Origin of the sequence: Paraburkholderia largidicola (genome assembly GCF_013426895.1) — a bacterium.
Classification (GTDB): Bacteria; Pseudomonadota; Gammaproteobacteria; order Burkholderiales; family Burkholderiaceae; genus Paraburkholderia; species Paraburkholderia largidicola.
The window spans coordinates 115343-171602 of sequence record NZ_AP023177.1; the positions used below are offsets into that span (position 1 = coordinate 115343).

Annotated in this window: 54 protein-coding genes and 4 pseudogenes (1 of these 58 only partly in view); 40 read left to right on the forward strand and 18 right to left on the reverse strand. The window is 60.2% G+C overall.

What is annotated here, in order from left to right:
- Positions 1 to 211: 211 nt before the first annotated feature.
- Complete coding sequence (locus PPGU16_RS39750) at positions 212 to 721, reverse strand: cation diffusion facilitator family transporter (protein WP_224029979.1); 510 nt, start codon at positions 719 to 721, stop codon at positions 212 to 214.
- Between the two features lie 30 nt (positions 722 to 751).
- Positions 752 to 1981, reverse strand: coding sequence for an Nramp family divalent metal transporter (locus PPGU16_RS39755; protein WP_224030020.1), 1230 nt, complete (start codon positions 1979 to 1981; stop codon positions 752 to 754).
- 892 nt (positions 1982 to 2873) lie between these two features.
- On the opposite strand from PPGU16_RS39755, the gene PPGU16_RS43440 reads away from it, so the two are divergent.
- From PPGU16_RS43440 to PPGU16_RS39805, 10 genes are all read left to right on the forward strand, one after another.
- The gene (locus PPGU16_RS43440; protein ID WP_338944082.1) at positions 2874 to 3050 is read left to right on the forward strand and encodes a hypothetical protein; all 177 of its coding nucleotides are present in this window, start codon (positions 2874 to 2876) and stop codon (positions 3048 to 3050) included.
- A 284-nt stretch (positions 3051 to 3334) separates the two neighbouring features.
- Positions 3335 to 4195, forward strand: a complete 861-nt coding sequence (locus PPGU16_RS39765; RefSeq protein WP_180727576.1) for an alpha/beta fold hydrolase — start codon at positions 3335 to 3337, stop codon at positions 4193 to 4195.
- A 90-nt stretch (positions 4196 to 4285) separates the two neighbouring features.
- Positions 4286 to 5353 carry a cytochrome c oxidase subunit II gene (gene coxB / locus PPGU16_RS39770; protein ID WP_180727577.1) on the forward strand — a complete coding sequence of 356 codons (1068 nt, stop codon included), beginning with the start codon at positions 4286 to 4288 and terminating at the stop codon, positions 5351 to 5353.
- Positions 5350 to 7947 (forward strand): cytochrome c oxidase subunit I, encoded by a 2598-nt coding sequence (gene ctaD / locus PPGU16_RS39775; RefSeq protein WP_180727578.1) that lies wholly within the window; start codon positions 5350 to 5352, stop codon positions 7945 to 7947. Before coxB ends, ctaD begins: the two co-directional genes overlap by 4 nt.
- A complete protein-coding gene (locus PPGU16_RS39780) occupies positions 7944 to 8276 on the forward strand; it encodes a hypothetical protein (protein WP_224029985.1) in 333 nt (110 codons plus the stop codon). The genes ctaD and PPGU16_RS39780 overlap by 4 nt, the downstream gene beginning before the upstream one ends.
- On the forward strand, positions 8252 to 9241 hold the full coding sequence (locus PPGU16_RS39785; RefSeq protein ID WP_180727579.1) for a cytochrome c oxidase assembly protein: 990 nt from the start codon (positions 8252 to 8254) through the stop codon (positions 9239 to 9241). Before PPGU16_RS39780 ends, PPGU16_RS39785 begins: the two co-directional genes overlap by 25 nt.
- A complete protein-coding gene (locus PPGU16_RS39790) occupies positions 9238 to 10578 on the forward strand; it encodes a c-type cytochrome (RefSeq protein WP_180727580.1) in 1341 nt (446 codons plus the stop codon). Before PPGU16_RS39785 ends, PPGU16_RS39790 begins: the two co-directional genes overlap by 4 nt.
- A 13-nt stretch (positions 10579 to 10591) precedes the next feature.
- Positions 10592 to 11095, forward strand: coding sequence for a CinA family protein (locus PPGU16_RS39795; protein ID WP_180727581.1), 504 nt, complete (start codon positions 10592 to 10594; stop codon positions 11093 to 11095).
- A 71-nt stretch (positions 11096 to 11166) separates the two neighbouring features.
- Positions 11167 to 13470 (forward strand): FdhF/YdeP family oxidoreductase, encoded by a 2304-nt coding sequence (locus PPGU16_RS39800; protein ID WP_180727582.1) that lies wholly within the window; start codon positions 11167 to 11169, stop codon positions 13468 to 13470.
- Between the two features lie 151 nt (positions 13471 to 13621).
- On the forward strand, positions 13622 to 16303 hold the full coding sequence (locus PPGU16_RS39805; RefSeq protein ID WP_180727583.1) for an ATP-binding cassette domain-containing protein: 2682 nt from the start codon (positions 13622 to 13624) through the stop codon (positions 16301 to 16303).
- Positions 16304 to 16308: 5 nt separating this feature from the next.
- On the opposite strand, the gene PPGU16_RS39810 is transcribed toward PPGU16_RS39805, so the two are convergent.
- Positions 16309 to 17304: a YihY/virulence factor BrkB family protein gene (locus PPGU16_RS39810; RefSeq protein WP_180727584.1), complete on the reverse strand. Its 996-nt coding sequence runs from the start codon at positions 17302 to 17304 to the stop codon at positions 16309 to 16311.
- Between the two features lie 249 nt (positions 17305 to 17553).
- On the opposite strand from PPGU16_RS39810, the gene PPGU16_RS39815 reads away from it, so the two are divergent.
- The 4 genes from PPGU16_RS39815 to PPGU16_RS39830 all read left to right on the forward strand — a co-directional run bounded on the left by PPGU16_RS39815 (position 17554) and on the right by PPGU16_RS39830 (position 21497).
- Entirely contained in the window at positions 17554 to 17808 is a 255-nt protein-coding gene (locus PPGU16_RS39815) for a hypothetical protein (RefSeq protein WP_243460807.1), read from the forward strand.
- A gap of 178 nt (positions 17809 to 17986) precedes the next feature.
- Positions 17987 to 19258 (forward strand): NRAMP family divalent metal transporter, encoded by a 1272-nt coding sequence (locus tag PPGU16_RS39820; protein WP_243460808.1) that lies wholly within the window; start codon positions 17987 to 17989, stop codon positions 19256 to 19258.
- A 130-nt stretch (positions 19259 to 19388) separates the two neighbouring features.
- Entirely contained in the window at positions 19389 to 21185 is a 1797-nt protein-coding gene (locus PPGU16_RS39825) for a thiamine pyrophosphate-requiring protein (protein WP_180727586.1), read from the forward strand.
- An 81-nt stretch (positions 21186 to 21266) separates the two neighbouring features.
- Positions 21267 to 21497: a hypothetical protein gene (locus PPGU16_RS39830; RefSeq protein WP_180727587.1), complete on the forward strand. Its 231-nt coding sequence runs from the start codon at positions 21267 to 21269 to the stop codon at positions 21495 to 21497.
- 578 nt (positions 21498 to 22075) lie between these two features.
- Here PPGU16_RS39830 and PPGU16_RS39835 read toward each other — a convergent pair.
- The 3 genes and pseudogenes from PPGU16_RS39835 to PPGU16_RS42920 form a co-directional block, all read right to left on the reverse strand.
- Complete coding sequence (locus PPGU16_RS39835) at positions 22076 to 22444, reverse strand: response regulator (protein WP_243460809.1); 369 nt, start codon at positions 22442 to 22444, stop codon at positions 22076 to 22078.
- Between the two features lie 300 nt (positions 22445 to 22744).
- The gene (locus PPGU16_RS39840) at positions 22745 to 23224 is read right to left on the reverse strand and encodes a hypothetical protein (protein ID WP_180727589.1); all 480 of its coding nucleotides are present in this window, start codon (positions 23222 to 23224) and stop codon (positions 22745 to 22747) included.
- Between the two features lie 251 nt (positions 23225 to 23475).
- A pseudogene (locus PPGU16_RS42920) lies at positions 23476 to 23667 on the reverse strand (trehalose synthase); the annotation flags it as partial.
- Between the two features lies 1 nt (position 23668).
- Here PPGU16_RS42920 and PPGU16_RS39845 point away from each other — a divergent pair.
- From PPGU16_RS39845 to PPGU16_RS39870, 6 genes and pseudogenes are all read left to right on the forward strand, one after another.
- Positions 23669 to 26878, forward strand: a pseudogene (locus tag PPGU16_RS39845) (ATP-binding protein); the annotation flags it as partial.
- A 144-nt stretch (positions 26879 to 27022) separates the two neighbouring features.
- Positions 27023 to 27436 carry a hypothetical protein gene (locus PPGU16_RS39850; RefSeq protein WP_180727590.1) on the forward strand — a complete coding sequence of 138 codons (414 nt, stop codon included), beginning with the start codon at positions 27023 to 27025 and terminating at the stop codon, positions 27434 to 27436.
- A 1556-nt stretch (positions 27437 to 28992) separates the two neighbouring features.
- Positions 28993 to 29862, forward strand: coding sequence for a GNAT family N-acetyltransferase (locus PPGU16_RS39855; protein WP_180727591.1), 870 nt, complete (start codon positions 28993 to 28995; stop codon positions 29860 to 29862).
- A 699-nt stretch (positions 29863 to 30561) separates the two neighbouring features.
- A complete protein-coding gene (locus PPGU16_RS39860) occupies positions 30562 to 30759 on the forward strand; it encodes a hypothetical protein (RefSeq protein ID WP_180727241.1) in 198 nt (65 codons plus the stop codon).
- Positions 30760 to 31124: 365 nt separating this feature from the next.
- Entirely contained in the window at positions 31125 to 31379 is a 255-nt protein-coding gene (locus PPGU16_RS39865; RefSeq protein ID WP_180727592.1) for a hypothetical protein, read from the forward strand.
- A gap of 292 nt (positions 31380 to 31671) precedes the next feature.
- Positions 31672 to 31953, forward strand: coding sequence for an ElaB/YgaM/YqjD family protein (locus PPGU16_RS39870; RefSeq protein WP_180727593.1), 282 nt, complete (start codon positions 31672 to 31674; stop codon positions 31951 to 31953).
- Positions 31954 to 32270: 317 nt separating this feature from the next.
- Here PPGU16_RS39870 and PPGU16_RS39875 read toward each other — a convergent pair whose 3' ends face one another.
- On the reverse strand, positions 32271 to 32411 hold the full coding sequence (locus tag PPGU16_RS39875; RefSeq protein WP_180727594.1) for a hypothetical protein: 141 nt from the start codon (positions 32409 to 32411) through the stop codon (positions 32271 to 32273).
- Positions 32412 to 32551: 140 nt separating this feature from the next.
- Between PPGU16_RS39875 and PPGU16_RS39880 the strand changes: the two are divergent.
- Together PPGU16_RS39880 and PPGU16_RS43445 are read left to right on the forward strand one after the other, a co-directional pair.
- Positions 32552 to 33419 (forward strand): annotated as a pseudogene (locus PPGU16_RS39880) (SDR family oxidoreductase).
- A 103-nt stretch (positions 33420 to 33522) separates the two neighbouring features.
- Entirely contained in the window at positions 33523 to 33681 is a 159-nt protein-coding gene (locus PPGU16_RS43445) for a hypothetical protein (RefSeq protein ID WP_180727595.1), read from the forward strand.
- Positions 33682 to 34122: 441 nt separating this feature from the next.
- Here the strand turns inward: PPGU16_RS43445 and PPGU16_RS39890 are convergent, their stop codons facing one another.
- Both PPGU16_RS39890 and PPGU16_RS39895 read right to left on the reverse strand, forming a co-directional pair.
- Positions 34123 to 34620, reverse strand: a complete 498-nt coding sequence (locus PPGU16_RS39890; protein ID WP_180727596.1) for a DUF421 domain-containing protein — start codon at positions 34618 to 34620, stop codon at positions 34123 to 34125.
- A gap of 102 nt (positions 34621 to 34722) precedes the next feature.
- Positions 34723 to 35322 (reverse strand): ParB-like protein, encoded by a 600-nt coding sequence (locus PPGU16_RS39895; RefSeq protein WP_180727597.1) that lies wholly within the window; start codon positions 35320 to 35322, stop codon positions 34723 to 34725.
- A 595-nt stretch (positions 35323 to 35917) separates the two neighbouring features.
- Between PPGU16_RS39895 and PPGU16_RS39900 the strand changes: the two genes are divergently transcribed.
- From PPGU16_RS39900 to tnpC, 5 genes and pseudogenes are all read left to right on the forward strand, one after another.
- Positions 35918 to 37321 (forward strand): alkaline phosphatase family protein, encoded by a 1404-nt coding sequence (locus PPGU16_RS39900; RefSeq protein ID WP_180727598.1) that lies wholly within the window; start codon positions 35918 to 35920, stop codon positions 37319 to 37321.
- A gap of 253 nt (positions 37322 to 37574) precedes the next feature.
- Positions 37575 to 38501 (forward strand): annotated as a pseudogene (locus tag PPGU16_RS39905) (hypothetical protein); the annotation flags it as partial.
- 98 nt (positions 38502 to 38599) lie between these two features.
- Positions 38600 to 39067 (forward strand): IS66-like element accessory protein TnpA, encoded by a 468-nt coding sequence (gene tnpA / locus PPGU16_RS39910; RefSeq protein WP_243460538.1) that lies wholly within the window; start codon positions 38600 to 38602, stop codon positions 39065 to 39067.
- Positions 39064 to 39408: an IS66 family insertion sequence element accessory protein TnpB gene (tnpB, locus tag PPGU16_RS39915; protein WP_180720033.1), complete on the forward strand. Its 345-nt coding sequence runs from the start codon at positions 39064 to 39066 to the stop codon at positions 39406 to 39408. The genes tnpA and tnpB overlap by 4 nt, the downstream gene beginning before the upstream one ends.
- A 30-nt stretch (positions 39409 to 39438) precedes the next feature.
- Positions 39439 to 40989: an IS66 family transposase gene (tnpC, locus tag PPGU16_RS39920; RefSeq protein WP_180720034.1), complete on the forward strand. Its 1551-nt coding sequence runs from the start codon at positions 39439 to 39441 to the stop codon at positions 40987 to 40989.
- A 119-nt stretch (positions 40990 to 41108) separates the two neighbouring features.
- Here tnpC and PPGU16_RS43450 read toward each other — a convergent pair whose 3' ends face one another.
- Positions 41109 to 41735 (reverse strand): SOS response-associated peptidase family protein, encoded by a 627-nt coding sequence (locus PPGU16_RS43450; RefSeq protein WP_434064464.1) that lies wholly within the window; start codon positions 41733 to 41735, stop codon positions 41109 to 41111.
- A gap of 142 nt (positions 41736 to 41877) precedes the next feature.
- Here PPGU16_RS43450 and PPGU16_RS39930 point away from each other — a divergent pair, with 142 nt between their 5' ends.
- The 3 genes from PPGU16_RS39930 to PPGU16_RS39940 are packed head-to-tail and all read left to right on the forward strand — an operon-like array spanning position 41878 to position 43051.
- Positions 41878 to 42036 carry a hypothetical protein gene (locus PPGU16_RS39930; protein WP_180727599.1) on the forward strand — a complete coding sequence of 53 codons (159 nt, stop codon included), beginning with the start codon at positions 41878 to 41880 and terminating at the stop codon, positions 42034 to 42036.
- Complete coding sequence (locus PPGU16_RS39935) at positions 42020 to 42259, forward strand: hypothetical protein (RefSeq protein WP_180727600.1); 240 nt, start codon at positions 42020 to 42022, stop codon at positions 42257 to 42259. The genes PPGU16_RS39930 and PPGU16_RS39935 overlap by 17 nt, the downstream gene beginning before the upstream one ends.
- 45 nt (positions 42260 to 42304) lie before the next feature.
- A complete protein-coding gene (locus tag PPGU16_RS39940; RefSeq protein WP_180727601.1) occupies positions 42305 to 43051 on the forward strand; it encodes a hypothetical protein in 747 nt (248 codons plus the stop codon).
- Positions 43052 to 43065: 14 nt separating this feature from the next.
- On the opposite strand, the gene PPGU16_RS39945 is transcribed toward PPGU16_RS39940, so the two are convergent.
- Positions 43066 to 43326 carry a hypothetical protein gene (locus PPGU16_RS39945; protein WP_180727602.1) on the reverse strand — a complete coding sequence of 87 codons (261 nt, stop codon included), beginning with the start codon at positions 43324 to 43326 and terminating at the stop codon, positions 43066 to 43068.
- 106 nt (positions 43327 to 43432) lie between these two features.
- Here PPGU16_RS39945 and PPGU16_RS39950 point away from each other — a divergent pair, with 106 nt between their 5' ends.
- Together PPGU16_RS39950 and PPGU16_RS39955 are read left to right on the forward strand one after the other, a co-directional pair.
- Positions 43433 to 43738, forward strand: coding sequence for a hypothetical protein (locus tag PPGU16_RS39950; RefSeq protein ID WP_180727603.1), 306 nt, complete (start codon positions 43433 to 43435; stop codon positions 43736 to 43738).
- Between the two features lie 12 nt (positions 43739 to 43750).
- Positions 43751 to 44146, forward strand: a complete 396-nt coding sequence (locus PPGU16_RS39955) for a hypothetical protein (protein ID WP_180727604.1) — start codon at positions 43751 to 43753, stop codon at positions 44144 to 44146.
- Between the two features lie 117 nt (positions 44147 to 44263).
- Here PPGU16_RS39955 and PPGU16_RS42930 read toward each other — a convergent pair whose 3' ends face one another.
- On the reverse strand, positions 44264 to 44710 hold the full coding sequence (locus PPGU16_RS42930; protein WP_243460810.1) for a hypothetical protein: 447 nt from the start codon (positions 44708 to 44710) through the stop codon (positions 44264 to 44266).
- A 38-nt stretch (positions 44711 to 44748) separates the two neighbouring features.
- Here PPGU16_RS42930 and PPGU16_RS39965 point away from each other — a divergent pair, with 38 nt between their 5' ends.
- The 5 genes from PPGU16_RS39965 (at position 44749) to PPGU16_RS39980 (ending at position 47600) form a co-directional block, all read left to right on the forward strand.
- On the forward strand, positions 44749 to 45075 hold the full coding sequence (locus tag PPGU16_RS39965; RefSeq protein ID WP_180727605.1) for a hypothetical protein: 327 nt from the start codon (positions 44749 to 44751) through the stop codon (positions 45073 to 45075).
- 538 nt (positions 45076 to 45613) lie between these two features.
- The gene (locus tag PPGU16_RS43305) at positions 45614 to 45796 is read left to right on the forward strand and encodes a DUF4224 domain-containing protein (RefSeq protein ID WP_180727606.1); all 183 of its coding nucleotides are present in this window, start codon (positions 45614 to 45616) and stop codon (positions 45794 to 45796) included.
- A 115-nt stretch (positions 45797 to 45911) separates the two neighbouring features.
- A complete protein-coding gene (locus tag PPGU16_RS42935) occupies positions 45912 to 46685 on the forward strand; it encodes a phage integrase central domain-containing protein (RefSeq protein ID WP_243460811.1) in 774 nt (257 codons plus the stop codon).
- Positions 46652 to 46840 (forward strand): site-specific integrase, encoded by a 189-nt coding sequence (locus PPGU16_RS42940; RefSeq protein ID WP_243460812.1) that lies wholly within the window; start codon positions 46652 to 46654, stop codon positions 46838 to 46840. The genes PPGU16_RS42935 and PPGU16_RS42940 overlap by 34 nt, the downstream gene beginning before the upstream one ends.
- A gap of 301 nt (positions 46841 to 47141) precedes the next feature.
- Positions 47142 to 47600 carry a YciE/YciF ferroxidase family protein gene (locus tag PPGU16_RS39980; protein ID WP_180727607.1) on the forward strand — a complete coding sequence of 153 codons (459 nt, stop codon included), beginning with the start codon at positions 47142 to 47144 and terminating at the stop codon, positions 47598 to 47600.
- 1008 nt (positions 47601 to 48608) lie between these two features.
- Here PPGU16_RS39980 and PPGU16_RS39985 read toward each other — a convergent pair.
- The 3 genes from PPGU16_RS39985 to PPGU16_RS39995 form a co-directional block, all read right to left on the reverse strand.
- The gene (locus PPGU16_RS39985) at positions 48609 to 50033 is read right to left on the reverse strand and encodes a sensor histidine kinase (protein WP_180727608.1); all 1425 of its coding nucleotides are present in this window, start codon (positions 50031 to 50033) and stop codon (positions 48609 to 48611) included.
- A 225-nt stretch (positions 50034 to 50258) separates the two neighbouring features.
- A complete protein-coding gene (locus PPGU16_RS39990) occupies positions 50259 to 50666 on the reverse strand; it encodes an Hsp20/alpha crystallin family protein (RefSeq protein ID WP_180727609.1) in 408 nt (135 codons plus the stop codon).
- 12 nt (positions 50667 to 50678) lie between these two features.
- Positions 50679 to 51119, reverse strand: coding sequence for an Hsp20/alpha crystallin family protein (locus tag PPGU16_RS39995; protein ID WP_180727610.1), 441 nt, complete (start codon positions 51117 to 51119; stop codon positions 50679 to 50681).
- Positions 51120 to 51370: 251 nt separating this feature from the next.
- On the opposite strand from PPGU16_RS39995, the gene PPGU16_RS40000 reads away from it, so the two are divergent.
- The gene (locus PPGU16_RS40000) at positions 51371 to 51754 is read left to right on the forward strand and encodes a hypothetical protein (protein WP_180727720.1); all 384 of its coding nucleotides are present in this window, start codon (positions 51371 to 51373) and stop codon (positions 51752 to 51754) included.
- Between the two features lie 358 nt (positions 51755 to 52112).
- Here the strand turns inward: PPGU16_RS40000 and PPGU16_RS42945 are convergent, their stop codons facing one another.
- From PPGU16_RS42945 to PPGU16_RS42950, 3 genes are all read right to left on the reverse strand, one after another.
- Positions 52113 to 52295 carry a DUF2442 domain-containing protein gene (locus PPGU16_RS42945; RefSeq protein ID WP_243460813.1) on the reverse strand — a complete coding sequence of 61 codons (183 nt, stop codon included), beginning with the start codon at positions 52293 to 52295 and terminating at the stop codon, positions 52113 to 52115.
- A gap of 1006 nt (positions 52296 to 53301) precedes the next feature.
- Positions 53302 to 54162 carry an EamA family transporter gene (locus PPGU16_RS40010; RefSeq protein WP_180727611.1) on the reverse strand — a complete coding sequence of 287 codons (861 nt, stop codon included), beginning with the start codon at positions 54160 to 54162 and terminating at the stop codon, positions 53302 to 53304.
- Positions 54163 to 54316: 154 nt separating this feature from the next.
- The gene (locus PPGU16_RS42950; RefSeq protein ID WP_243460814.1) at positions 54317 to 54871 is read right to left on the reverse strand and encodes a hypothetical protein; all 555 of its coding nucleotides are present in this window, start codon (positions 54869 to 54871) and stop codon (positions 54317 to 54319) included.
- Positions 54872 to 55795: 924 nt separating this feature from the next.
- Between PPGU16_RS42950 and PPGU16_RS40020 the strand changes: the two genes are divergently transcribed.
- Together PPGU16_RS40020 and PPGU16_RS40025 are read left to right on the forward strand one after the other, a co-directional pair.
- A complete protein-coding gene (locus PPGU16_RS40020) occupies positions 55796 to 56059 on the forward strand; it encodes a hypothetical protein (protein ID WP_180727242.1) in 264 nt (87 codons plus the stop codon).
- Between the two features lie 53 nt (positions 56060 to 56112).
- On the forward strand, positions 56113 to 56260 hold the 5' portion of the coding sequence (locus PPGU16_RS40025; RefSeq protein WP_180727612.1) for a hypothetical protein. 137 nt of this gene lie beyond the right edge of the window; the window shows 148 of its 285 coding nt (coding positions 1-148); its start codon is at positions 56113 to 56115; its stop codon lies off the right edge, out of view.

The window sequence follows — 56260 nt, forward strand, 5'->3', positions numbered from 1 at the left end:
GGGTCAAGCCAGTCGTGACGAAACTATCAACGCACACAGTTGCTGGCGAAATACGAGGCGGTTATCCGACGTCCCTCTTCAGTTCGGCGTTTATCGACTTTAAAGCGGATTGCGCCCGTGTTCGCGAAGCTCCGGTTCAAAGTAGATCCATCGGGCGGCTGGAAACTGCGACTTCAGTTCGTTCTCGATGCGGTCAATCGTGCGAACGAGGTCACTGGCGCTGCCTTCGACCTCGAGCTCTGCCTGCACGGCGATCACGAGATCGTCCGCCCACTTCAGCACCACGAGGCTCACCGCTTGCAGGATTTCGGGCCGCGTCTTTAGCCATTTGTCCATCGCTTCGCGGACAGACCCCGACTGCGAGATATGGACTGTCGAGTGGCGACGAACGAAGCGCGCGAACGATTCCGACGGCGACAGAAGCAAGGCCGCCAGCAACAAAAAGCTGCATCGCGACAAGCATGCCGTAGATGTATTGTTCGCGGCCAAAGCCAAACGGATGTTGTTCATCCGGCTTTGTGCGCGCGCGGCGGTGGCCGTAAAGTATGATGAGCTGGTTGAGGCAGCCGGCACTTGAATGAATCGCTTCAGCCAGAGATGCTCCCGAATTTGTCAGCACCGCGACCACGTATTTGCAGGCAGCCACCGCGATGTTGGGCGCGAGCGCATAGTAGATCGCGCGAGGGGTCGAGGAGGCGCTACGTCTTCGGCTGACCTTCATTGTGCCGCCATCATGGCTCTGCCCTTTGCCTCAGGTCGGCCAGAACATGCCGATCGCCGCCAGGCCCATTACGCCCGTTGCCAGCCATCCAATCCACAGCAACGCACCCTTCAGGGCAAACTTTCCCATTACGTCCCGGCTGCCTGCCATCAGCATCACGAGCGCCATGATCGGCACAGCCGCAATCCCGTTGACGACGGCGCTCCAATACAACGCCTTGATGGGATCGAGATGCGCGAATGTGAGCGCAACGCCACCGAGAATTGCGACTGCAACGACTGCGTAGAACTGTTTCGCCAGGTTGACCTGCAAGGCAAGACTATTACGCCATTTCATCGCGCCTGCCGCCGCATAGGCTGCCGACCCTGCGAGGACAGGCAAGGCGAGTAGCCCTGTTCCGACAATTCCAAGACTGAAGAGGGCAAACGCCATTTCTCCGGCGATCGGTTTAAGCGCGCTGGCCGCGTCGGCTGTCGTTTTCACCTCGACATGGTGGGCATGCAGTGTCGCAGCAGCGGATAGCATGATGAAGAACGCGACGGCATTCGACAGAGCCATACCCACCCACGTATCGATGTCGATCCGCTTGAGCTGGATGCTCGCCTGCAGCGGCGCGCGTAATAGCGGTTGCTGGGCAGGATGTGAACGGATCTCCTCGACTTCCTGAGAGGCCTGCCAGAAGAACAGATACGGGCTGATTGTCGTACCCAGCACCGCGACAACTGTCGTCAGATAGTCGCCTGAGAAGCTGACCGGTGGCTTGACGATACTCAGTCCTACCGCCTTCCAGTCGACCGGGATCACAAACGCCATGGCCACGTACGCGAACAGTGCAAGTGTCAGCCACTTCAGGAAGCGCGCGTAGCGCTCGTAGGTCACGAAGACCTGCAACAGGAGAGAGGCGGTGCCCAGTAGCACGACGTAAAGCTGGACAGGTCCACCGAGTACGAGCTTCGCAGCAGCACCCATGGCTGCAAGATCGGCGGCGATATTGATCGTATTTGCGACGAGCAGCACCATTACGGCGGCATAGAGGATGGGCGCGGGATAGTGACGGCGGAGGTTTGTCGCGAGTCCCCGACCAGTCACACGCCCCAGCCGTGCGCTGACGGACTGGATCGCGACCATGAGCGGGTAGGTGAGTAGCATTGTCCAGAGCAGACCGAATCCAAATTGCGCGCCCGCCTGGGTGTAAGTTGCGATTCCGCTCGGGTCATCGTCCGCCGCGCCGGTAATCAATCCGGGACCGAGGCGCTTCATCCATGAGCGCTCCGCCTCATCTTCGACAACAAGCTCCGGTTCGGCCTGCCCGTTTTCGTATGTTTTCATGGTTACCGCCATTCGTCGCACCGGAAGGGCTCGAACGTCGGCCCGTTATCGTTGACAGCAGGTTGCGTGCCGCAATTCGCGGATATATGTCCTCAGTTCGCCTGGCCTTTCGCGACGTGTTGCTTTTCATTCACAACTGACCAAAATCGAACGCGAGTCGACCGAAGTTCGTCTTCCGGATTTGGGCCTCCCGCATCGAACACGCCCACCACGCCAATACCACCCGTCGGGCGCATTGCCTGAACGCAATTACTCATGGTCGAAAAAAGCACTTCGTGTCCCTGCAGCTGCATTGATAGCGGACAAGTGGTGCCCTGTTGGGCAAAAGGGACGGGCCGGGCTCTGGCATAGCCATTGCTCGCGGCTTGTATCGATTCTTTAGGCGTGCGGAGGTTGTCGCGCCCGCGTGGAGAGGTCGCTTTTCCGTCGGAGGATCATTGACACGACAAAAAGTGATGGTGAGTCGGCCCAGCTCTCCAGCAAGAGGCCATCCGTCCGTAAAGGGCAGATCACAGACAACATGCCGCGAAGCGAATTTCGCGTCCGCTTCATGAGCCGTTGTTACGATCCAGCATTCTGAGCGGAGGACGCTGCGCTTGAACGGCTTGAGCAGATCGCATGGGACGCTCATACCGACGGTCGCAAGGCACCGATCACGGCGAGGGCGTTGGGTTCGCGAACCCGTGCTACGACTGCCAGTTGAATGGCGCGCGGCGGCCGGAAAGATTGGGCTTGCGCAGGCGACGCAGCGTGATCCGGCAACGCCGTCGAAGGTGTTAGACAACAATGTTCGTCGCGCAACGACTGTACATGTCCGGGAGAAATGTCGAAAAGCTTCCGGCTTGCCAAACTTGCCGGCGACGTTCCGAAACATCTCGCAGGCCGCGCATACGGCGTCGCCGTGCAGGTGATGTGGCGGGAACCGAAGGCTCGCGTCGTGCGCTATGTGACTGGCTGGATTGGATGGGATTCGTTGAATCTGGCGCAAAGGCGCGACTGATCGCTTTATTGGCTACTACGAGCCGTATGCGACGAGCCATCAGATACTCGACGACGACCACGACATGCAGGAAGAGGTAGCGAACGCGGCGCGCTCTGTTGCGACGGCTGTCAAGGAAATCCGCGAGGGTCGCCTGCATCGTCCTGATGAAAATATCGCCACGCCGCGCCCCAAGTGAGATCGCGGGTTGCCTGGCAACTGATGTCTCGCGATCCGTCGATGCATTCGCACGGTCCGATTGGACGCGAGGAGTAGGGGGCGGCACGTCGACCCGGAGATCATGAATGTTCGCAGGCTTTCTTGAGCAATTTGTTACCGTAAGCGGAGCGTGTCTGCGCGTGCGAACTGCCAGCAAGGGGCCACCCGTGCTGCTATTGCACGGACACCCGCGCACGCATGCGACCTGGTCGCGCGTCGCGCCAATTCTGGCTGAGCACTTTTTCGTAGTCTGTCCAGACTTGCGTGGTTTTGGAAAATCGTCAAAACCGGTCGACATGCCCGAGCACGCCGGTTCGTCCAAACGTGCGAAGGCAATGGACTGCATCGAACTGATGCGGCATCTCGGACACGAAAGATTCTCGGTCGCAGGACATGACCGCGGGAGCTATGTCGCATTGCGAGCCGCGCTCGATCATCCCGCTGCGATAACCCGCCTTGCCGTCCTCGATAGCATTCCGATTATCGAGCATCTTCTAAGGTGCGACGAGCAGTTCGCGCGTCGCTGGTATCACTGGTTCTTCTTTGCGCAGCCAGAAAAGCCCGAGCGCGCAATCCTTGTCGACCCCCTTGCCTGGTATGGCGGCTCGCCGGATGTCATGGGCGTGGAGGAGTTCGAGGATTTCCGCCAGGCGGTCACGGACCCGTCGACGGTCCACGGCATGATCGAAGACTATCGCGCGGGGCTCACCGTCGATCGACGGCATGACGAGGAAGATCGTCAGGCTCGCCGCCGCGTTCAATGTCCGACTTTGTGCCTGTGGTCGACGAAGGACGATCTCGAAGATCTATACGGTGATGTGCTTGCCATCTGGAAACCATGGACGACCCTGCTGGAGGGTGGCCCGATCGAAAGCGGTCATCACATGGCGGAAGAGGCGTCCCACGAACTGGCTAACCGACTCCCGCACTTCTTTTCAGCGGGATGAGCCTGGGGTGTCAGTCCGTTCCCTGGCGCCGTGACTGACTGGCATACCGTATGCTGCGCGACGGTGTCCCCTTCGAGTTGACCAGACCGAATGACCGCCGACAGCCGTGTTCGTCGAGTTCACTCGCGCGCGTACGCGGCGCTGCGTGCGTGCGTCCTGGTGTTTTCGGCGCTGGTCGTACTCGATGTCGCCGCCGCGCCGCAACAGAGCGCGCTCGAGCCGGCGGGCGTGCAGGCGGCGCATATCCTGCGCCTGTGGGATGTGACGCTGGTCATCTGCGGAACCGTTTTCGCAGCCGTGCTTCTTGCAACGCTCCTGGCGCTCATGCGCAACCGCCATAGCGCAGACTCGTCGCCGTCCACTCCTCAGCCCGACGAGCGAACTTCGACGCGCACGCGCAACGCGGTCATCGCGGCGACGGCTGCATCGGTCGTGCTGCTCGTCGGTCTGGTAATCGCCGACGTGATGACGGATCGCGCGCTCTCGAAGCTGCCCGTCGAGAACGCGGTGCATATCGAAGTGACGGGGCAGCAATGGTGGTGGCAGGCTGTTTATCCGCCGGAAGCGGACCAGCCCGGTTTCGCGACTGCCAACGAGTTGCACGTGCCCGTCGGTCGGCCCGTCATCGTCGCGCTGAAGGCAGGCGATGTGATCCACACGTTCTGGGTGCCGAATCTGCACGGCAAGAAGGACATGCTGCCGGGCATCCAGACGACGATCGAATTTCGCGCCGACAAGCCCGGCATATACCGCGGTCAGTGCGCCGAGTTTTGCGGTGCGGAGCATGCGCTCATGGGGATGCTTGTCGTTGCGCAATCGCCCGAGCAATACTCGGCGTGGCGCGTCCAGCAGCTTGCATCCGCTTCAGGTCCATCCGACGCACTCGCACAACGCGGACGGTTGATCTTCGAACAGTCGAGTTGCGCCGGATGTCATACGGTGCGCGGTTTTTCCGCGCAAGGCACGCTCGGCCCGGACCTGACGCATCTGATGAGCCGTCAGACGATCGCAGCAGGCACGCTCGCCAACACGCCCGCCGATCTGCTCCAATGGATTCGCGATCCGCAAGCCGTCAAACCAGGCACGACGATGCCGGCAGTGCCGCTAGCCGGCGACGATCTGCGGGCCGTCGTCGCATGGCTGGGGACGTTGCAATGAGCACGGCCGAACCGCGAATCGTGACTGATGTAAACCTCGACCTGAAAGACGGGCCGGACGCGCCGCAGTATGTAAAAGATGCGCTCGCGCAAACATGGCGCGACCCGGGCGGCTTTATCGGCATGCTGTCGGCCGTCAATCACAAGACCATCGCGCGCCGCTTCATCGTCACGACCTTCGTCTTCTTTCTGCTGGCAGGTTTGCTCGCGCTCGCCATGCGCACCCAGCTCGCGCGGCCGGACGGCCGGCTGTTCGGACCGGACCTCTATGACCAGCTCTTCACGGTGCACGGCTCGACGATGATGTTTCTGTTCGCCGTACCCGTCATGCAGGCGGTTGCAGCGTGGCTCGTGCCGCTGATGGTTGGCGCGCGCAGCATCGCGTTTCCGCGCGTCAATGCGTACGCCTATTGGGTGTTTCTGTTCGGCGGCCTGACGTTGTACGTCGCGCTCGTTCTGGGCGCCGGGCCGCGCGCGGGCTGGTTCAGCTATGTGCCGCTCGCTGGCCCCGACTATTCGACGGGCAAAGGCACAGACATCTGGGCGCAGATGATCACATTCACGGAGATTTCCGGGCTGCTCGAAGCCGTGGTGCTGATTGCGACGATCCTCAAGATGCGCGCGCCCGGCATGTCGCTCAACCGCATGCCACTATTCGTATGGGCGACGCTGGTGACGCAGTTCATGGTGCTGTTCGCGATGCCCGCCGTGATGCTGGCGAGCACTGCGTTGATCCTCGACCGCCTGGTCGGCACGCAGTTCTACAACCCGGCGCTCGGCGGCGACGTGTTGCTATGGCAGCATCTGTTCTGGTTCTTCGGGCACCCGGAGGTTTACCTGATCTTCATCCCGGCGCTCGGCTTCATGTCGGCGATTGTCGCGACGTTCTCGCGCCGTCCGGTGTTCGGCTATCCGGCGATGGTGCTCTCGTTGATCGCCACAGCCTTCCTTGCTTTCGGGCTCTGGGTTCACCACATGTTCGCGACATCGGTGCCCGCGCTCGGCAAGAGCTTCTTTACGGCGGCGAGCGTCATGATCGCGATTCCGTCCGGCGTGCAGATCTACTGCTGGCTCGCGACGCTGCTGACGGGCCGGCTGAACATGAAAGCGCCGCTGTACTTCGTGCTGGCGTTTTTCTTCAATCTCGTGCTAGGCGGTTTGACGGGTGTGATGCTCGGATCGGTGTCGCTCGATCTGCAGGTGCACGACACGTACTTCGTCGTCGCGCACCTGCATTACGTGCTGATCGGCGGCGCTGTGTTTCCGCTGTTTGGCGCGATCTACTACTGGTTTCCGAAAGTGATGGGCCGGATGCTGGACGAGCGGCTTGGCCGATGGCACTTCTGGCTTTTCTTTATCGGCTTCAACGTGACGTTCTTTCCGATGCATCTGCTCGGTCTGCACGGGATGCCGCGCCGCGTGTGGACCTGGCCGCACGGCATGGGCTGGGACACGATGAACCTTGGCTCGACCATAGGCGCGTACATGATGGCTGCGGGCATGCTGCTGTTCATCTTCAACGTAGTGCATAGCAGCAGGCACGGATCACGGGCGGGCGCCGATCCGTGGGGCGGCGGCTCGCTCGAGTGGAGCGTGCCGAGCCCGCCGCCGCCTCACAACTTCGACGCGCTGCCCGTCGTCCATGCGCAGGAGCCGCTTTGGGAGGCGCCTCGCGAGCCTCGCTGGGTGTCGGGACTGACCGCGACCGCGCGCGAAGTGCTGACGACGACCGCGCTCGACGCGCAGCCCGACACGCGTCCGCTGTTCCCAACGCCGTCGATCTGGCCGTTCCTTAGCGCGGTCGCGACGACGGTCTTCTTCATCGGCTCGATCTATACGCCGTCGGCGGTGTGGTGGGGCACTGTGCCCGTCGCGATCGCGATGATCATCTGGTTCTGGCCGACGCGGCGCAACAATGCGATTGCGCGCGCACTGGAACGCTGGCCCGACGACGCGCCGCACGACGGCGCAAAGAAAGTGGCGATGCCACCCGCGCAACCGTCGACGCTCGATGTGCGTGGCCTGCCCAGCTACGGCTTCGGGTCACGCAGCCTGATGTGGTGGGCGACCATGGGGCTGATGCTGATCGAAGGCACGGCGTTCGCGCTCGCCATCGCGATGTACTTCTATCTGCGAGCCGTCAACGCGGTATGGCCGATGCACGCGCCGCCGCCGGCGCTGCTGTGGGGCTCGCTGAACACGGCTGTACTGATCGCGAGCATGCTGCCCAATGAACTCGCGCGGCGAGCCGCGAACAACGGCAACCGGAAAGGCGCGCGCCTGTGGCTCGTCATTTGCCTCGCGTTCGCGCTGATGTTTCTGGTGTTGCGCGGCTTCGAGTTCGCCTCGCTCAACGTGATGTGGCACGCGAATGCGTATGGATCGATTGTCTGGCTGCTGCTTGGCCTTCATACGACCCATCTGATCACCGATACCGTCGATACCGCCGTCCTTGCCGCGCTGCTGTACCTCGGGCCATACGAGGGGAAGCGGCTGGTCGACACGAGCGAGAACGCGGTCTACTGGTACTTCGTCGTGTTGAGCTGGCTGCCGATTTATCTGGTGATCTATTTCGCGCCACGGATGTCGCCATGATGCGGACTTCGTTTGCCTCGTGGCTCGGTCTGATCGTCGCGCCGTTTGTCGTGCTCGGTGCGCAGAGCCTCAACTATGCGCTCGTGCAGGTGGCGTGTGCGCAGCGCAGCACGCTGGCGCTCGATGTCGTCAGCGCGGTCGCATTTCTGTTTTCCGTGGCGGCGACAGTGCTTGCCTACACGCGCTGGCGTCTCATGTCGCGCGCACGCGATGCCGACGGGGCCAGCGCTGCTTTCTTTGCGCAGATGGCGATGCTGGCCGCCGCGCTGTCGGCGCTGATCCAACTGATGATGTGGTTCCCGCAATGGTTGCTCTCGCCCTGTCGTTGAAGGCAACGCGCACGCGTGTCAGGTTCGCTATTGCGCTGACATGGGTTGCGTTGCTTACGCCTGGCGTCGCCATTGCGCACGTGCTGTCCGCCTCGGACCCGGTTGTACCCTCGTTCGGCTGGACGGCCGCGCCTTGGGTGCTTGCGCTGATGATGGCAAGCCTCGTCGCGTATGGGGTCGGCTATGTGCGTCTGCGCAGCCGCGGCTCGCCGCACGCACGCAGCGCGCGGGTTCGCGCGACCCATCTCGCCGCGTTTGCCGGCGGCTGGCTCGGGCTGGCGCTCGCGCTTTTCTCGCCGCTCGATCCGCTTGGCACGGCGCTCTTCTCTGCACATATGGTGCAGCATGAATCGATGATGCTGATTGCTGCGCCGTTGCTCGTGATGGGCCGGCCGCTCGGCGTGTGGATATGGGCGCTGCCGAAGCGTGCGCGGTTGAGGCTTGGATGGCTGGTCAGGACGCGGGCGTTTTCCAGGTTCTGGCGGGCGCTGAGTTTGCCGCTCGTTGCCTGGCTACTGCACGCCATGGCGCTGTGGGCGTGGCATGCGCCTGCGCTGTTCCAGGCGGCGCTGGTTCATCAATGGGTGCATTCGCTACAGCACGCGAGTTTTCTGCTGACGGCCTTGCTCTTCTGGTGGACCGTCGCAGGCGACGGCGCGCGGCGACAGACGGACGGCCACGCCATGTTGTCGCTGTTCACGACGATGGTCCACACGGGGGCACTCGGCGCATTGATCACACTCGCGCCCGGCCTCTGGTATCCGCTGTACGTCGAACCGTGCAGCGCGCTAGGCGTCGATCCGCTGCACGACCAGCAGCTGGGCGGGCTCATCATGTGGGTGCCGGCGGCGACTGCGTATCTGGCAGGCGGACTGGCGATCGCCGCGCGCTGGCTGACGCGTCGCAATGTGCCCATGCTCACAACGCGACATGCGGTGATTGTGCCGCGGGATGGGACGCGATGAAGCTTCGCCGCATACCGTCCATCCGCTGGCTCCTCGCGTGCGTGTTGTCGGGCGGCTGCGCGCTCGCGCTTCTGTTCGTTTTACCGACACCCGATGAAGCTGCCGTCGCCGCGCCTGCGCAAGCGCCGCTGCCTGATAACGCAACGCTCGCGCGCGGCGAATACGTCGCGAAGGCGGGCGATTGCGCAGGCTGCCATACGGCGGCGCAAGGTGGCGCGCCACTCGCAGGCGGACTGGGCCTCGCATCGCCATTCGGCACGATCATGTCGAGCAACATCACGCCCGACCGGCAATTCGGCATCGGCCAGTACAGCTACGAGGATTTCGCGCGCGCGTTGCGCGAGGGTGTGGCGCGGGACGGTAAGCGACTGTATCCGGCGATGCCGTATGCGTCGTTTGCCAAAATATCGGACGACGACATGCGGGCGCTGTACGGCTACGTCATGCATCGCGTTGTGCCCGTCGCAAAACCAACGCCGCCTTCTGACGTGGCGTTTCCGTTCAATCAGCGCTGGGCGCTGCGCTACTGGCAGCTGGCGTTTGCGCCAGGCGGCGTGTACAAACCGCGTGCGGACCGTGACACGCAATGGAATCGCGGTGCGTATCTGGTGCAATCGCTCGGTCATTGCGGCGCCTGTCACACGCCGCGCGGCGCGGCGTTCCAGGAGCGAGGCTACGACGAATCATCGAAGAGCTATCTCACGGGCAGCGTCAACGATCACTGGTTCGCGCCGAACCTCACAGGCGATAAAGGATCGGGCCTCGGCCGGCTGAACGCCGCCGACATCGCGTCGTTCCTGAAGACGGGGCACGCCGGCGGCGTAATCGCCTATGGCAGTATGGTCGAGCAGATCGAAGACAGCTCTCAATACCTGACCGACGAAGATGCGCAGGCAATCGCGCGCTATCTGAAGTCGCTGCCAGCGCAAAAGCCGTCCGGCACCTACACGCCGGCCGCCGATCCGGCGCGCGCGTCCGCCAATGGCAACCGCGTGCCCGATGAACTGTCGCTCGGCTTTAACGTGTATCGCAGTTTTTGTGCGAGATGCCATCGCGATGACGGCATGGGTGTTCCCAACGCCTTTCCTTCGCTGGCGGGTAATCCTTCCGTGCTGACGGACGACACGACCTCGCTGATCAGGCTGCTTGTCGAAGGCGGCAATAGTGCGGCTACGCTCACAGGGCCACCGCGCCAGTCGATGCCCGGTTTCGTGGGGACGCTGGCCGATGTGCAGATTGCCCAGGTGCTGACATATATCCGCGGTGCGTGGGGCAACAACGCGCAACCGGTCACCGCCAACGATGTCAGCACGCTGCGCAGCGAACTGCATAAGTGACAGAGGGGGAGCCATGAACGTTGCGCGACAGGTGGTGTCTTTTCTCAGCTCGCGCGGCCTCAAGCTCGCGACAGCCGAATCGTGTACGGCGGGGCAGATTGCATCGTGTCTCGCCGAAGTGCCCGGAAGCGGAGCGTGCCTCGATGTCGGTTTCGTCACATACTCGCCGTCCGGCAAGGCAGGCTTTCTCGGCGTGCAGCATGCGACCATGCAGCAACATGGCCTGACGAGCGAAGCCGTCGCCCGCGAGATGGCGGAGGGCGCGTTGCAGCAGGAGGCGTGTTGCGCTCATGTTGCGGTGGCCAACACCGGCGTCGCCGATGCATCGCCATCGGACGGACCGCCGCCCGGTACGCAATGCTTCGCGTGGGCGTACCGCATGCGCGATGGTCACATCGTCACGTTTACAGAAACCCGACGCTTCACCGGCAGCCGCAACGAAATCCGTCATCACGCTGCGCGTTACGCGCTGTCGCGCATCGAGCATTACTTCAACACCTTGGGCTCGCTGCGCTGAGCGAGTGTCGCTGAAGCGCGCGAGGCACAGCGGATGCTTGCATCGTCTACACGAAATTCATGGAGTGCATGATGAGCACCGCCCATAAGAAATCAGATGCCTATCAGCAAGCAAGCGGAGGCTGGGGTTCCGTCAAGGCTGTGGCAAGCGCCCTTGTCCACGAGCGTGCACCCGTTACGACGAGCCGCGTACTCGTTCATCAGAACAAGCCCGGCGGCTTCATGTGCGTCGGCTGTTCGTGGGCCAAACCTGCACACCCGCATCCGTTCGAGTTCTGCGAAAGCGGCGCCAAGGCGACGGCGTGGGATACGACGTCGCGCCGCGTTGAGCCGGAATTTTTTGCCTCGCATACCGTGAGCGAACTAGAAGCGTGGCACGACCACGATCTCGAAGAAGCGGGGCGACTTTGCGCGCCGATGCGCTGGGACGCTGCCACCGACAGATACGTCGAAACCACCTGGGAACATGCGTTTGGCGAGATCGGACGCGAGTTGCGGGCGCTCGATCCCGATTCGGTCGTGTTCTACACGTCGGGGCGTGCGTCGCTCGAGACGTCGTACATGTATCAGCTTCTCGCGCGGATGTACGGCACCAACAATCTGCCCGACAGTTCGAACATGTGCCACGAGAGCACGAGCGTCGGTTTGAAAGAGGCGATTGGCGTCGGCGTCGGGACCATCACGCTCGACGATTTCACGCGTACCGATCTAATGTTCTTCTTTGGCCAGAACGTCGGCACCAACAGTCCGCGCATGCTGCATGATCTGCAGGCGGCACGCGAGCGCGGCGTGCCGATCATTACGTTCAATCCGATACGAGAGCCCGGGCTCGTCAGCTTCGTGAATCCACAGTCACCCTCGCAGATGCTTACGCCGGGCGCTACGCAGATCAGCACGCAGTACCACCAGGTGAAGGCGGGCGGTGATTCCGCCGCGATTGCCGGCATTTGCAAGGCGGTGATCGAAGCGGATGACCGCGCGCAGGTGGAAGGCGGCGCGCGCATTATCGATGTGGCCTTCATCGAAGAGCACACGACGGGCTTCGACGCGTTTGCCGCGTATGTCCGCAACATCGGCTGGGAGGAAATCGAACGGGCGAGCAGCCTGCCGCGGGAAGCGCTGATGATGGCCGCCGATGAGTACATGCGGGCCAAGGCCGTCATCGCGCACTTTGGCATGGGCCTCACGCAGCATCGGATGGGCGTGCAGAACGTGCGGATGATCGTGAACCTGCTGCTTCTGCGCGGCAATATCGGCAAGCCTGGCGCGGGTCCATCGCCGATCCGCGGACATTCGAACGTGCAAGGGCAGCGCACAGTTGGCATCACCGAAAAGCCGTCGCTGGCGCCGCTCGACAAGCTCGCCGAGCAATACCATTTCGAGCCGCCGCGCCATGAAGGCATGGCGACTGTGGATGCGTGCAAGGGGGTGATCGACGGTCGCGTGCGGGCGGTGATGCAGCTTGGCGGCAATCTCGTCAGGTCGGTTCCGGATCGTTACGCGATCGAGCCAGCGTGGCGCAAGCTGCGCCTGACTGTGAACGTTGCGACCAAACTCAACCGAAGTCATCTCGTGCATGGTGAGGTGTCTTATCTGTTGCCGTGTCTGAGCCGCATCGAGATCGATACGCGACTGGGCAAGCCTCAGGCGGTTTCGATGGAGGACAGCACAGGATGCATGCATGGCTCGCGTGGTGTCGCGCTGCCCGCAAGCGACCGTCTGCTGCCGGAGCAGGCCATTGTGGCGGGCATCGCGATGGCGACACTCGATCCGTCATCGGTCGATTGGGAAGCGTGGAGCAACGATTACGCACTGATCCGCGATGCGATCGCTCAAACCTATCCCGACATCTTTCACGACTTCAACGCGCGGTTGTGGACGCCTGGCGGCTTTCACCGCCCACTACCGGCGCGCGAACGGAAATGGCAAACGAAGAGTGGCAGGGCGGAGTTCCTTGTGCCGGAGTCGTTGAACGAAGATCCCGACATGCCGGAGCGCTGCCCGACGGATTTGCGTCTATTCACACTACGCAGCGACAGTCAGTTCAACACGACGATCTACCGGCTCGACGACCGGTTTCGCGGCATTAGCGGTACGCGGATGGTTGTGTTGATGAACCCCGCGGACATCGCGCGTCAAGGGATCGAAGCGGGTATGTCGATATCGCTCGAAGCGGTCTCGCCGGATGGAATGAAGCGACAGGTTGATGGTTTCAGGGTAGTGAGTTTCGATCTGCCTGAGGGCTGTATTGGGGGTTATTTCCCGGAGTGCAATCCACTGATTCCCCTCTCGCATCATGCGAAAGCGAGCAAGGTGCCAGCCGCCAAGTCGATCCCAGTGCGGATCGTGCGGGAAGCGGCGTTGGGAGAAGTTTGAAGGAGCCAGGCGCCGTTTGCATTGGGCGGTGGCTTCCCTGTGCATGCGCAACGCTCGCATGCGATAGCATCGTGGGTGACCTGGCATGGTCAGTGCGCGTCCGGGGGACATTCGCACAACCTGCCGATTGCGCACCTCACGATGAACCGATATGGATGACATCCGCCGCAAGCCCCACTCGCCGCCAGATCCCGCCGACGCCCGCACCGGTTTCGTACGCGTGCGCGGCGCCCGCGAGCACAACCTGAAAAACATCGACGTACAGATCCCGCGAGATGCGCTCGTCGTTTTCACTGGCGTATCCGGCTCGGGCAAATCGTCGCTGGCATTCGGCACGCTGTACGCTGAGGCGCAGAGGCGCTATTTCGAATCGGTTGCGCCATACGCGAGGCGCCTGATCGAACAGGTCGGCGTGCCCGAAGTCGACGCAATCGAAGGGCTGCCACCCGCCGTCGCTTTGCAACAGCAACGCGGTACGCCCAGCACGCGATCATCGGTGGGCAGCGTCACCACGCTGTCGAGTCTCGTGCGGATGCTGTATTCGCGCACCGGCACCTATCCGCCAAAACAGCCGATGCTGTTCGCCGAAGATTTCTCGCCCAACACGGTGCAAGGCGCGTGTCCGACATGCCACGGATTGGGACGCGTGTATGAAGTCACCGAGAACTCCATGGTGCCGGACGACACCTTGACCATCCGTGAGCGGGCGATCGCCGCGTGGCCGCCAGCATGGCACGGACAGAACCTACGCGACATCCTGGTGACGCTCGGCTACGACGTCGACACGCCCTGGCGCGAGCTGCCGAAAAAAGATCGCGACTGGATTCTTTTCACCGACGAGCAGCCGACAGTGCCCGTCTACGCAGGACTCACGCCCAAAGAGACGCGCGCCGCGCTCAGGCGCAAGGACGAGCCAAGCTACCAGGGGACGTTCACGGGTGCACGCCGGTACGTGCTCCACACCTTTGCACACACCCAAAGCGCGCTGATGAAAAAGCGCGTATCGCAGTACATGGTCGGTAACGACTGCCCGGACTGTCACGGAAAGCGGCTCAAGAAAGAAGCGCTGTCGGTGAAATTCGCCGGGCTGGACATCGCCGAACTGTCGCAGTTGTCGCTTTCGGCACTTGCCGCGATGCTCGAACCGGTCGCGCGGGGCGAATGGCCCGAGCCAGGAATGGCGGTTATAGTCAAAAGCGCCGGCAAGCGCACCGTGCTCAGCAAGAGCGCCATGCGTGATGCCGTCGACAAGCGTGTTGCTGCCGGCGGCTCAGCGCACAAAGCTTCGCCCGATGTGCGGCGCACGCCGAATCTCTCCGAAGAGAAACGCCTCGCCGCGCAGCGCATTGCGGGTGAATTGCTGGAACGCCTGACGCCTCTGATCAGTCTGGGGCTGGGTTATCTCGCGCTCGAGCGCAGTACGCCCACGTTGTCGTCGGGTGAGTTGCAGCGCCTGCGGCTCGCCACGCAATTGTCGTCGCAGCTCTTTGGCGTCGTGTATGTGCTCGACGAGCCATCGGCTGGCTTGCACCCCGCCGACGGCGAAGCGCTCTTCAGCGCGCTGCAACAACTGAAGCAGGCCGGCAATTCGCTGTTTGTCGTCGAGCATGATCTGCAGATGATGCGACGTGCCGACTGGCTGGTCGACGTGGGCCCGGCCGCTGGCGAGGCGGGCGGACATGTGGTGTATAGCGGACCGCCTGCGGGACTCGCCGATGTCGAGGCATCGCAGACGCGTCGACATCTGTTCGCAGCGGCCGCGCACGTTGATCGCACGCCTCGCGGTGCCGAGGGCTGGCTGCGGCTCGCCAATATCACTCGCAACAATCTGCATGGGCAGGACGTCGCGTTTCCGCTCGGCTGTCTGACGACGGTGACGGGGGTATCGGGTTCGGGCAAATCGAGCCTCGTCAGTCAGGCGTTGCCGGAACTGGTCGCGAGCCGGTTGGGAAAAATTATCGAAAGTGCCGACGAGGAAGAGCTGGACCCGCTGTTCGCCAGCCAACCGGCACCGACGAGCGGTCACATCGTCGAGGGAATGGAGGCAATCAGGCGACTCGTGCGGGTCGATCAGAAGCCGATTGGGCGGACGCCGCGCTCGAACCTCGCGACCTATACGGGACTATTCGACCACGTGCGCAAGCTGTTCGCAGACACGCCCGTCGCGCGCAAGCGTCGCTACAGCGCGGGCCGCTTCTCGTTCAACGTCGCACAGGGCCGCTGCCCGACATGTGAGGGCGAAGGGTTCGTCAGCGTCGAACTTCTGTTCCTGCCGAGCGTGTATGCGCCATGCGCGACCTGCCACGGCACCCGTTACAACGCGTCGACACTGGAGATCGCCTGGCAGGGCAAGAACATTGCCGAAGTGCTGAGCCTGACTGTCGACACCGCGTGCGGTTTCTTCGCCGACGAAGCCGGCGTCATGCGCGCGCTGAACGCGCTGCGCGACATTGGTCTCGGCTACCTGCGACTCGGCCAGCCGGCCACGGAGCTATCCGGCGGCGAGGCACAGCGCATCAAGCTCGCTACCGAACTGCAACGCGCGCAGCGGGGAGACACGTTGTACATCCTCGATGAGCCGACAACGGGGCTCCATCCGGCGGATGTCGACCGGCTGCTGATACAGCTGCAGGGACTCGTCGACGCGGGCAATACGGTGGTGGTGGTCGAGCACGATATGCGGGTGGCTGCGCAAAGCGATTGGGTCATCGATGTTGGCCCGGGAGCCGGAGACGCCGGCGGGACGATCGTGGCGAGCGGCATGCCCGCCGACGTTGCGCGCGTGGATGAAAGTCACACGGCGCGGTATCTGCGGCAACAGTTCACAGGGTAATGCGGCTATTTTTGAGGTCGCGATGTCGACGATCCGCGATCCGCACGCGTTTTCCAATGACCTTCCGTCGGCCCGCCGGCACCAGGCTGCTGCGCATCTGCGTCGCTGTCGTTACGGGAAGGTGTACCGCTTATCGAGGCGACCACCTCCGCACCCAGCAGGAAAACGGCAGCGCAAAAGTACAGCCACATCATCAGCACCGCGAGTGATCCGGCCGCACCGAAAGAGCCCGCCGTGCCTGCATGTGCCAGATAAAAGCTGAAGAGATGACGGCCCACCGTGAAAAGTACCGCCGCGATCAGTCCGCCGATCAACGCAGGCCGGATCGCGACGTGTGTGTCTGGCAGCCATTTGATCAGCGCGCCTAGTCCAGCGGTCAGTATCACCAGACCGAACAGAGTCTGCGCGATCTCCGCGAAGACAGTGAGCGCCAGGCTGCCGAAGAGTGCGTTCCCGACCGTCTGAACGGCAGCATCGAGGACTAGCGATACCACGAGCAGGAAGGCAAGGCCCATCACAAGACCCAGCGAAACGAGGCGCGCACGCAACAGAAATGCGACGCCTGCGATGCCTTTCGGAGAATTGGTGTGGAACACGACGTCGAGCGCCGTATTGAGCGACGCAAATGTTGCGGATGCGCCAACCGAAAGCAACGCAATGGATATCAATGCGGCGATGCCGCCGTTGCCCGCGTAATGCGCATGTTCGACGATCGCCTGTATTGCACTTGCTGCATCCGCACCGAGAATGCCCTTGATCTGATGGAAGAGTTTTCCCTGCGCGGCATCGCGTCCAAAAAACCAGCCGACGACCGCAAGCACGATCAACAGCGTGGGCGCGAGTGAGAACGCCGAATAAAAGGCAACGCTTGCGCCCATCATCGTACAGCGGTCGCTGGAGAAGCGGCTTGCGACATCTTTTACGAGTGCGACGGCGCCCTTGGCCCCCTGTGGCGTCGGCCGGGAATGCTGCGGCGGCTTTAGAACGCTTGTCGGTCGCATATTGAAACTCCTGCTTACGTTGGATCAGGACGATCGATCCGCAGCAACGGGTGTGCCGCAGGCGCCTGCAAGCCTGAGATGTAAGGGGAGACAGGAACCGATCATCGCGCAGCCGAGCGGCTGACAAATCAGGCTCAATCCGTGCTTGCTGGGAAAACGCGACAGCGGCGTCTGAATGTCGATTCAGCCGCACGGGAAACAACGCAGTGCGATGTTGGCACGTTGCCGTTCTATGAGAGGAAGACAAACATGGCGATGACGCGCGAGGAGTTTGAAGCGAAGCTCGGTGTGGTACTTCGAGATCATGGCATAGGAACGACGGCAGATCTTACTGATGAACTGGTTGCGTATTGGACCGGCCAGCGCGTCGGCTATGTCCTGATTAATGAATCTCCTTCTGGATCAAGCTACGAAGAGTTCGTCATGGACGACGTTCAGTGGAATATCTGGCGATCCTGGCTCGAAGCATGGATCGATTCTCCGATGTTCAGCGTCCGGCCCTGAAGTGCGAAACTGGCTAGCGGAGGAACCTCCTGCGGACGTAAGTGAATGAAATGTCGTGTGGGGAATGGGCAGGCCGACGCGCTACTGACAAATGGATGACCCACAGCATCCATCGCGTTATAGGTGCCTCGTGTTAGTCAGCCGACCCAGGAAGGACGAGAAAACCAGTCGCCCGCCGGTGGCTCATTCGTGGGCGGCAGACCTCGGACCCGGGCTAGCGTCGACGGGAAGCGACAACGATCCGAGCGGTATCGCTACATACTCGCTCGCTGGTGCGCAGTTCGGGCTCGATATGGTCTGGATGTGCGTGCTGTCCTATCCGTCAATGGTCGCGTTTCAGCTGGTCGCATCACGCGTTGCCGTGCTGACGGGACAAGGTCTCACCAGCAACATGCGTGAGCACTATCCGCGCGCATTCTTTTACCTCGCAGTTGCGCGGTTTTTGATTGCCAACGTGCTCAACGTCGCCGCAGACATAGTTGCGATGGGCGTGGCAGCGCATTTTCTGTGGCATGGTTCCGTAGCGCTGTTCGCGGGCGTGGCGACGCTGGTGTCGGTCGCGCTTCAGTTTGCTTTGCCGTATCCCCGCTATGCGAACGTGTTGAAATGGCTGACGCTTGCGCTCTTTACATATGCCGGCGTCGTGATCGTGATGCGCATACCTTGGCCCGAGTTGGTATCGGCGGCGCTTGTGCCGCATCTTCACTGGCAAGAACACTACTTCTCAATGCTACTGGCCGTGCTGGGCACGACGATCAGTCCATATCTGCTTTTCTCGCAGGCGACGCAGCAACTGGAAGAGTTGCGGCTCGACCCGCAACACAAACCGTCTGCCGAACATAACCGCCTGCTCGAGCAGCAATTTCGCAAGACCCGAAAGGACACGCTGATTCGAACCGCACTATCCAACGCAGTTGGGTTCTTCATCATGGCCGGAGCGGCGGCGACACTCTATGCTTATGGTCGAGCTCTAACGGGTATAGACGGCGCGGCGAACGTACTGGAACCCGTTGCGTATCGATACGCTCCGCAGGTGCTGGCTATCGCATTCATTGGAACGGCGTTGCTAGCTCTACCGCCTCTGGCGGGTTCGGCGGCACACGCAGTCGCAGGTATCGTCAAAAGCGAGGACAAGGCGCTCACGGACCGGCGAATCTCGCTCGCATTGCTCATCGTGATGCTGTCCGGCGGCGCCCTCGGCGTAGTGCTCACTTATGCACATGTCGAACCGTTACGGTTGTTGTATTGGAGCGCGGTGTTGAATGGATCGACCGCAACCCCCGTCATGTTCATGCTGGTGCTGTTGAGCACGAAGCATTCGGCCGTGGGCGATCTGAGTGCTCACTGGGTGCTTCGAGGCCTGTGCTGGCTTGCCACCGTGTGTGCGGCAGCCGCAGTCGTGTCGCTGTTCGCGCTCGAGTGGTCCGAATGGAAAAGCGGTGCGGCCTGATGCCTTTCTATCTGTAACGACAGATGCGCCGTCACGCCTTTCCGAGCACCCACGCATGAGTTCATTGGCGACGGGGCGCGTTGATTGCTAATGGAAGAAATGGCAATCCACTTCTTCATGAGAGACGTTCATGTCAACCACAGTAGGCGACTTTATTGTCGAGAGGCTGCATCGCTGGGGCGTCAAGCGCATGTACGGCTATCCCGGCGATGGCATCAACGGTGTGTTCGGTGCGTTGAACCGTGCGGATGGGAAGATCGAATTCGTGCAGGCGCGGCACGAGGAAATGGCGGCGTTCATGGCAAGCGCCCACGCAAAATTTACAGGCGAACTCGGCGTCTGCATCGCGACTTCGGGGCCGGGTGCTTCGCATCTGATTACCGGCCTCTACGATGCGCGCATGGATCATATGCCCGTGCTCGCTATCGTTGGTCAGCAGGCGAGGGCGGCGCTCGGCTCGCATTACCAGCAGGAGCTCGACCTCGCGGCGATGTTCAAGGACGTGGCGGGAGCGTTTGTCCAGCAGGCCAGCGTGCCAGCACAGGTGCGTCACCTCATCGATCGCGCAATACGAATCGCGCTGTCGGAGCGGCGCGTGACGGCACTGATCCTGCCGAACGATTTGCAGGACCTCGAATACGAACCGCCCGCACGCAAGCATGGCACCGCGCATTCAGGAGTCGGCTATTCGCAGCCGATCGTTATTCCCACACAAAGCGATCTGCAACGCGCCGCCGACGTGCTCAATGCCGGGCATAAAGTTGCAATCCTCGTGGGTGCCGGGGCTTTGAACGCCACCGACGAAGTCATCGCGGTCGCAAACCGGCTCGGCGCCGGCGTGGCCAAAGCGCTGCTCGGCAAAGCCGTGCTGCCCGATGACTTGCCGTGGGTGACGGGATCGATTGGTCTGCTCGGCACAAAGCCGAGCTACGAATTGATGAACGCCTGCGACACGCTACTGATGATCGGCTCGGGCTTCCCCTATTCGGAATTCCTGCCGAAGGAAGGCGATGCACGCGGCGTGCAGATCGATCTCAAGGCGGACATGCTGAGCCTGCGCTATCCGATGGAAGTCAACCTGGTCGGCGATAGCGCGGCGACGTTGCGTGCGCTCTTGCCCTTGCTGACGGAAAAGCATAGCCACAACACATGGCGCCCGCGCATCGAACGCTGGACTTCGCGCTGGTGGGAAACACTCGACGAACGTGCGCATCAACCCGCCAGCCACGGCGTGAACCCGCAGCGCGCTTTCACCGAGCTGTCGCCGCGCCTGCCCGATAACGTCATTCTCACGAGTGACTCCGGCTCATGCGCGAACTGGTACGCGCGCGATCTCAAGATCCGGCGGGGCATGATGGCGTCATTGTCTGGCGGGCTGGCGTCGATGGGTGTGGCCGTGCCGTATGCGATTGCCGCGAAGTTCGCGCATCCGGAGCGGCCGGTAATCGCGATGGTCGGCGATGGCGCGATGCAGATGAACAATATGGCGGAGCTCATTACCGTCGCGAAGTACTGGAATCAATGGGCCGACCCACGCTGGATCTGCATGGTGCTCAACAACGAAGACCTGAATCAGGTCACTTGGGAGCAGCGGGTGATGGAAGGCGACCCGAAGTTCGACGCGTCGCAGAAGGTGCCCAATGTGCCGTATCACCGGTTTGCGGAAATGATCGGCTTGACGGGCCTGTACGTCGACAAACCCGAGCAGTTGGCCGATGCCTGGGAAACGGCGCTGGCCGCGAAACGACCCGTCGTGCTCGAAGTGAAGTCGGACCCTGAAGTGCCGCCGCTGCCGCCGCACGTGACACTTGCGCAGGCACGCGCCTTTGCGCGGACCTTGATGGAGGGCGACCCGAAAGAAGGCAGTGTGATCGCCAATACGGCGCGTCAGGTACTGGGCGCGGTAATTCCGGGCGGCAAGGATTAGCCACCTTGGCGTCGCGCGGTCGAAAAGGTGGTATGCGTTTGTGCTTACCTTCGGCGCGAAGTTCAGGCAATGGAGCGAGGAATGGGCGCCACCGTTAATCAATTTCGGATGCAGGACCCTACGCGCAATATCCCGGCCCGGAAATCGAGCGGCAGCCGCAGGAAGGTGCAGCAATTCGGCAATCAAGTGCCGATGAAGGAAGCGTTCGGGCCAGCACGCGGAACTCGCGCTGATCTACGTCGTGCTGGATTCCAGGAGTCCAGCTTTGTCACGGGTGAGATCTACGGCGTAACGGGGGAGCACTTGTCGTGACAGTCTCGACATATCGGCATTACGGTAAACGGTGCAAAACCGCAGACATGGGTTCGAGTCCTGCGGCGCGTCCACCTCCTTTAAGTTCTCAACGTCGCCGTCACTATGGTTCCTCTCTGAGTTCTTCGCTGCGGCTCCTTCGCTGGTCGGAGACCACATCGATTCCCTTCTTCCGTACTTCCTCTATAAAAGCCAGGCGGGCTCGGTAGTACCCGGAACGTACGGCCTGAAAAAGGTCTACGCGCAAGTCTTTCAACTCGCGTTCAGCCTGTTTCTCGGGAGTCGTAGCGTGGTGTGCAATCAGGATTTCAAGCAGTCGCAACATGATTCCGTCCCCTGCGCTTAGTTGTTCTTTCGCTGTCTCTCGCGAATCGCGTGCTCGCCATTTACCGACCCTTCGTTCACGGCGTCTGTGCGGCTTGCCACACGCGATGCTGATGCTATGCGGCTCCTCGGAAATTGACATGGAGACGAGAAGCGGTCAGAGGAAGATAACTATATATATTACCGATTAGATCCTGATTGCGGCGGTAGCCGAGAATATTCCTGGTCGTGCCTGAGGCGGTAAGCGCAGTAGATCAAGACTGCGCGCCCTCATAAAAAATGCCCATCACCAGCGAGACGATCGCATCCGGCGAGATGCCTTTCTTGCAGTAACCATCAAGGTATTGGCTGGCCGGATTACCCATGACGAACGCTCGATCCGCTGCCGTGAAGGCAATCACGTAAGGGCGGTTCCCAGGCATGCATTTTCGAATGGCCTCTGCGGTCGAAAATCCATCGCGTTGCGGCATCCAGATATCGAGCAGAACCACGTCAGGCATCCAGTTCTGGATCGTCTCCAGCGCATCGCCACAGCAGCCCGCAGTTCGCGCTTCCATGCCGGCGAGCGCGAGGTAGGTGGCGATTCCTATGGCCGCCCCGTGATAATCATCGATTACCAGCACGCGAATAGACGAGCGTATGGGCATTATCGACCTGGCGTTAGGATCAGATATTTTTCAGGCTTGCAATCCGCATGCCGCGGGTAAATCATCGACTGCCTTTAAAAAGATATGATAGGCGATATCGATATATTTGCAATTAGGATTGCAATGCGTTTCAGTGTGCTAATTTCGAATGATTCATATATTTAATGTATAAGTAAGATGGCGTTGTGCGAAATGCCCTGAAGCCGAGCAGGGCATCCGCCGGTAGTCGCGCTCTGCGCGCAGGGGGCCGAGTGTTGGCGGTCGCCCCCAATGGCCTTATTGCTTCTTGGCCGCGTCTACTCTTTGATCGGCGGCTTTCTTGTTTGCGTCGTTCTGCGCCTCGACTTTATCCTTGTCAGCCTTGGCTTGAGCAACGTTTGCATCGTTGGCTGCGTCGTGCTTTTTACGGTCCGCTTTGGCCTGCGCATCGTGCTTCTTTTTGTCGGCCTTGGCCTGCGCCCGCGCTGCATCGGCGCGCGCATCAGACGCTTCCCCTGGCGTCATTGCCTTCTGCATCTTCGCCGCTTTCTTGTCGGCGTCTGCCTGAGCTGAAGCCTTGTCTTCGTTCGCGGACGCCTGAGCCTTGTCGGCATCGCTCTGAGCTTCGGCCTTCTTCTTGTTCGCAGTAGCCTGTGCTTCGCTTTTTTCGCTGTTTGCCTTCATTTGCGCTTTGCCGGCTTGCGTGGGCGCCGCCGTTTGTGCGAGCGCAGTGGAAACGAGCAACGCGGATGCGAGAGCCGCAACAATCTTTTTCATGATCTTCCTCCTTGGGAAATGCACGATTGTGGTCAGTGCTTTTCAGAAACACCTACCGTTTTCGAGGCAGAGTCAGCCACGAGGTTTCTTATGCGACGGTGCAATCTGTTCGAAGCAACCGACATGCCGCGGTTGACGAGTCAACACATGAGTAAAGAAAAATGAGAATGCCTGTGAGAATAAATCGCAGAAGACTTTGCGAATACGCGTAAATGGTTTCAACCGTCAATCGCTTTGCTCGCACGACACCTCTATATTTCCGAACGCTTCAAAAGATAATCGAGGCCGCCGACCCGATACCACCGATAGCCATAAGGTTCGAGCACCACTGCATGACGACCGTCAGCGCCAGGCTCGCTGTGGTCGTCCGAAAGCAGATTGATCAGACGGCAGCCAACCGGTTCATTGCAGCCCGAGCGAAACTTCACCGTGCATGGCTCGGCGCGCGGCGTTGCCTACGCACGCGGCTTCTGGAGTAAGTCCATCGACGCGATTAATTCGCTGATAGCCGATCTGGTTCATCCGACCAGCGAGGTGGCGCGCGTGATCGGAGCGGTTGCGCAGGGCGAACTGTCGAAGAGCATGGCGCTCGAAGCCGAAGGCAGGGCGCTCCAAGGCGAGTTCCTGCGTAACCGCGAAGACCATCAACACGATGGTCGACCAGCTCGGCACGTTCGCCGTCGAAGTCACGCGCGTCGCACGTGAAGTCGGAACGGAAGGCAAGCTCGGCGGCCAGGCCGATGTGCAGGGCGTGGCGGGCACATGGAAGGACCTGACCGACTCCGTCAACTCGATGGCGGGTAATCTGACCAGCCAGGTCCGCAACATCGCCGAGGTGACGAAGGCCGTTGCTGCGGGCGATCTGTCGAAGAAGATCACGGTGGATGTAAAGGGTGAGATTCTCGAACTGAAAAACACGATCAACACGATGGTCGACCAGTTGCGTTCGTTCGCACCCGAAGTGACCCGCGTGGCGCGTGAAGCGGGCACGGAGGGCAAGCAGGGCAAGCAGGGCGGGCAGGCGGATGTGCGCGGCGTGGCGGGCACATGGAAGGATCTGACTGACAACATGAACTTCATGGCGGGCAATCTGACGAGCCAGGTGCGCGGCATCGCGAAGGTGGTGACGGCAGTCGCGAACGGCGACCTCGCACGCAAGCTGACCGTCGAGGCAAAGGGCGAAATTGCGGCCCTCGCCGACACCATCAACAGCATGACGGAAACGCTCGCGACCTTCGCCGACCAGGTGACGACCGTGGCGCGCGAAGTGGGCGTCGAGGGTAAGCTGGGCGGCCAGGCGAAAGTGCCCGGGGCGTCGGGCACATGGAAAGGCCTCACCGAGAACGTGAACCAGCTTGCAGCCAATCTGACGACCCAGGTGCGCGCAATCGCGGAAGTTGCGACTGTCGTCACACAGGGCGACCTGACGCGTTCGATCACCGTCGAAGCGCTCGGCGAAGTGGCGGCGTTGAAGGATACGATCAACGAGATGATCCGTAACCTGAAAGATACGACGCAGGTCAATACCGAACAGGATTGGCTGAAGACGAATCTGGCGAAGTTCAGCCGTATGCTGCAAGGCCAGAAGGATCTGGTCGCTGTCGGCCAGTTGATCCTTTCCGAGCTTGCACCCGTGGTCGGTGTCCAACAGGCGGAGTTCTTCGTGCTGGATGCGGTCGGCGAATTGGCGTCACTACGTCTGATGGCAAGCTACGCGTCCAGCGGTCGTCCTTCGCACGGCAAGCGTGTGCAACCCGGTGAAGGATTGATCGGGCAATGCGCGGTGGAGCGGCGCAAGATCCTGCTGGAACCGACGAAGGACGATGGATTTCGCATCACGTCCGGCCTCATCAGGATCGTGCCGCACAATGTACTCGTGCTGCCGATCGTGTTCGAAGGGCAGGTCAAGGGCGTCATCGAGCTTGCGTCCACAGAGCGTTTCAATCCGACGCACCTCGCGTTCCTCGATCAGCTGACTGAAAGTATCGGCATTGTTGTCAATGCGATCGAAGCGAATACGCGCACGGAAGACCTGCTCAAACAGTCGCAGTCGCTTGCGCATGAACTGCAAAGCCGGCAGGAAGAACTGCAACAGACCAATCAGGAATTGCAGGAAAAAGCGCGGCTGCTCGCCCACCAGAATCAGGAAGTGGAGCGCAAGAACGAGGAAGTCGAGCAGGCGCGCCAGGCACTCGAAGAGAAGGCCAAACAGCTTGCGTTGACGTCGAAGTACAAGTCGGAGTTTCTCGCGAACATGTCGCACGAGTTGCGCACGCCGCTCAACAGCCTGCTGATTCTGTCAGATCAGTTGTGCAAGAACCCGGAAGGCAACCTGCGCCGAAGCAGATCGAGTTCTCGCGCACTATCCATTCGTCCGGCAACGAACTGTTGATGCTGATCAACGACATCCTCGACCTGTCGAAGATCGAGTCGGGCACCGTCGCATTGGATTTCGCTGAGCATCGTCTCGCCGACCTCACGTCATATGTGGAACGCACGTTCCGGCATGTGGCCGAAGCGCGAAACGTGGAGTTCGCCGTTCACGTCGGCGCGCGTTTGCCTGCATCCATTCGTTCCGACATCAAGCGACTGCAACAGATTCTGAAAAACCTGTTGTCGAACGCATTCAAGTTCACGCACCGGGGGCATGTGACGTTGTCGATCGAGGAAGTGTTCGGCGGATGGACCGTCGACAACGAAAGCCTCAATCGCGCGGAGGACGTTATCGCGTTTTCGGTGGCCGATACGGGCATCGGCATTTCGGTCGACAAGCAGCAGATCATGTTTGAGGCGTTCCAGCAGGCTGATGGCAGCACGAGCCGCAAATACGGCGGTACGGGTCTGGGCCTCGCGATCACCCGTGAACTGTCGAAGCTGCTGGGCGGCGAGATACGTCTGGTCAGTTCGCCAAACAAAGGCAGCACATTCACGCTGTATCTTCCGCTCTCGGGCGAGATGGGTCGCGTCGCCCGCAAGGCAGTTACAGTGGCCGACGGCGACATGCCTGCCCCGGCGGCGGCCAGCAGTGAGCCCATCAGTGCGGCCGATGCGCGCGCCGCGCATGAGTTCGTCGATGCTGTCGTTAGCGATACACGGGAGTTGCAGGCCGCGCCGCAGGATGACCGCCTCAATATCATGCCGGGCGACCGCGTGCTGCTGATAGTCGAGAACGATCTTGTTTTCGTGCATTTCCTGCTCGATGTGGCGCGCGAGCGGGGCTTCAAGGGGCTCGTCACGCCACTCGGCGCGTCCGCGCTGACACTCGCCGATCAGTTCAAGCCCGATATGATCACGCTCGATCTGTTCCTGCCAGACATGGACGGTTGGCGCGTTCTCGCGCGGATCAAGCACGATCTCGCGACGCGTCATCTGCCCATCTGCGTGATCTCGACCGACGAATCGCGCGAGCGTGCGCTGCAATTGGGTGCATTCGCGTTTCTCGGGAAACCGATTCAATCGCGTGAAATACTGGACAACGCACTCGTTGCACTCGCCAGTTACGTCGACGGAACACCTCGCAAGCTGCTGGTGGCGCTGCCCGAGTCGCCTGCGCGCGAGCAGTTCGTCGCGTTGATTCCGGGCGAGCGTCTTACGCCTGTGATCGTGCCTTCGCGCGAACCGCCGCTGGCCGCGTTGACCGACGACATCGGGTGAGCGCTTCAGCTCATCATCGATCGATTAAGCGAAGCTATACCGCATCGGTTGACCTTGGAACGAACGTACGCGTCTAGGCGCCGGGCGGCCGCGGCACGGGGCATGCTTCGCGGAAGGCAGCACGAACCGGGATGGGCAGTCAAAATGGCAGAGTATCTGAGCGCGATATTTCGCTCGTATAGAGACGCTCGCGACGCATGGCGGTCGCTCGACGAGTCGGGTCTATGCGCATCCGGCGCATTCTTCCTTTTTACAATCTCTCCTTTGACGCGATCCGTGCGCACAATGTGCCCGACGCATGAACTGGATTATGCGGAATACGCGGGTCACGGCGAACAGTTCGCGATAACGGCGGTCAACCGGTTCACCGAGCCGCCTATGGATTATTTCTTTGGCGACAAGCTCGATGACAGGAGAACCGATCACACATTGCTGGTCGCGGCTGACCCCCAACCAGCAATGCTGGTACAGATTTGCGCGACGTTGAAGGACAGCGGAGCGTTCGCGATCCGTCGGCCGGGTTCGGGTTCGCGTTGGCAGTTTTGCAACTCGCGATAGCAAAATGCCGCCCTGTGCCGCATTCCAAGGAGTATGCCCTCCCTCTCTAGCTTGCGCTCACGTGATGTCGGATGGCTAGCCACCACGCTGACCATCAAAGTCACGGCGGCACGCACCAGGTACGCCATACCACTTCACTCGACTGTCTCCCGTAGGTCGGTCGCTCAGCACCGACTTTCTAGGCGACCTCCTATGGAAACGTGTTGCCCCACGTTGTCATTAAGGTCGCGCCATTGCAATGGCCGGCATAACTTCGTTCCGCTCCGGATGAAAGAGTAGTGCGAGAGTGCGGCGCTCGAGGACAGGTTGGCAAGATCACTTCAATACTGGAAGTTGCAGTGAGCGTGAGAGCTCCACCGAAAAGTGCGGCGCCATGTTCAGGTGTGAAGCAGGCGACCGCGACCATCATCAGACGGAAGGCGCCAATCTGATCACGGAGCGCTCGATGTCCGGCACTGCAAGCGCGCCGATCGGGTCAGAACGTTTAACGTCACGATGGCGTGACGGGTCAATCGTATTGCTATTCATTTGATAGAACACAGTGGCTATCCTGCAACCTCGCTTATTGATTATCCAGCACCGCAAGGCGCAGCGTGCGTGAGCCATACTAATCTCGGCCACATTTTGAGAATGATTATGCATATGGCTCTCAGAGTACCTTCCTTCAAAGGGAGGAAACCATGGAGAAAATCGTCGCGGCACTCGCATCCGTACTGCTCGTTACCACGGCATTCGCACAGACTTGACCCTAATCTCGTGACAAAGGGTAAGCAGGCGAGACGAAATGCAACGCCAACTGAATCCATGAAAGGTATGAAGCGAGCAACCCGGGTTGCCGACGGACGGCAACGTCGGTAGCCTTGAGTTCGTCAGCGTCGCCGAGGTCAAATCCGAGATCGCTGTAACGACACGATCGCTTCTCAAACCAATGGCCGCTAGGGTCTTGTCTACATCCGTGTAGGAAGTCGCACTGACCAGTTGAGGTGACGGATTGCAGGCGCGATCGATGACACCGCCCGTTGCCATGAAAGCGCTCTTGACGCACATCGGCTAGGGGCGATGGCGTTTTCCATTGCACGAGTAAACCCGCGGGATGCACGTTGAACTCCGCGAGCTTCGTAGCGGCGCCTTTGCCTCTAAAGCGTCCGAGGGATTGGGGCCGCGCTGCGCGAACGAGTCCGGTGAAGGCACGCCGTCGCCCACAACCGAATAGAACGCCGATCGCTGTCGAAGGCGGACCAAATGTTGCGCACGGACTGTGGCGCGAGCCGGAGTGCTTTTGCTCCGCGTCTCACGGGCGCCTGAACCGGCTATATGCGGCGGATGCGGACGAAACAGCTTGGGCGCGGAATTTGCGCACTCGTTTCGGCTATGCAAGCAGAGACATGGTTATGGCAATCGGACATTTTTCACAGCTATATTCAGAAAGCCCCACAGACTGTCCGACCGCGCGGACGCCTGAAGCGCTATCTTCGTCGCGGCAGACGGCAACCACGGCCTATTCCATTTTTCATGAGCACTGGTGGCTCGACATTGCGACGGGCGGTGAGTGGGAGATGGCGACCGTCAAGCATGGCAACCAGTTGCTGGGTGAAATGCCGTACTATCTCGCCCGCAAGGGCGTGTGGCGCGTCTCGCGTCTGCCGCCGCTGACGCGCACGTTGGGTCCTGTCATCAAGCCGATTGGGACCGATCCCGTGCGCGAGTTCCGCCATCGCATGCACGTCACGACGCGCCTGATTGAACAGTTGCCGCGTTTCGACAGTTTCTTCCAGGTCTTCGACCATCGCGTGAAAGATGCGCTTGCTTTTGCGCTGCGTGGCTTCACCATTTCAGCGCGGTACACGTTTCATATCGGGCCGGATTGCACGACGCCTGAGGTGTGGGCGCGCATGAGCAGCAAGACACGCAACGTCATCCGGAATGCAGCGACGACTTTGACCGTGCGCCAAATCGAAGCACCGGGCGAGTTTCTTCGCTTCTATGAAGCGAATCTCGCATCGCGGTCACGAACCAACGCGTATGGCACCGTCGTCATGCGCGAACTCGTGAATGCATTTGTCGACAGGAAAGCGGGACGTCTGCTGGGCGCATATGATCGGCACGGCAGGCTAGCCGGTGTGATCGGCCTCGTTTGGGATTGTGACAGCATGTACTACCTGCTCTCTTCGCGCGCGCAGGCGTCGCCTGGTGGAGCGATCAGTCTTCTGGTCTGGTCCGCGATCCAGGAGGCGATCGGCCGCAACCTGACATTCGATTTCGACGGATTTTCAGGTGCTGCCACATACGAGTTTCTAAGCGGCTTCGGCGGGACTTTGAAACAGCGGCTCGGTGTGGAACGCCTGAGCACGATGTACTCGGTAGCAAGAACACTCAAGCGTCGCGTGTCTCGGCAGTCGCACGAGGCATTTACGCCCAATCTCTGACACGCAACGTGTCACTCGGTCGATACCGCTTCCAGGAAAGGGGACGCCTCGGCGAAGCATGTGTCGTGACAGCCTGCTGTGCTGTGGGCGACAAGTTGCGAATACTTCTCAAGTTTCGGTCGGGCGGGATACAGTGCAGATCCTGCGTTCCATGCGACCAGCCATTGCAGCTTCGTCGAACGCGCTGCGTAGCCGGAGACCAAAGTTACGGCTTTTCACCAGCACGTCACAAGCCGACGTGGCTATGCGCGAAAAGTACCGAAGCACGTGACGTGCACCGACGTATCCGTGGCGAGCACACGGATGACTGGTTCGCGGAGGCCATGCAACGCAGCCAGTTGGACTGCGGGCGTCTTATTAGGAAGACGGCGTTGCGACGCGGCTGTCGAAGGTACGTTGCCCACAAGCGACGGCGGATGGCAGGACGATGCTGACGAAGACGTGACGGATAGATAAGACACTTTTGGAGAACTGTCGCCAACCTACGACTCCGAGAAGGCGCCGGAGGGAAAGTAGGGACGCGGTGCCCAGGAGGGGCATAAGCAAAGCGGCTGTACAGGGCATGTTGCGACCTGGTGGCGTCTATCCCCTCGTCTACACTGGCCATATGACCGGCAGGTCACTGGAGGCTATCGTGCTCGCTCTTGCTTTTGGGTGAAGGATGGACACCATCATGCTCAACCTGTTGGGGTGCGCGACATGGATGTGCATCGTGTCATCGTGCGGGCTGGGATCGGCAAATTGCGTGCGATACCTGTCTGGCGTAAAGTGATGCAACTTGGGGGGCGAGTTGGTTCGTGGAAAATTCGCTTGGACAGGGAACTGAATGTGGAGTCGCTGACCATTGATTTGCTTGATCCGCCGGGCGCGGGGTCGACGAACTTCGTTCGAGATTGAAAATGTCTGCCACCGGTTACGTACATAGACGTGCGCTAGTCGAATCCGCCTGTCAGAGCGCCCCCGGCTGGGATGCGTACCCGAGGATCCCCGGCATCGGGCTATGCAGTCGATGTGTTCTGCGGCACTGCATTGTGGGCGATGCGTGCGGTGCACGTGAAATTGAGCGCTGGAAGCGGCGGAACGTTCTCGCGACATTCCGCCGAATTGCGATTGCCGCAACGTTCAGAATGGCCGGTGCCTTCCAGGCGAAAGGGAAATATGCCCCGTAAAGCATGTTGCGCTTTTCGCGTAACAATAGGCACTCCTCCCTTCCACAGTCGTCCACTTCGTGCGCGGTCGGAGTAAAGGAGAAGACGGCACTAATGGTTCACTCCGAGACCTACCAGTTCCCTTATACCCGAACTGAGGGAAGGCAACGCACCTACAGCGTGACAGTCAACCTCGCCCGCAGGGACTCCGGGGTATTTGCCTACGAGGCATGGGTACATTACGCGGGAATATTCAAGGGCAACGGTCTCGTGTTCCCGCTCGCTGCCCAAACTTGGGAACAGGCGGCGAATGAGGCGCGCGCACGCATTGAAGATCAGATAGAGCATCTGCTTGGTGTTATGGAATGAGCCTCGGTGGATCCGCGTAAACGATGGGAAGTTCCGGCGCGTAGTGACTTATGACGCTGGCTTCCCGCAGATCGACAGCATTGGGTGCGGCAGTTCGGATGCCGCGGGTCGCGGAATTTCCCGTCATTCGTGAATGGATCAGCAGCCGAGAGGCCGCGCATCGAACGCCGTCGACGTTTTGCGGGCTCGGAGTAGCCGAGCCGGTTGCTCAAACGGTTTGACGTTCGGCGTCCTCGCGAGGAACACCACTTGCTGGACGTTGAGACCATTCGACCAACCAAGGGAGGTTCACATGGCTGACTCATTTCAATCCACGATTCCCGGCCCTGCCGGATTACTTCCCCAAGACGACCATTCTGGAGCGAAGTCGCACGGCAGCGACGCAGGACCGGGAACCGGCACCGGATCGTTGTCCGACCTGAAAGAAAAAATTGCGAATGCACACGAGGTTGTCAAAACGAAGTACCGCATCGTCTCCGAATCGACCGACGATTTCGTTCATGAGAGTCCGTGGAGATCTGTCACTATGGCACTCATCGGCGGACTCATCATCGGAATGCTTGCTGCCCGATAACGCGGATTCAGCCACCAGAAAAAAAGAAGGTGTGTCGACCTCGCATACAATCATTTTCTGGCTGATTATTGGAGGCACCGTCGGCGCTTTGGCCGGTCGGCGATGCAACCATAGTCGGGTGACGCGGTAGAGAAACTACAACCGCAGCGCCGCACTGTACACATGAAGCCCGACTGCAACACCCATCTTTTGCGCCTAATCCGCACGTCAGTCCAGGCTCGAAGCGATTGGTATCCGGATCAACCAGTTCCCGACATAGTCGCCGCGCAAGTCCTGGCGGCGACCGACGCGCGTCTACGTCCACGATCGAGCAGCGCTCAACGTCCCATCAGGAAACAGCACGGCAACCGGTGGAGCGATGCTTGCGCGGCATCCATCATCCGGCCTTCGAGTACGGGCTCGCGCGCCGGTTCGACATGCGGCGGGTTAGGCAGTTGTAGCACGTCCGTAATGCTCAAGTTCGTCGCCATAACCGAAATGCTCGACGATTGAACAGGATTGCCACGCGGCACTTTTAAGCTTTGGCAGGCCGGGCGTTTGTTAAATAAATGATGTACTAGCCGCTCAATCGGAACGCGACGATTTCCTGGAGGAAGCAATGATCGCTACCAAACATGCAGTACCGCCATTCCCGCCGCAACAGCAGGCCAACGTGCCCGGGCTCACCGCGCCGATGAACCCACAGCCCGACGACGGTGAAGAGAGTTATGTTGGACACGGCCAGCTTGCGGGCAACGCGGCGATTATCACCGGCGGCGACAGCGGCATCGGAAGTGCCGTAGCGATTGCATTCGCGCGCGAGGGGGCGGACATGCTGGTCTCCTAACTGAACGAGCACGATGATGCACAGGAGACCCAGCGTTGGGCGGAAAAAGCGGGTCGCCGTGCCGTTCTTATGCCGGGCGACATCAGAACCACCGCGCATTGCAATGGGATAGTGGAGCATGCGATTTAACGAGTTCGGCCGGATTGACATCATCGTCAACAACGCGGCTTATCAGATGACCTACGATTCCCTTGATGAAATTACTGATGAAGAATGGAACATGACGTTCGATACGAACATCGGTGCTTTGTTCAGAATCGTGCGGTCGGCCGTCAGGCATATGGAACCGGGCGGCTCGATCATTAACACGACATCGATCAATGCGGATAAGCCCAGTCCTGGTCTTCTCGCGTACGCGACAACGAAGGGCGCTATCCAGAATTTCACAGGCGGTCCGGCTCAGTTGCTCGCAAAGCAGGGCATTTGGGTCAGTTGCATCGCGCCTGGGCCGGTCTGGACGCCGCTGATTCCGTCGACAATGCCAAAGGAAAAAGTCGAGAATTTCGGCAAGCAGGTGCCAATGGAGCGGCCCGGCCAGCCCGCTGAACTCGCTTGCGCTTATGTGATGCTCGCTACAGACGAAGCCAGCTACGTGTCGGGGGCAACGATCGCCGTAACGGGCGGTGCACCGGTTCTCTAGCCTATGTAGAGGTCGTCTGCCGCCGGGCGGGATGAGGTGCTGTCGCGACATCATTCGATCGTTCCCGTAGATCGCAGACGACGCTACGCGTGGTGCGAGCACGATGCGCACACCTAGAGGCACGGCTGGTGGAGCGGGCAGGTCATGGCTGAGCACGCTGCCCATTCCCGAAGGCGTCGAACGGGGCGCCCTGATCCTGTTTGTTGCTCGCGGACTGCGTGGCATGTGCGATGGATTTATCGCCGTGCTGCTACCCGGCTAGCTGCTGGCCCTTGGCTTTGGACAGCTGGCTGTTGGATTGGTCAGTACGACCACTTTGTTCGGATCGGCCTTCGCGACGGTTTTGGTCGGTCTCGCAGGTAACCGGTTTGTGCCGGGCTTCCTGTTGCGCTTCGTTGCAACGCTAACGATGGCGACCGGTCTGGCGTTTGTGGGGCTGTCATCGCTATGGCCACTGCTCATCGTCACATTCGTCGGTACGCTGAACCCAAGTTCCGGCGATGTCAACCTGTTTCTGCCGCTTGCGGGAACCGTGACGGCATCTGCACAGGCCACGACGCGCGTGCTGCAAAACGAAGGCACCGGATCGTACAAGCTCGCGACGCGCTTGCCGTTGCCGGTGCCGTCACTGCCATCAGGGCACGCAAGCTCGAGGAGCCTTACGTGAACCCCCAGGCGCCTCGGGCGAAATAAGGGGCAGTCATCAGCCAGCAGTTGACTTCCGGATTATGCTTATCTCGCCGTTGCGTTCAAGGATTGCGCCTTGCACTTTATCGAGTGCTTCCGTGCCGAGCTCTTTCCGCACTGTTTCGAGGATGTCCGTTTTCGAAACCAGTGCAGCCAGCATCTGCTGCCTGTCAAAATTCCCGTCGCGATATAGCCGGCGCTCGACCCCTCCTACGAGTACCTCCAACGCATGCGACCTTACGCACGCCCATGCCAACGCTCTGTGCATGACAACAATGACCAAAGACGCCACAAATGTGGCTAGCGCAGGCGACGCGCCGACTATCGCGCGGCTCATCGTTGCTCCGAGCAAAATGGCGACGACAAGGTCAAAAGGCGAACGCTGACCGAAAGAGCGCCGGCCCGAAATCCGAATGAATACGAGGACTGCCAGGAATGTGGCGGCCGCGCGTGCTCTCATCTGAAGCGATGAGAGGTCTCTTCCTTCTCCGAACAACAACGTAAGTGCATCCATGTTCGTCTCCTTGTCTTTTGTGCAGCCAAGAACCGTTTTCGAGCCACCAACGCCACCAGTTCTTCAACAGACTTCCGGAGATGCGCTCGCTACTATCCCTGGTCAGTGAGCCGGCGCTTTGCCGACGAACCCCGGCAACCCTGCTGCCACCTTGCTCTTCGCGAGCTTGACCGCCTGTCGCTCTACGGCGACGAATTGCTCCTCGGTCTCTGGATAGGGCAGATAAGTACGGAAGAGGTCAGCCCATCTGAACTCTTCGAGTGGAACCGTGGTTTTCTCATAGCCGCCCGCATCCCGCACTGACGCCGCCAGGCTGCGATACGGATCGTCTTCCGGCTCCCACATATGTTCGGGCATAGAGGCAAAGCTCTTGCGCTGCCCCTTGGCGTCGTACGGATAGGTCCAGCGGTGGTCGTCCATCGACAGCCAAAATTCCTGATATGAGAGCCACGATAAATCAGCGACTAGGACCGCGGGCATCGTTTTTATTCCGGAGCGCCACAGCGCGCTTGCCACGTGATGGTGGTCAATGGCGAAAGGCGCCTGATGTGGCCCGAGGACAATGGGTACCGGCTTTTCGGCGATTGCCATTTCCAGGTCGCTGCCAGACAGTGACTTGTACAACTGTTCTTTTTGGCGTATCTCTCGTACACCGTGCGTCAGTTGAGTCGGGCGAAGGTTCTTGATGGCTACCGTTTTCATGTTCCCTCCATTCGGATTTTTGTCGGCTTTCGGAGGAGCGCATTCCCTGTTATATCCGGCGCGGCCGCTCAACCGATTTTGGGTGTTTTCATGTCTGGAGTTTTTAGATCTCCTTCAACAACACTGGCGCCAAGGGCCTGTTCGGCTTCCTTGGCTTTCTGAGTGGAATTAAATGGTTAAACGGACCGATCAATGGAGCGCCTTCGAAGAGACATAACCTTCGACTTGCGTACGACAGTGAGCTTCCCGACGAAACTTTGCGGCGCCGCGTTGGTGGTCGCAACGTGGATAGCGTAGCCGGGCACTCTATGCGGCCAACAACCGGAGGCGAAAAACGCTTTGCGAACAGCGCGCTGCGTGTTCCCCGAGATGCAATCATTGTGCCCGGAAAGGCGATGCATCTCGCAGCGTTGGAATGGACAGGCCTATATTTCGCTTGAACGACAACCAAACGCCTGCGGCATTAGGCTCTAGTTACCTCGCGATGTGGCCGCAGCGCTTGATGCAACAACGGCTGGACCCGCAGGGGGGCACTTCGAGCTCACCCGTGAGTGTATGGTGCTGAGGCCGGCCCGACGGACAACGGGAGGGAGCAATGGCAACGACGATTGAGCACGTTTTTGTCCTCATGCTTGAGAATCGTTCGTACGACAGTATCTTCGGCCTGTCGGGGTTTGCTGGCCATCTACCGGCTGGTGGCGCGACGACGGCCATCGGTTTGCCGGCGCAACCGATCGTGAACTTTGGCCGCAGCGGTACGCGCTATCAGTTGCGCCGGGGTTCACCGTATGCGCTCGGCTTTGACCCGGGCCATGAATTTACCGACAGCTGCGTCCAGTTGTGCGGGCTGCCTTTCGCAAGTGCGGACGTGGTCAGAAGCGATTCCCTTGTGCTCGGGCCGACAGGCTATCCGCCCCTGGCGACAGACCCGTCAACGACCGGGTTTGCCGCGACGTACGAGGACCACGCTGACGTCGTTGCGGATGCGTTCAGCGCGTTCACCCCTGACCAGCTTCCCATGCTGAACTTCCTCGCGAGCCAGTTCGGCCTTTGCGACAACTGGTTTGCGTCGGTACCCGGTCCGACATGGCCGAACCGCTTTTTCGCGGTCGCCGGAACGTCCTCTGGACTTGATCACTCGCCCAGCGACGCCGAGGTGCTGGAGGCCATCTTTCTGACTGCCCCAGTATTCAGGTTCCCGAACGGCACGATAATCTCGAAACTCAGCCCGGCAGATTGGCTCATTGTGCAGGGCGACGTCGCCCAGACGCGTGCCATCGCTGGCATGCAGAACCACCGGGACCGATTCGTCGGGATGGGGACGCTGTTGTCGCAGCTCGCTGATGGCTCTCTGAGTGCGAGGTTTGTGTTCATAGAGCCCACGTACGACGCGAAAAATGATTTCCGCAACGGTGACTCGATGCATCCTGCGGGCGACGTACGCAGGGGCGAGGGACTCGTTAAGACCTTTTACGACGCTATCAGTGGCTCAAGGCTATGGCCCAGCAGCCTGTTCGTCGTCGTGTTTGACGAGCACGGCGGCTTTTTCGACCACATCCGTCCTCCGCTAGCGGTGCCGCCCGGCTCAAGGGAGAACCCGAAACTCAAGACGCACAACTTCCCGTTTGACCGCCTCGGCGTCCCGGTACCGGCACTCGTTATCTCGCCGTATGTTGCGCCCGGAACCGTCGACTATACGCAATATGACCATATGTCGATATTGAAAACTGTCAACACGTTGCTTGCGCTAGATGGCTCCCTGAATCTCACTGCCCGTGTGCGCTCATCCGCTGACTTTTCCAAGATACTGGCATTGCCGGTCGCTCGCGCTGACGTTCCCAAGTGCCCCTTGCCTGTTGCAATTGCAGACAAGCGCCCGTCGAGCGCCGGCAGTCTCTGTGCCAAAGACCCGTTCCTGCCGCTCTATGCTCATCCTAGCATGCGGGGTTTCACTCGTCCGAAAAGCCTCTATGATTGCCTTTGCGCGCGATCCGTCTAATGCCTGAACATTTTCTGAGCGCTTGAATAGCGCTTGCGCCCTTGTTCCACATTCGAGTATTAGACACTGTTTCGATTGGAAGATCGGCGGCAAGAGGCGGCGGCGGAACGCTAGCGGAGGACCTACATGGTCGCAAGACGACGGATCCTGGGCTGCCTAACGGCGCTCGGCGGCGGTTATGTACTTAGTGGATGTGGGGGGCAGTGGATCCAGTCCGAGCGCTAATACTCAACCTGTCACCACTCCCGCGAAAACCGATACGTTTTACGGCATCAATGGGCATTTTGACTATCGTTACTCGCCCGCCCAGGTCGTTTCCATCATGAAGGGCCTCGGTTGCTCGACGTATCGAGTAGGCTGCATCGGTGACCCCGCGCAACTCAACGCCGTCGTCAATCTTGGCAAGGCATTTCAGTCCGCGGGGATGACCTTGTTCGTGCTTATCGATCTCGGTATCTACGACAGCAACCGCGAATTGTTTGCGAGCGAATCTGTCGCTTTTAACCGCGGGCAATCGTGCGCGGCAACGGTCGCCGCAGCGCTTGCGCCGTACGGTGTGACCATGATGAGTGCGGCAATGAGATAACGCGAGCGGGCGACATCATTATTGACCCATCGAACGCTGGCACGAAGGCCGTTGATTTCAATAACGCGAACTGGCCAATCATGCGCGGCGTAATGCGGGGAATGATTCAAGGAGTCAAGTCCGTGCAGCCGTCCGCGAGTTGCGGCATCAACTTCTGCGTCGCCGTCATCGGCGCGTCGGACGCGTTATGGGACGGTAAGCAGCCCGACGGCAGCAGCGATCATCTGACGGTGCGATGGGACATGACGACCTGGCACAACTTCGAAGTCAACGGTGACTTCTTCAATTTGGGTTCTGACGGATCAGGTCCAGGATTCGACCTCCCGGCGTACCGCCAGACACGCTACAGAGTGCCGTTCCTGCTTACCGAGTGGAACACCGGTCCTGAAAAGACAGAGGCATATCGGGCGACCTATATCGGGTGCACAGCTTGCCAACTACTTCGCGGCAAGAAAGACGAAGTACATCCAGTCGGTGATGTATTACGAGCTCGACAGCGGAGACACGACTTTTGGCCTGATGATCGACGGCACCATACTGAAGCAGCAATATGACGCATTCGCCAGCTTCGTTACCGGACACCCCGAAATTTGACCGTGCCGGCTCTTGTCAGTAGCGTATCCGGAGTCGCCAGACCCTTCGCATCGTCGTAAGCGGCTCACGAGGGCCGTTCTGGCATAGCGATTGAGGTTTTGGATAGTTTGGTATCCACCAAATTTATGGTGGGAACCAAAGTGGACAAGACGTGGGATGAGCGCTCCGCAGGCAGCGCATATAAACGGCCGAACTTTCCGACCGAATTCAAGCGGCAACTCGTCGAACAATCGTTCGAGCCGGGTGCGTCGGTAGCGTTGATCGCGCGCAGCAACGATATCAACGCGAACCTGCTGTTCAAATGGCGGCGGCTCTATCTGGCAGGAGAGTATGGTTTGCCAACGCTCCCGGAGGGCGCGGCGCCGAAACCGACACAGCAGGCACCTTCGCTGTTGTCTGTGGATGTCGTCGCTGAAGCAGCCAGCCATACGCCACCGACGGCAGTCACGACAGTACGGTCTCCAGAGGATCTTTGTGAGATCGAGTTCGACCGTGCGCGCCTGAGAGTTCGCGGCAACGTGTCACCGGATATGCTGCGCCTGCTGATTCGGGAGCTTACCCGATGATCGGCCTGCCGGCTGGCACTCGCATCTGGATCGCTGCCGGCGTCACCGACATGCGCGCCGGTTTTCAGGGGCTGGCGGCGAAGGTGCAGACCGCGCTCGAGGAGAATCCGCTGGGCGGCAACGTCTTCATTTTTCGCGGGCGGCGCGGCGACCTGATCAAGATCTTGTGGGCCACAGAGGACGGGCTTTGGCTCCTTGCGAAGCGGCTCGAACGAGGGCGTTTTATCTGGCCGCAGGCTGACGGTGGCAAGGTCCATCTGACCCATGCACAACTGTCGATGTTGCTCGAAGGCATCGACTGGCGTCAGCCGCGTCGAACGGCGGCGCTATCGGTGTTGTAAACGGCCTGGCGCACGCGTAAACTCCGGCGCATGACCGATGATGTCCCACTGCCGGATGACGTCGATGCGCTCAAAGCCTTGCTGATCGAGGCCCGCGCCCAGCTTGCCGAACGTGATATCGAGATCGAGCAGCTTAAGGCTCAGATCGACAAGCTCAGGCGGATGCAGTTCGGCCGCAAATCCGAGCAATTGGACCGCCAGATCGAGCGGCTCGAAACCAAACTGGAGGATCTGACGGGTGGGCGTGGTGCCGCCGATGTTCGCCGTGCCCGCGCGTCGGGTACGAGCGCGCCAGTCGGTACGACGGCCCCGAAGGAGGCGTTGCCGCCGCATCTGCTGCGCGAAGAGCACGTGCTTGACACTGGTTCGAACTGCCCGAACTGCGGCAACGCCATGCAACCACTTGGCGAAGACGTGTCTGAGCAACTCGCCCGTGTCGCCGCCGCGTTCAAGGTGATTCGCACAATCCGGCGCAAGGCAGTCTGCCCCTGCTGTCATCACTTCTCCCAGCCGCCAATGCCGGTGCTACCGATCGAGCGCAGCATTGCGCATCCGAGCCTACTGGCAGATATCCTCGTTTCGAAGTTTGCAGATCATCAACCGCTGTACCGGCTATCGGAGATTGCTGCGCGTGACGGCGTCACGCTCGATCGCGCCAGCATGGGGCGCTGGGTCGGTCAGTGCGAGGAGCTCTGTCGTCCGCTGACCGAGGCGCTGCGTCGCTACGTGATGGCGAGTTTCAAGCTGCATGCGGACGACACGCCAATTCCTGTGCTGGCGCCCGGCAACAGGAAGACCCGCACGGGCCGACTGTGGGTCTATGTTCGCGATGACAGTCGCTCGGGATCAACGGAGCCGGCGGCGGTCTGGTTTGCATACTCGCCCGACCGCAAAGGCATTCACCCGCAGAGCCATCTCGCCGGATTTGAGGGCATCCTGCAGGCCGACGCATACGGGGGCTTCAACGAGCTGTATGAAGGCGGCAGGATCCGTGAAGCGGCATGTTGGGATCACGCCAGGCGATATCTGTACGATGTTCATGTGCGTACACCCACCGAAGCGACAAGGCATGTGCTCGAGCTGATTGGCGAACTTTACGGAATCGAGGCCCATATTCGCGGCGCACCGCCAGGCGAGAGGCGGCAGGTACGACAGCACAAGAGCATACCGGTGTTAGCGGCCATCAATGCATGGATGACACACAAGCGCGCGACACTGTCAGCAAAGTCGGAACTGACCAAAGCGATCAACTATTCACTCAATCAATGGGACGCGCTCGTTCTGTACTGTGACGACGGTCGCGTCGAAATAAGCAACGCGCTGGCCGAAAACGCCTTGCGCTGCGTAAGCCTGGGGAGGAAGAACTTCCTCTTCGCAGGCTCCGACAGTGGAGGGGAAAGGGCTGCGGCAATGTACGGCCTGATCGGGTCATGCAAGCTCAATGGGATCAACCCCCTCAGCTACCTTGAATATCTCCTGACCCACATCGCCGATCACAAGATCAATCGCATCGGTGAACTCCTGCCATGGAATGTGGCAGACAGACTGCCCGTCCTGTCACCTCCACCGATCTCCCTCTGATCATTACCCTTCGGTCCAGTATCACTATCATCCCTCGCGCGCGCGAGTTCCATCGAACGGCCCTCGCGAGCCGCTTACGCATCGTCATTGGGAAACAACTAGACCAACAGGTTTGCGGGTCATCGTTGATGGGCGTCTTCGGCTTCCGTAGAGGCAGAAGAAATGGCTACGCGTGCATCGCGTCCGCCGGATAAAGTTGCAGGAAGGATCGAGCATCGTCTGTCGACCTGCTCGACAACCAATCGCCGTACTGCGTCGCCGGCACGATCACGACCGACCGCTTTTCGTCGCCTGGTTTGCGGAAGCGATTCATAAGCGGGTGCTCGTCGGAGTTGACGGTTAGCATCGTGAAGGCGATCGACGGCGAACCGTCCGCCTCCTTCCATTGGCGCCATAACCCGGCGGATGGCGAGCGGCTCGCCATCCGCCATCCCAATCTTCCAGCGTACCGCTTTGCCGGTCTCGTAGTTCGGTTCGAAAAAGGTGCGGCACGGAATCAGGCAGAGCTGCAGATTCTTCCAGGCGCTACTGAAGCTGCGCTTCTGCTCGACCGACTCAGAACGCGCGTTCATCGTGTCGAAGACCTTTACGCCAGGCGGAATATGTCGACGGGGCACGATACCGAAGGAGGCAGGGACCGTCTCGAAGGCGTCGCCGCCGCGCCTGAAGATCGGTGCGAAATAGTCCTTGTAGATCTCGGGCTTGTAGTCAATTCGGGCCGCGGAAATAGGCTGAATACATCCCAACGGGCGTCGTTCGAGTTTGCTTCGTGGCTAGTGCACATGCCGCCTCCGGTCGGGAACCTCATCATAGTAAGCGTCCGAATCGCACGGTGGCTACTCGACGCTGAGCAACCCGTCGAATCAGCTTATCGATCTGACGAAGGACGTGATCGAACTGAGTCCCCGAATCGTCTATCTGTGGAAGGTCACTGACGGCTGCTCGCGCCTGAACAAGAGCAGCGTGTGGGAGTACCCGCCCGAACTGCGTCAGGTGATCTGGCTGAAGGGCCCCCTCGTAAGGAAGATCAATGCCAACGATAACTGACCTGCGGACGCACCTGTTCGACACGCTCACCACGCTCAAGGATAAGGAAAAGCCGATGGACATCGAGCGCGCCAAGGCGATGGCAGACGTCGCACAAGTGATTGTCAATACGGCCAAGGTGGAAGTTGAGTTCCTGCGCGCGACCGGCAGAAAGCAGGGAACGGGCTTTATCACTGATCCCGCCGCCATCACCGGCACGACTAAGCACATCTGCGAAGACTGATCTGATCTAACCGCAAGGACAACGATAAACATGACCAACTATCCAATGCTCGATGAAAAGCTGGCGGCGCTCCGCCACGCAATCGAAGGCGGCGTAAAGGCCGATAGCATGCAGGGGCTCAAGCTTATGGAACTGGTGGACGCAATCGGCGAGCAGTTCAAACGCGAGCTGGCCAAACTCGAGATGTCTCCAGAATTCACCGACAGCGCCCGCGCAGCGCTCGTATGGGTGCTCTATCACCGTCAGGGTGGGTCGTCACCCGTCGGTCAGCCGATCAGGTTCGCGCTCGGCATGGGCGCACACGATCCGCTGAAACCAGCTCAGATTGGCGAAGCACTGAAGCTCGCGCAGAAATGCCATTTCCCCGCAGCGCGCGAACTGCCCACCGCCCCTCCAGCCGCTAGCGAGCAGCAGCCGACGAATGAGCAGAAGCCCGCGCGCTACTTTGTCTATGACCCCGAGGACGGCTACAACGAGTTCAAGACCGACGAGGAGCGCCAGAAGGCGCACCAAGAGGCGATCGACGGCTATCTCGATGAAGGATGGAGCAAAGAAGTCACGCAGGTCGTATCGGGCATCGTCACGCACAAGACAGTCCAGACGAACCTGGAGCGTCGGCCTGCGGCATGCGCGCACCATCCCGAGCACGATGACGACGACTGGGATGCATGCATTGCGTGGAGCGAGTATCCGGATCACAACTACAAAACGTGCTGCCAGTACGAGCCTGCACTGATCCGCACCTCTGATAACTCCACAGCCAGCGACAGCGCTGAAGGAGGTGTTGCGTGATGCAAACCTCTTCGTCAACCGTTATTGACGAAATCACCGCCATGGGCGATTCCCTCGATCACTTCCCTGCCATATCGGATCAGGATTCGACACGCCTCTTCTGCGGTGTGCGCGGGGTTTCCCCACTTCGGAGTGACCCGGGTCTCTGTGACATGAGAACCGTTTGTTTTATCGACGATCACTATCCACCCGGTGAAGCCAGTTTGTCCGGGAGTATTCGGAACGTTCGCATGGATCTCGATGCCGGGGCGGTATTCGGAAAGCTGGCTCGTCATAGCTGCCTCCACCGTGGTTATCAAGGAATCCTAGCATGACCACAACATCAAGAGTCTGGAGCCGGTGGCGTGGGAATGCTCGTCACCTGCTGGCGAGAAGCCCGCGTTGGCTTTCCTCGCATCCAAGAAGCCCACCGTCGAGCACTACGAGAATCAAGGCTGGTGCGTGCTGCCTCTATATGCCGCCCCTGTCGATGACAAGTTCATGAACGTCGAGTTATCCACAGAAACGGTGGACAAGCCTGTGCACAAGCTGCCGGAGGATCGCGTGTCGCGGGTCGCTATCGTTGTCAAAGACGTTGTCGAAACGTTGATGCTGTGGAACGGACAAGCATGCGCCGGGCTGGATGTGAACGGGCTTGCCGATCTGCGGCGACGAACTCGCATCTATCGCAGCCAGCGACAGCGCTAAAGGAGGTGCGGCGTGATGCGTTTAACCGATGGTGTCCGCGTCAGACAGGTCAGCACTTCGGGTGCTGGTTTCGACAGGAAGAATCCCGCGAGTGCGAAGCGAAGAGATGATCTCTTCGACAGTAGCGTCCTCGAGCAAGCGACGCCCGACCCTTTTGCGCTGTGCATTGGTAGCTTCGATACCACGCTGCAGATCGGAAGTTTGCGCGGCGATATAGACAGCCATTCCGTACCCGTATCGCCAGGCGAGATCGCTGCTGAAAAAGTACTTCATGGTCAGGTCTTCGACGTCCGTCTGACGAACTGTACCGCGCCGGACGGAACGGCTGCGATTCACACCCCGCATTTTACAAGACGTGCGGTGCTGGACTTCCCGTCATCCGGGTCACGTCTTGGTTCACGGCAATAAAGCACAAAACTTGAGGGTAGAAAGAGCGTGCGCCATTCAATGCTGTCCGGCGCTCAGCAGCATCCAGACTTGTTTTCGCGGCTCACCTTTGAGAATGCGGGCGAACGCGGCGCCGCATCACGTGCAGGTGTAGTGCTGCTCGACCTGAGCGTCTTTCACTGCGCCGGCGCCGATCCGAATCAACGTCTCGCGCCGCTCGACCGTCGACGGCTCTCCGTAAAGATCAGCACACGGCGCACAGAATCCAAAGTTCCAAGTCGGCACTCCTGAAGCGCACACAGAAAAGGAAGAAATGGCATGAGCGCCGCAAAAATCCCGCGAGGTTATACGCACTCTGGATTTGCTGGGGGGAATCGTGCTGAGTGCGAAGGCCTTTGCGCAGATGACCTGCTCGCCATCGAGGAAGCAGTCCAGCAAAGCGTCGTCGTCAGCCTCGTCAGCGCCGAATTGATCTCGCAGTGCTTCAAGGCTGATCCGAAAGTGCTGCACCTCACCCCGGATTATCAGTCCGAAATCGAGTCCAGCATTGTCCGGAGCAACGGTCACACTCAGAGCTTGATACATCGACAGCCCCCCGCTCTCGCTGGAATAGGAATCGTAGCATGAGCGACAGCACCAAGAGTCTGATGGAACGAGCCACCGAACTCACTGAACGCTACCACGCCGAGATCGGGCAGCCAGGCGAGATTGACTGGGGCGAGCACGCCGATTTCGCGAGCGCAGCTATCGACATCCTCGGCGACTTGATCGCCGCCTCTGTCGCTGACAGCGCAGAAAAAAGCCCCGCTCCCGAAGGAGGCGAGGCAGGCGGTGCGGGCGTTCTGAGGGAACACAGGGCGCCCGCACCTTCGAGTGTAGGCGGTCTGATTCAGTTTTCCAATGTCGCCGCCAGCGCAATGGCGAAGGATGCGGAGCGGTATCGGTGGTGACTGGGTGTTTCGAGCAGGAAGCGAAGGCTTGCCGACGTGGAGCCCGCCGGCATCGACACAGCTATCGACACAGCTATCGACGCCGCTATCGCGGCATCCGCAGAGAAGGGAGATAAGGCATGAGCGCGAAGACATCGATCGAATGGGCCGACATCAGGGGGACGTAGGTTCAGCGCCAGCGTCCCGCAAGGACCATACGCCGGGCGGATCGCCATCGTGAGTGCAACGATGCATCCAGTTACCGCATACCGTGCACCGGTACTGATCGTAGCGCTTCGTCGGATGGCTTGGGTATCCGAAGATCCCACGGCCCATTGCGTACAGGTCGCCGTGAGGCGGTGTGGATGACAGCTTTCCAGAGAGTGTTTTACAAGCGTTGCACGGTTCCATGTCACTCACCTGAGAAACACACTTATTAAATCTAGCATGTTTGAAGCAGCACAACGAGTAATCGAAACAACAAGAAAACACTGGGGTGTCGAATGGCAGCAGTCCTAGAGATCAACCACTCGAATTGACCGAGACAGAGCTTGTCCGGATGACAGGTTATAGGCGTCCAGGAAAGCAGATCGAGACGCTCAAGTCGCTGGGCGTCCCGGCGCGCAAACGACCCGATAACCGCGTGCTCGTGCTACGCGTCCACTGCATGTATCCCGTGGCATCGCCCGATCGCGCGGCTGCACATAAACCGAAACTGAAGCCGGTACCGCGCAAGAAATGAATCGACGTGGCAAAACACATCGCGACCTGCCGCGCCGCGTGCAGGCCAAGCACGGCGCGTACTACTTCTTCGCGCGGCGCCGACGCGCAACCCGTGGACGGGAAAGATCCAAACGTTGATTCGCCTGTGCTCGATCGCCGACGGCGAGACCGTCATGTATTCAAAGCTTGGCGAATTGATGGGCGAACGGAAGCTTGTTGATGGCACAATGCCTAGCTTGTGCGCTGACTGGAAGGACCGGAAGCTCGATCGCTACAGCGACAAGGTGCAGAAGGAATATCGCCGCATGGCCGACGTTATCGCGACCGCGTTCGATGAGTACTCCGTCGCCGATGTCACGACGAAGGACTGCGCCGACTTCCTTCGCGACAACTTCAGCTCGAAGCACAACACCGCACAGAAATATGCGAACGTGCTTCGGAAGATCTTCAAATTCGCGATCAGCGAGCGTGGCTTCCGCCAGGACAACCCGTGCGACCAACTTGACCTCTCGGAGTACGCGACGAAGCGCCGCGAGGTGCTGCCCGCGCATGACTCAATCAAGGCGATTCGCGAGGCCGCGCTAATCGGCAAAGACGGCTTACCGACCGAATCGGGCCCGATGTTTCAATGCATCGTCGACATGTCGTATCTGGTCTGGCAACGCGCGATCGACGTGCGTACTCTGCTTAAGACGCAGATCGGCGCGACCGCGATCCGCTTTAAGCCATCGAAGACGGCCGGCACGAGCGGCAAGGTGCTCGACGTCGAGATCACGCCGCAGATCCGGCGATCAAGAAGAAGTATCGAATCATCAGCCAATACCTGTTCCCGACGCAGAAAGGCGGTGCGTATTCGAAGACGGGGCTTCATTCGATGTGGCGCCGCGCGAAAGAGCGCGCGAGCGTGACCGATGGAATTCAGTTCAAGGATCTGCGCGCGCTGGGCACAACTGACGCAGCGAAGGCCGGGAAAAACAAGGCGGAAATTCAAACTCGACTCGCTCATACGACAGAAAAAACGACCGAGATTTACATCAAGAAAGCTATACCCGAAAAGTCTTAAATCGACCTAAAGCTGCCTTGGTGAGTGCTCTGAGTTTTAGACAAACGTCTAATATTCTGTCTAAAAACTACTGTACAAGCGAACAGTGAGCGGAAAAGAAAAAACCCGCAACAGCCTTAGCTGACGCGGGTTTTAATCTGGTCGGGGCGAGAGGATCCGAACCTCCGACCACCTGCAACCCATGCGGAATGCTTCGCAGACGTTGGACGCTGATTGCGAGTCGAGTCTCAGGCATAACGCATGCGCCGAGATGTCACCGCGGTCACGGTGACTGCGGGTATGGCTAACCAAGGAGAGAGCCATGGCGACGAAAACCCTGAAGGACCTGTTCATCCATTCGCTATCCGACATTTATAGCGCCGAGAAGCAGATGACAAGGTCGCTGCCGAAAATGGCGCGAGCTTCCGCGAACCCGGACCTGAAGGCGGCGTTCGAGCGCCATCTGGAAGAGACGCAAGGGAAGATTCAACGCATTGACCAGATAGTTGAAGCAACGGGGGTGAAGCCCAAGCGCATCAAATGCGTGGCGATGGAAGGTCTCATCGAGGAAGGGCAGGAGCAAATTGATGAAATAGAGAAGGGGTCGGTACTCGACACGGCTCTTATTGCAGCGGCACAGAAGGTCGAGCACTACGAAATAGCCGCGTACGGTTCGCTGATGGCGCTGGGCAAACAGCTCGGCGTCGTCGTCATTGTTCCTCTGCGTTTCGGTTCGGTTCGCTATCGCGGCGCGAGCACGCCCACGATAATACGAGCATGATGCCCGTTGGTTCACGATAGCGCCACGACGGCATGCAAGCGCGGGCGATTAGCGTCCCTCATGCGAGACGCGGCGCGGAACCTCATAGCTATTTTCCTAGCGCTTTCGCCGCGACTTTTTCGTCGGCCAGTAACGAGAGCTTTTCGCCCTGGTCTTCTCTTCTTTCAACGTTTCGCCTAGCAACTGGACTGCGGTCTAGGTCACGGCTATGAGAGGTCAGCAAGCGGCGCGCCGCAAAGTAAGTCTCGGCTGAAGGCGAGGCTTTAGGTCTCGTCCGGGCGGGACGTCAAAATTCCGGATAAGGTTCGAGATAGCGTCCGCGGGGCTTTAGGCGTGGGCGGGCTCGAGAAGAATTTCTGGCTTTTCGAGTCAGCAAGGCCTGATGCGATGCCCTGAAGGGCTTGTGAGCCAGGCAAACTTTTCCAAGACCTGACCCATGCAGGCAGATAACCTGCGATCTGTCACCTACAAGCAAGCAATCTGGACTGCAAACAATCGTAGCGCAAGAGTCATGTCAGCTGGCGGGCCCCTATAGCCGGCGAGTCCAAGGGCTGCTTTGCTCTTCCGCCCGCGGTCGCGGACTGACCGCCGACAGGCTCCTGAATTCGTCGTCGGCTGTTTTCCATGGTCAGCCGGAACTCAGCCGTGGACAACGACGACAGGTCTTTGACCAGAAGGTAAGCCGGCTGGCAGTAAGGCGTAGTCCCGCGAATGTGTGCGAGATCTCGTCCTGTCGGTTGCAATCGGCGGCCCACATACGAAAACGCACATACAAGAACTCACACCAAGTGTTCGGGCGGTCGACTCACGTCCCTGGCTTCTACCATTGACGGCAGCGCCATCGACTCCAGTATCGCCGGTCGTCACCGGCCTGGAGAAGGTCAAGCGTTTCGACGGAACAACTCCGCGCTTCCAATTGTCACGAGGCCCACGAAGGAGTCGGGTTTGTGGTCGGTTCAAATCGGTCGCTGCACCATTTGGACAATGCAAGCTCTCGAAGTCGGCGATTCATGCCGAAGACAATGGGTCATTCATGCTTTGCTGCCGGTGAGGGACAACCTGAAGCCGCTCGAGAACCGGGAGCAACACCGTCACCGTGGTCCCTGTACGGCCATCGCCGCTCGCAATGGAGACGCGACCGCCGTGACACTCAACCAGATACTTGACCAGAGCAAGTCCGATTCCGAGACCTGAGTCCGCTGTCGATACCCGCGAACCGAGTTGCGTGAACATCCCGAATACGTGAGGAAGTTTGTCCGCAGGGATACCGTATCCCTCATCCGTCACGGTAAATTTTACAGTACCTCGCGCGGTCGTCCCGTTGTCATCGAAAGCAGGTTCGACAACAGCGGCGAGTTCAATGTGACTGCTGTCGGGAGAATACCGGGCGGAATTACTGAGCAGGTTCACCAGAACCTGCGTAAGGCGGGGCGCGTCGGCGTGCAATGCGAGCGGTTCGGACGGACACTGGACAGTCAGTCGATGCTTGCGCGCCTCCATCGCTGGCTGCACGGCGTGGACGGCATCCCACACGATATCAGCCAGTTGGCATGTTCCCACCTTGACTTCCACCTTGCCGTGCCGGATTCGCGACGCGTCCAGAAGGTCGTCAATCAGTCGTTGAAGCCGGCCTATCTGCCGTTGCGCTATCTCGAGCGCGCGCGCTGTCGCTGAACCACTGCTCCCTGGGCGACCAAGAATTTCAAGCGACGAAACCACGGGCGCAATTGGGCTTCTGAGCTCGTGACTGAGCGTGGCGATGAACTCGAAGGTGCGCTCTTCGGTCCGGCGGAGCGCTTCCTGGGCTTCCTCTGCTTCGGTCGCCCGTTTCTGCGCCAGCGCCTGCATATGCGAAACCTGCAACGCGGCACCGGTGAAGTCGGCGAGGCTCGTCAGCAAACGCAGGTCTTCTGCGTCGAAGCGCGCGTTTTCGTTGTGAGACATTACCCAGATGGCGCCCCAGGGCCCGTCGCCAACCGGAATAGGCACGAGCAGGGCCTCGACGACTGGCGGCGAGACGGCTTCTATTGACGGGAAGTAGCGTTGCGGTGTCTTGAACAGCTCCGGTTTGCCCATTGCCAACGTCACGCCGCATACGCTGTCATCAAAGGGACGGTAGGTGTTCAGAAGTGGTGCACAGTGGCCTGCGAGGGACGCCCACCGGAAACTCGCCGGCTTGTCCGGCGGCGACTCGAGCACGCTGATGCCTGCGCTGCCCGCCCTGCATAGCCGGGCAGCCTCCAATGTCAGCATGTCAAGCATGGCTGCATCCGAGGTAGCAAGTGCATGGGCGAGCCGTCTCAGGACTTTGGCCTCCGCTCCATGGTTGGGGCGCCGGCTTGCCCGCGTCGCGAGTTCGGCGGTAATCAGCGCCTCCCGGTGCGCCGTACGAATGCCCGTGTCGTCAGGAGAAATATTTACCTCCAAGTTCATGTTTGCACTCCCAGCGCAAACGTCCAAGGCTTTCACGAACGCCTGCAAAGTCGGCGGTGTTAGCCACTTTCTGCCGCACGTGTCGTTCCTCGTGGACTGCATCGCCGTGCTGTTGGTCGCCTTAATCCGCGTGTGCATGCCTTCGAAAGTTCGTCGACGACGCAGTCGACTGCGGAACGGCGGATACCTTCCCGCCGTCCAACCGTATGCATCGGGTAGTTGGCGTCAGCCTGTACGCACCTCGATGCGTCTTGGCTTCGCCTCGTCGCGACGCGGTATCGTCAGCTTCAGGACGCCATCCTTCAGGGACGCCTCAATCCGTGAGGTATCGAAGTCTTCACTGACGGCGAAGCGGCGCAAGAAGTAGGGCGCCCGCACTTCGGCATGCGAGAGCGCGAGGTTCGGCGGCACGGGCACCATGGATTCCGCCTCGATGGTCAGACTGCCGTCGTGGACATTGATGTCCAGCTTCTCTTTCGATACGCCCGGCAGGTCGGCCAGAAGCGTGACCGCGTGAGCGTCTTCGAAGATATCGACCGCCGGCGTCAGCGAGGCGCGACGACGTACGTCGCTCGATTCCGCGCGCGTCACCGCGTCTTGGTCGCGTTGGGCGATTTGCGTGTTGTCGCTCATGATGTCACCTCGTCACTGAACGGTAATTGCGCGGGGTTTGGACGCTTCGCGCTTGCCCACAGAAATCAGCAGGCAGCCGTCGACGTAGTGCGCCTGCACCTTGTCAGGGTCGGCCTGCTGGGGCAGTTCGATGACCCGTCGAAACGAGCCGTTGAAGCGCTCCTGCGCGTACTGCCGCGTGCCCTCAGGCAACTGTGCGTCGCGGGTCGTCCGCTCGCCGGCAATCGAGAGCAAACCTTTATCGATGGAGATATCGAGTTTCCCGAGCTCGACGCCGGGCGCAAACGCGACGATTTCTACCGTGTCGTCGGTCGTGCCGACGTTGATATGAGGAAATGTGCCGAACTGGCTTGAACGAAGGCTGGACGGGAAGCCGCCGAACAGGCTGGACATCTGGCGTTGCAGCCGGTCCAGTTCACTGAAGAGGTCGGTCCCAAAGTGAAGATCACTCATGGTCGCTTTCTCCTCTGCGGCGAGGAGACAAACCGGCATACGCGCTTCAGTCCGGTTGTCCCGTGCCGCGGACAATCAAGGTTGAAACACGCAGCGCCCGCAAACGGTTGTTCACGAACGACTGGTGAGCGATGCTTAAGATAGAACGTCTGCAGTGAATTTCAAGAGGCGGTGCAGCAGATTTTTTGACCTTGAAGATCGACGCTACCGCCCATACAGTCCCCGCACCAATGTTCACTTGGGAGACGACTGTGGAATTCGATACTGACTGGAGAACGCTTGGCAAGCACCGCATCAAGCTGCGCTCCACCAAGGGCTTTCCGACCGAACTGATGCTGCAGGTCGCGGAAGTGACGCGACTCGCCGTCGACAACAACATGAGTGCCCGGGCGCGCATTGTCGAAATCGTATATCGGCACGAGAAGGCGTACGACATCACAGTCGGAACGACCCTGGCGGAAGACCGGATTTGCGCGGCGCAGCTCGAAAGCGCTATTGCCACGGTGATGGGCTTGTTGCCGGAGCAGGTCAACATTTTTGTCCACGCCGTCACACAGGAGGACGTCGACCTGCACTTCGGTGTGTACGAACGAATGCTGGCGGAGAAACTGGGCGCGGTGCATCCGATACAGTGAAATATCGGATGATTCCGCGCCGGTTCATTGAGAACGGAATACCGACTTCTGTCGGTATGCGCTATTTGTTATTGACGTTTGGCGTCTTTGCACTAAATGCGTGTTCGGCACGGCAGGGATGGTAGTCCACGCCAACCACTGCCGCGGTGCTGCTTCCGATTCCTGACTTGCGACGTTAGGATTTTCTAGCCTCGGCGCGATTCGCTGGCGCGGACGTAACAGCCGTCGCAGTGGTATCGACGATTTCGTCGCGACGGGTCAACCGGCAGGCCGAGCCTCCATGTCGTCATCCGGCCAAACATCCCGGTGACCGGCATTCTCGGGCTGGAATGAAAGCAGCGCGGTCACATTCACATCCTCATCGATTCCCGGCCAGTACAATTGCTGGCGGTCCATCGACGGCAAAGTGTTCGCGCTCCGCATCTGTCGCAGCCTGAAGGACCGGAAACCAGGCCAGTGGATATGGAACGGTCTGGCCGTCGGACAGGTCGGGAAACATGTGTGCGCCGTCGAAGTGCACGTCCACCGCAGCGCCACTCATGGTCACCTCCCGAGTCGGGGTCTAACACACCATAGGTCGCGGCGGCCTGATGAGCAAGGAAAGTCGTCGAAAGAAGCGGAATTCGCGCCGAGTGAGTCACGGCAACGCCTCATCGGCTTCGAGCGGACGAGGCGACAATGCGGCCGCCAGCCATCGGCCCCTTCAGCAAAAGGGAGTTCCGGCAATGCAACCGATCACACGTTACTCGCCCGTAGTACTGGCAACGACGGCGCTCACGTTCAACTGCGCGCCTTCAAGGAAGTCGGCGAAAAAAGCAGCGACACGACGGGGTCCGCCAGCACGTGGATGAGCAAATTCAGCAGGCGTCAGCGCCGCGCCAGACCGCGAGCGCCAATGCGCCGCCTGCAAACACCACGGAGGCGCGAGAGAAGCGCCTGCTGCCGCCACGCCGTCTTCCGCAGCCAGCGCAGCACCCGTCGGCGCAAGCCAGTATAACCTTCGACGTTCGCCGATTTCCCGGAATGTATCACGACGCGACCTCCGGCCCCGACCTCATGCGGGACAGGTTGGTTGCCACAGGGCGGAAGTCGGCAAATAGCGCTGTAAAGCCCCGCGCCAAGCCTGCTTTTTGCCAAGAGGAACAGTCGTCCCTTGGCCATTGCTGACGCATCGGCCCGCGATCCAGAGTCGCCGACGCTGTTCCGCTACCGAGCCCCAAGCGGGATTTTTAGTCCCGCCCAAACCGGCCTGTCGTCGTCGCGCCTGATTGGACGCGGGGACTTGCGCTTCGTTATCCACAGGCACTGGGCCGGTCGATTGCAATTATGACTTCCGGTTAGAGCAGGACAGCGTCTTGTTGTTGTGGGCGGTGCTCAAAAGATCCGCGCTATGACCCGAAGGACATGTGCATGGCCATTTATCTGGAGGCACACCGTTAAGTGCCCGTACTTCGAAAGGACGACTCCGGGAAAGGACGCGCCAGCACGATGATCGTGCGCAACGGCACCCGGGGAGCCCAGAGGCATGCACCGGAAGGGGAAGCCAGCTACATCGAAAGGACTGTGGCGCCGACCGTCGATCCGACCACCCCAAGTACCTGCACCGAGGAGAGTTGCTCTTTCCGGAAGACCCGAGCCAGCAAAGCCGTCACGCCACCCGATAATGAACTCAGGACAGTGACCACCGCTGTACTGCTGCCGCCCGTGCCTGCAGCCAGACAGGCGAGCGCCGTGATACTTGCGGCCGCCTGCGCGAAGACGCGTGGCGACCCGAGCAGTGCCCGCCCTCTGTTTTGCCCGCGCACGAACACGACGAGCGCTACAAGCACGCCGCACATGTAGTTGATCAGCAGTGCGCCGGCGGTCCCGAGTTGCGGAACCGAAAAGCGCCCCTGCATCCAGAATCCCGTGCCGTAGCAGAACGCTGCGCCCGTTGCAAACAGAACGCCGGTTCTCACCGGACCTCCATGCGGGCCTTCATGATGTCGATCCAGTGCGGTGAGCGGTGCGCCGATGACACACATCACAAGCCCCGCAAGCGCGGCCGGACGAAACACTTCGCCTGCGATCAACGACAATGTGGTGGCGACGGCGCCATAGGACATCGCGATCGGCGCCACGATCGCACTCTTCCCGTCGGCAAGGCCGCAGGTGAGCAGCAGTGAGGCGAGCGCCGACAGCAGGCCGGCGACGAGCGTCCAGCAGAACGACAGGTCTGCCGTTGCGTGAAGAACGCGACCGATGGTCGCCTCAGACCTCGCACTGATCCAGATCACCAGTGCCGCGAGACCTGCCAGACTGGTGAACAGCATGGTCGAGCCGATGCCGGCACGGCGTGCGGTCGGCCCTGCGAGGAAGTCCGTAAGGCCCCAGCCTAGCGCCGCGCATAGTCCGAGAATCGCCGTCATGCTACCTCCAGCGACAAGCCTATTGCGTCGAGGCTTTCGGACGTCAATGCCAGAACAGCGCGATCAGGATAATGATGGGAATGGGGACGCCGAGCATGTAAAGAAGAATAGAGCGCATCGCACACCTCCTGTGATTGCTGGAATGTCGGTTGTGTCAGAGCTGGCGCGTGCGGCCGCCGTATGTCGCCATCAGGCTGGCCGAGAACGCACCCATCAGCAATGACACGAAAAGCCACAGGGACGCGCCGATCGCGACCCTGCGAGCCTTTTCGGTTGCACTTTTAACGGCCGAGTCTAGCGCGGCGTTCTTCTGCACCAGCGTCTCGTAGGTGGTCAGCACGCGAGCCTGTGCCGCCTGCTGCGAGAGGCCGGTGTGACGCGCGACAAGCTGGCTGAGATACAGGGTGTCGTTCGTGGACAGCTGGTCGCCAGTCGCCGCACTGTTGAGGAAAATCCGTGTGGCTTCGGCACGCATCTCGTTGCTGGCAGGCGATACCGCGGCAGACGACGAACCGCTGGGCAGGCGGAATAGCGAATCCATCAAATAACCGAGCGGCCAGACATTGCCGGCTGCTTGCGCGTTGCCCCGTTGAGCCGTGACCGAAACGGTAGCGCCGTTTGTCACGGCGGCGTCGACCGCCTGCGCGCCGGCCTTGACGATGCCAGAGGCCGCCGACGTGAGGACGGCTGCTGTCACCAGCGTCGCCACCGCCCAACTCAGGAAACCGTGCGCTGTGTCGCGGAAGTGGATCTCGTCGACGTCAGCGGCGGTCCAGCGGTTTCGCAGGCGGCCCGCGAGATATCCGCCCAGTCCCGACGTGAGAGCAGACGTGACGCAAACCCATACGATGGCGGCAAAGCCGAATGCCTTCGCATTTGACGAAGGTGGCGACCATGGCGAGAGAGACGTGAGTCCAAGGCCTGTTCCCAGTGTCAGCAGGATGAGGGCAAACGCGGCGGCGCCGATGCCACCGGCAAATATCGCACTCCACGAAATGGCAGGTTCGAGCGTGCGTACGATTGATGCTGTGTCGTCTAGGGGTTGCGCGTACTCCGATGCGATTCTGGTTCGATTCACGGTCGGCCTCCTTTGTCATTCCTGCCGGAATTTGCGCTTTGCTGCGCAATCCCTGTGCCGCTTGCCGATGTCCGGTCAGGCAACGGTATCGCCATTTTTTCCACGACCGTTTGCGCTGCCACACATCAAGTCGGGGCGAGTCGTTGCATTCGGGAAGTGCGAGAACGGCTTCCGCTCTACCCGCGATAGAAGCGATGCGGAGTGAAGCTTGAAAAGCCCATGGTTGAAGAAGTGCTGGCTATTACGCATGTGGCTCAGGGTCGCCAATGCGGTGATGGGTCGACGCGCGGCGATGTCGATAACAAGACGCGAATCCGCAAAGCTCTGGACAGCCGCACTGACCCGGCGAAGACAACGAAACGATGGGCGTGCCGATGATCGCTCTGGCCGGATGAATGCGCGGCCATGACAGAACAGAGCAGAGCAGGGATGTCGTCGCAGCCGACGGCGGCGCGCGTGAGCACCATCTCCCGCCCCGTTTGATTCCGCGGTCGTCGGGCAAGGTCATGCCTCACAACGCGCGCTGCGCGCTGGTTTTGAAACTTTGGAAATTCCATGCGCCTGCTCGCTAAAGTCAGCGAATATCCAGCCGGAGATTGGGGCCGTTCGGCACGTCGATTGCGGAACTCTGAGCACTTCAATCTTTTTAGAGAATTAGCTATGGGTAATCGACCGCAGGAACAACGGGCACCGGATGACCGTACACAAGACGCTGTCGATGAAGCCGTCGAAGACACGTTTCCCGCAAGCGATGCGCCGGCGATGGGTGGAACAACGCGCATCGAGTTACTTGATGAAACGCGACCGCCGGGTAAGTGATCCACGCTGGCGGCAGCAAGATGAACGACTCAAGAGAAGGAAAAGGAGGCAACATGAAATCGCTGAAAATGCATCTGGTTATCTCGACTGTCTGTTTCGCTTTGACGGGTAGCGTTTTCGCGCAAGGCGCAGGCGGCGGCAACGGTGGCGGGGGAGCCGGTGGTGGCAGCGCGGGACAGGGTGGAACGGGCATGGGCACGC

Excerpts from the sequence above, each read along its gene's own strand:
- PPGU16_RS39935 (WP_180727600.1), top strand. The coding sequence starts at position 42,020 with ATGCCAACGATAACTGACCTGCGGACGCACCTGTTCGACACGCTCACC.
- tnpB (WP_180720033.1), top strand. The coding sequence starts at position 39,064 with ATGATCGGCCTGCCGGCTGGCACTCGCATCTGGATCGCTGCCGGCGTC.
- PPGU16_RS40010 (WP_180727611.1), bottom strand. The coding sequence starts at position 54,162 with ATGACGGCGATTCTCGGACTATGCGCGGCGCTAGGCTGGGGCCTTACG.
- PPGU16_RS39990 (WP_180727609.1), bottom strand. The coding sequence starts at position 50,666 with ATGAGCGACAACACGCAAATCGCCCAACGCGACCAAGACGCGGTGACG.
- PPGU16_RS39850 (WP_180727590.1), top strand. The coding sequence starts at position 27,023 with ATGGCAGAGTATCTGAGCGCGATATTTCGCTCGTATAGAGACGCTCGC.
- tnpC (WP_180720034.1), top strand. The coding sequence starts at position 39,439 with ATGACCGATGATGTCCCACTGCCGGATGACGTCGATGCGCTCAAAGCC.
- PPGU16_RS39755 (WP_224030020.1), bottom strand. The coding sequence starts at position 1,981 with ATGAAGCGCCTCGGTCCCGGATTGATTACCGGCGCGGCGGACGATGAC.
- PPGU16_RS43445 (WP_180727595.1), top strand. The coding sequence starts at position 33,523 with ATGCGCACACCTAGAGGCACGGCTGGTGGAGCGGGCAGGTCATGGCTG.
- PPGU16_RS42940 (WP_243460812.1), top strand. The coding sequence starts at position 46,652 with ATGTGGCGCCGCGCGAAAGAGCGCGCGAGCGTGACCGATGGAATTCAG.
- PPGU16_RS39765 (WP_180727576.1), top strand. The coding sequence starts at position 3,335 with ATGTTCGCAGGCTTTCTTGAGCAATTTGTTACCGTAAGCGGAGCGTGT.
- ctaD (WP_180727578.1), top strand. The coding sequence starts at position 5,350 with ATGAGCACGGCCGAACCGCGAATCGTGACTGATGTAAACCTCGACCTG.
- PPGU16_RS39865 (WP_180727592.1), top strand. The coding sequence starts at position 31,125 with ATGGTTCACTCCGAGACCTACCAGTTCCCTTATACCCGAACTGAGGGA.
- PPGU16_RS39860 (WP_180727241.1), top strand. The coding sequence starts at position 30,562 with ATGGATGTGCATCGTGTCATCGTGCGGGCTGGGATCGGCAAATTGCGT.
- PPGU16_RS39800 (WP_180727582.1), top strand. The coding sequence starts at position 11,167 with ATGAGCACCGCCCATAAGAAATCAGATGCCTATCAGCAAGCAAGCGGA.
- PPGU16_RS39810 (WP_180727584.1), bottom strand. The coding sequence starts at position 17,304 with ATGCGACCGACAAGCGTTCTAAAGCCGCCGCAGCATTCCCGGCCGACG.
- PPGU16_RS40020 (WP_180727242.1), top strand. The coding sequence starts at position 55,796 with ATGCGCCTGCTCGCTAAAGTCAGCGAATATCCAGCCGGAGATTGGGGC.
- PPGU16_RS39780 (WP_224029985.1), top strand. The coding sequence starts at position 7,944 with ATGATGCGGACTTCGTTTGCCTCGTGGCTCGGTCTGATCGTCGCGCCG.
- PPGU16_RS39805 (WP_180727583.1), top strand. The coding sequence starts at position 13,622 with ATGGATGACATCCGCCGCAAGCCCCACTCGCCGCCAGATCCCGCCGAC.
- PPGU16_RS39750 (WP_224029979.1), bottom strand. The coding sequence starts at position 721 with ATGAAGGTCAGCCGAAGACGTAGCGCCTCCTCGACCCCTCGCGCGATC.
- PPGU16_RS39945 (WP_180727602.1), bottom strand. The coding sequence starts at position 43,326 with ATGACGAGCCAGCTTTCCGAATACCGCCCCGGCATCGAGATCCATGCG.
- PPGU16_RS39940 (WP_180727601.1), top strand. The coding sequence starts at position 42,305 with ATGCTCGATGAAAAGCTGGCGGCGCTCCGCCACGCAATCGAAGGCGGC.
- PPGU16_RS39815 (WP_243460807.1), top strand. The coding sequence starts at position 17,554 with ATGGCGATGACGCGCGAGGAGTTTGAAGCGAAGCTCGGTGTGGTACTT.
- PPGU16_RS43440 (WP_338944082.1), top strand. The coding sequence starts at position 2,874 with ATGTCGAAAAGCTTCCGGCTTGCCAAACTTGCCGGCGACGTTCCGAAA.
- PPGU16_RS39870 (WP_180727593.1), top strand. The coding sequence starts at position 31,672 with ATGGCTGACTCATTTCAATCCACGATTCCCGGCCCTGCCGGATTACTT.
- PPGU16_RS39985 (WP_180727608.1), bottom strand. The coding sequence starts at position 50,033 with ATGAACTTGGAGGTAAATATTTCTCCTGACGACACGGGCATTCGTACG.
- PPGU16_RS39795 (WP_180727581.1), top strand. The coding sequence starts at position 10,592 with ATGAACGTTGCGCGACAGGTGGTGTCTTTTCTCAGCTCGCGCGGCCTC.
- PPGU16_RS43305 (WP_180727606.1), top strand. The coding sequence starts at position 45,614 with ATGACAGGTTATAGGCGTCCAGGAAAGCAGATCGAGACGCTCAAGTCG.
- PPGU16_RS39790 (WP_180727580.1), top strand. The coding sequence starts at position 9,238 with ATGAAGCTTCGCCGCATACCGTCCATCCGCTGGCTCCTCGCGTGCGTG.
- coxB (WP_180727577.1), top strand. The coding sequence starts at position 4,286 with ATGACCGCCGACAGCCGTGTTCGTCGAGTTCACTCGCGCGCGTACGCG.
- PPGU16_RS39855 (WP_180727591.1), top strand. The coding sequence starts at position 28,993 with ATGGCGACCGTCAAGCATGGCAACCAGTTGCTGGGTGAAATGCCGTAC.
- PPGU16_RS42930 (WP_243460810.1), bottom strand. The coding sequence starts at position 44,710 with ATGTATCAAGCTCTGAGTGTGACCGTTGCTCCGGACAATGCTGGACTC.
- PPGU16_RS39840 (WP_180727589.1), bottom strand. The coding sequence starts at position 23,224 with ATGAAAAAGATTGTTGCGGCTCTCGCATCCGCGTTGCTCGTTTCCACT.
- PPGU16_RS39830 (WP_180727587.1), top strand. The coding sequence starts at position 21,267 with ATGGGCGCCACCGTTAATCAATTTCGGATGCAGGACCCTACGCGCAAT.
- PPGU16_RS39895 (WP_180727597.1), bottom strand. The coding sequence starts at position 35,322 with ATGAAAACGGTAGCCATCAAGAACCTTCGCCCGACTCAACTGACGCAC.
- PPGU16_RS39785 (WP_180727579.1), top strand. The coding sequence starts at position 8,252 with ATGGTTGCTCTCGCCCTGTCGTTGAAGGCAACGCGCACGCGTGTCAGG.
- PPGU16_RS39900 (WP_180727598.1), top strand. The coding sequence starts at position 35,918 with ATGGCAACGACGATTGAGCACGTTTTTGTCCTCATGCTTGAGAATCGT.
- PPGU16_RS39980 (WP_180727607.1), top strand. The coding sequence starts at position 47,142 with ATGGCGACGAAAACCCTGAAGGACCTGTTCATCCATTCGCTATCCGAC.
- PPGU16_RS39825 (WP_180727586.1), top strand. The coding sequence starts at position 19,389 with ATGTCAACCACAGTAGGCGACTTTATTGTCGAGAGGCTGCATCGCTGG.
- PPGU16_RS42945 (WP_243460813.1), bottom strand. The coding sequence starts at position 52,295 with ATGAGTGGCGCTGCGGTGGACGTGCACTTCGACGGCGCACACATGTTT.
- PPGU16_RS39965 (WP_180727605.1), top strand. The coding sequence starts at position 44,749 with ATGAGCGACAGCACCAAGAGTCTGATGGAACGAGCCACCGAACTCACT.
- PPGU16_RS39995 (WP_180727610.1), bottom strand. The coding sequence starts at position 51,119 with ATGAGTGATCTTCACTTTGGGACCGACCTCTTCAGTGAACTGGACCGG.
- PPGU16_RS39890 (WP_180727596.1), bottom strand. The coding sequence starts at position 34,620 with ATGGATGCACTTACGTTGTTGTTCGGAGAAGGAAGAGACCTCTCATCG.